The 57,671-nt window shown below is 35.1% G+C and carries 50 protein-coding genes, 1 pseudogene and 2 other annotated features (1 of these 53 running past the window's edge); of the genes and pseudogenes, 37 read left to right on the top strand and 14 right to left on the bottom strand.

Annotated elements, in window-relative coordinates; all coding sequences use genetic code 11:
• The first annotated feature begins 219 nt into the window (after window positions 1-219).
• Complete coding sequence (asnB, locus tag BCI01S_RS11555; RefSeq protein ID WP_047944532.1) at window positions 220-2,121, top strand: asparagine synthase (glutamine-hydrolyzing); 1,902 nt, start codon at window positions 220-222, stop codon at window positions 2,119-2,121.
• Here the strand turns inward: asnB and BCI01S_RS11550 are convergent.
• The gene (locus BCI01S_RS11550) at window positions 2,111-2,962 is read right to left on the bottom strand and encodes a C39 family peptidase (protein WP_047944531.1); all 852 of its coding nucleotides are present in this window, start codon (window positions 2,960-2,962) and stop codon (window positions 2,111-2,113) included. The two genes, asnB and BCI01S_RS11550, sit on opposite strands and share 11 nt — an antisense overlap.
• Before the next feature lie 415 nt (window positions 2,963-3,377).
• On the opposite strand from BCI01S_RS11550, the gene BCI01S_RS11545 reads away from it, so the two are divergent.
• Window positions 3,378-4,181 carry an alpha/beta hydrolase gene (locus BCI01S_RS11545; protein WP_047944530.1) on the top strand — a complete coding sequence of 268 codons (804 nt, stop codon included), beginning with the start codon at window positions 3,378-3,380 and terminating at the stop codon, window positions 4,179-4,181.
• Between the two features lie 14 nt (window positions 4,182-4,195).
• Complete coding sequence (gene tbcS, locus BCI01S_RS11540; protein WP_047944529.1) at window positions 4,196-5,290, top strand: tetraprenyl-beta-curcumene synthase; 1,095 nt, start codon at window positions 4,196-4,198, stop codon at window positions 5,288-5,290.
• Between the two features lie 153 nt (window positions 5,291-5,443).
• On the opposite strand, the gene mnmM is transcribed toward tbcS, so the two are convergent.
• Window positions 5,444-6,016, bottom strand: a complete 573-nt coding sequence (gene mnmM, locus BCI01S_RS11535) for a tRNA 5-(aminomethyl)-2-thiouridylate-methyltransferase MnmM (RefSeq protein ID WP_047944524.1) — start codon at window positions 6,014-6,016, stop codon at window positions 5,444-5,446.
• Window positions 6,013-6,978, bottom strand: a complete 966-nt coding sequence (mnmL, locus tag BCI01S_RS11530; protein WP_061798782.1) for a tRNA modification radical SAM protein MnmL/YtqA — start codon at window positions 6,976-6,978, stop codon at window positions 6,013-6,015. The genes mnmM and mnmL overlap by 4 nt, the downstream gene beginning before the upstream one ends.
• Window positions 6,979-7,174: 196 nt before the next feature.
• On the opposite strand from mnmL, the gene BCI01S_RS11525 reads away from it, so the two are divergent.
• Together BCI01S_RS11525 and BCI01S_RS11520 are read left to right on the top strand one after the other, a co-directional pair.
• Window positions 7,175-7,438 carry a YtzC family protein gene (locus BCI01S_RS11525; RefSeq protein ID WP_047944522.1) on the top strand — a complete coding sequence of 88 codons (264 nt, stop codon included), beginning with the start codon at window positions 7,175-7,177 and terminating at the stop codon, window positions 7,436-7,438.
• Between the two features lie 12 nt (window positions 7,439-7,450).
• Entirely contained in the window at window positions 7,451-7,615 is a 165-nt protein-coding gene (locus BCI01S_RS11520) for a hypothetical protein (RefSeq protein ID WP_047944521.1), read from the top strand.
• Window positions 7,616-7,666: 51 nt separating this feature from the next.
• Here the strand turns inward: BCI01S_RS11520 and BCI01S_RS11515 are convergent, their stop codons facing one another.
• A complete protein-coding gene (locus BCI01S_RS11515; RefSeq protein WP_061798777.1) occupies window positions 7,667-8,872 on the bottom strand; it encodes an MDR family MFS transporter in 1,206 nt (401 codons plus the stop codon).
• Window positions 8,873-9,133: 261 nt separating this feature from the next.
• On the opposite strand from BCI01S_RS11515, the gene BCI01S_RS11510 reads away from it, so the two are divergent.
• The 8 genes and pseudogenes from BCI01S_RS11510 to BCI01S_RS11480 all read left to right on the top strand — a co-directional run bounded on the left by BCI01S_RS11510 (window position 9,134) and on the right by BCI01S_RS11480 (window position 16,865).
• The gene (locus BCI01S_RS11510) at window positions 9,134-9,712 is read left to right on the top strand and encodes a histidine phosphatase family protein (RefSeq protein WP_047944519.1); all 579 of its coding nucleotides are present in this window, start codon (window positions 9,134-9,136) and stop codon (window positions 9,710-9,712) included.
• A 22-nt stretch (window positions 9,713-9,734) separates the two neighbouring features.
• Window positions 9,735-10,901 (top strand): amidase, encoded by a 1,167-nt coding sequence (locus BCI01S_RS11505; protein ID WP_061798772.1) that lies wholly within the window; start codon window positions 9,735-9,737, stop codon window positions 10,899-10,901.
• 554 nt (window positions 10,902-11,455) lie between these two features.
• Window positions 11,456-12,124, top strand: coding sequence for an N-acetylmannosamine-6-phosphate 2-epimerase (locus tag BCI01S_RS11500; RefSeq protein ID WP_047944517.1), 669 nt, complete (start codon window positions 11,456-11,458; stop codon window positions 12,122-12,124).
• Window positions 12,125-12,187: 63 nt separating this feature from the next.
• Window positions 12,188-12,739, top strand: coding sequence for a GNAT family N-acetyltransferase (locus BCI01S_RS11495; RefSeq protein WP_047944516.1), 552 nt, complete (start codon window positions 12,188-12,190; stop codon window positions 12,737-12,739).
• Between the two features lie 205 nt (window positions 12,740-12,944).
• Window positions 12,945-13,070: pseudogene (locus BCI01S_RS26445) on the top strand (gfo/Idh/MocA family oxidoreductase); the annotation flags it as partial.
• A 210-nt stretch (window positions 13,071-13,280) separates the two neighbouring features.
• Window positions 13,281-13,505 (top strand) — a binding site (T-box leader).
• Window positions 13,506-13,558: 53 nt separating this feature from the next.
• Window positions 13,559-15,979, top strand: coding sequence for a leucine--tRNA ligase (gene leuS, locus BCI01S_RS11490; RefSeq protein ID WP_061798768.1), 2,421 nt, complete (start codon window positions 13,559-13,561; stop codon window positions 15,977-15,979).
• A gap of 139 nt (window positions 15,980-16,118) precedes the next feature.
• A complete protein-coding gene (locus BCI01S_RS11485) occupies window positions 16,119-16,424 on the top strand; it encodes a rhodanese-like domain-containing protein (protein WP_047944514.1) in 306 nt (101 codons plus the stop codon).
• Between the two features lie 258 nt (window positions 16,425-16,682).
• A complete protein-coding gene (locus tag BCI01S_RS11480) occupies window positions 16,683-16,865 on the top strand; it encodes a sporulation protein Cse60 (RefSeq protein ID WP_047944513.1) in 183 nt (60 codons plus the stop codon).
• 55 nt (window positions 16,866-16,920) lie between these two features.
• Here the strand turns inward: BCI01S_RS11480 and BCI01S_RS11475 are convergent, their stop codons facing one another.
• Window positions 16,921-18,189: a BaiN/RdsA family NAD(P)/FAD-dependent oxidoreductase gene (locus tag BCI01S_RS11475; RefSeq protein ID WP_047944512.1), complete on the bottom strand. Its 1,269-nt coding sequence runs from the start codon at window positions 18,187-18,189 to the stop codon at window positions 16,921-16,923.
• Window positions 18,190-18,498: 309 nt separating this feature from the next.
• Between BCI01S_RS11475 and BCI01S_RS11470 the strand changes: the two genes are divergently transcribed.
• Window positions 18,499-20,124 (top strand): putative polysaccharide biosynthesis protein, encoded by a 1,626-nt coding sequence (locus tag BCI01S_RS11470; protein ID WP_047944511.1) that lies wholly within the window; start codon window positions 18,499-18,501, stop codon window positions 20,122-20,124.
• Between the two features lie 85 nt (window positions 20,125-20,209).
• Complete coding sequence (locus tag BCI01S_RS11465) at window positions 20,210-20,929, top strand: pseudouridine synthase (RefSeq protein WP_047944510.1); 720 nt, start codon at window positions 20,210-20,212, stop codon at window positions 20,927-20,929.
• Between the two features lie 148 nt (window positions 20,930-21,077).
• Here BCI01S_RS11465 and BCI01S_RS11460 read toward each other — a convergent pair whose 3' ends face one another.
• Together BCI01S_RS11460 and BCI01S_RS11455 are read right to left on the bottom strand one after the other, a co-directional pair.
• Complete coding sequence (locus tag BCI01S_RS11460) at window positions 21,078-21,299, bottom strand: DeoR family transcriptional regulator (RefSeq protein ID WP_016202849.1); 222 nt, start codon at window positions 21,297-21,299, stop codon at window positions 21,078-21,080.
• A 397-nt stretch (window positions 21,300-21,696) separates the two neighbouring features.
• Window positions 21,697-22,158 carry an NUDIX hydrolase gene (locus BCI01S_RS11455; RefSeq protein ID WP_047944509.1) on the bottom strand — a complete coding sequence of 154 codons (462 nt, stop codon included), beginning with the start codon at window positions 22,156-22,158 and terminating at the stop codon, window positions 21,697-21,699.
• A 179-nt stretch (window positions 22,159-22,337) separates the two neighbouring features.
• Between BCI01S_RS11455 and pepV the strand changes: the two genes are divergently transcribed.
• The 6 genes from pepV to BCI01S_RS11425 all read left to right on the top strand — a co-directional run bounded on the left by pepV (window position 22,338) and on the right by BCI01S_RS11425 (window position 29,986).
• Window positions 22,338-23,756 (top strand): dipeptidase PepV, encoded by a 1,419-nt coding sequence (gene pepV / locus BCI01S_RS11450; protein WP_047944508.1) that lies wholly within the window; start codon window positions 22,338-22,340, stop codon window positions 23,754-23,756.
• A 24-nt stretch (window positions 23,757-23,780) separates the two neighbouring features.
• Window positions 23,781-24,641 carry a D-amino-acid transaminase gene (dat, locus tag BCI01S_RS11445; protein ID WP_047944507.1) on the top strand — a complete coding sequence of 287 codons (861 nt, stop codon included), beginning with the start codon at window positions 23,781-23,783 and terminating at the stop codon, window positions 24,639-24,641.
• Between the two features lie 334 nt (window positions 24,642-24,975).
• Window positions 24,976-25,548, top strand: a complete 573-nt coding sequence (gene thpR / locus BCI01S_RS11440) for an RNA 2',3'-cyclic phosphodiesterase (RefSeq protein WP_061798763.1) — start codon at window positions 24,976-24,978, stop codon at window positions 25,546-25,548.
• 26 nt (window positions 25,549-25,574) lie between these two features.
• Entirely contained in the window at window positions 25,575-26,549 is a 975-nt protein-coding gene (locus BCI01S_RS11435) for a nuclease-related domain-containing protein (RefSeq protein ID WP_061798760.1), read from the top strand.
• Between the two features lie 58 nt (window positions 26,550-26,607).
• Entirely contained in the window at window positions 26,608-28,755 is a 2,148-nt protein-coding gene (gene pulA / locus BCI01S_RS11430; protein ID WP_061798798.1) for a type I pullulanase, read from the top strand.
• Between the two features lie 457 nt (window positions 28,756-29,212).
• Window positions 29,213-29,986, top strand: a complete 774-nt coding sequence (locus BCI01S_RS11425) for a phosphotransferase family protein (protein ID WP_047944504.1) — start codon at window positions 29,213-29,215, stop codon at window positions 29,984-29,986.
• Between the two features lie 16 nt (window positions 29,987-30,002).
• On the opposite strand, the gene BCI01S_RS11420 is transcribed toward BCI01S_RS11425, so the two are convergent.
• Window positions 30,003-30,281, bottom strand: a complete 279-nt coding sequence (locus BCI01S_RS11420; protein ID WP_047944503.1) for a YtzH-like family protein — start codon at window positions 30,279-30,281, stop codon at window positions 30,003-30,005.
• Between the two features lie 229 nt (window positions 30,282-30,510).
• On the opposite strand from BCI01S_RS11420, the gene trmB reads away from it, so the two are divergent.
• Window positions 30,511-31,149 (top strand): tRNA (guanosine(46)-N7)-methyltransferase TrmB, encoded by a 639-nt coding sequence (trmB, locus tag BCI01S_RS11415; protein ID WP_047944502.1) that lies wholly within the window; start codon window positions 30,511-30,513, stop codon window positions 31,147-31,149.
• Between the two features lie 134 nt (window positions 31,150-31,283).
• Here trmB and BCI01S_RS11410 read toward each other — a convergent pair whose 3' ends face one another.
• Complete coding sequence (locus tag BCI01S_RS11410; RefSeq protein WP_047944501.1) at window positions 31,284-31,598, bottom strand: PepSY domain-containing protein; 315 nt, start codon at window positions 31,596-31,598, stop codon at window positions 31,284-31,286.
• 258 nt (window positions 31,599-31,856) lie between these two features.
• On the opposite strand from BCI01S_RS11410, the gene BCI01S_RS11405 reads away from it, so the two are divergent.
• The 7 genes from BCI01S_RS11405 (at window position 31,857) to BCI01S_RS24740 (ending at window position 40,342) form a co-directional block, all read left to right on the top strand.
• A complete protein-coding gene (locus tag BCI01S_RS11405) occupies window positions 31,857-32,930 on the top strand; it encodes a M42 family metallopeptidase (protein ID WP_047944500.1) in 1,074 nt (357 codons plus the stop codon).
• Window positions 32,931-33,056: 126 nt separating this feature from the next.
• On the top strand, window positions 33,057-33,569 hold the full coding sequence (locus BCI01S_RS11400) for a DUF84 family protein (RefSeq protein WP_047944499.1): 513 nt from the start codon (window positions 33,057-33,059) through the stop codon (window positions 33,567-33,569).
• A 157-nt stretch (window positions 33,570-33,726) separates the two neighbouring features.
• Window positions 33,727-34,041: a thioredoxin family protein gene (locus BCI01S_RS11395; RefSeq protein WP_047944498.1), complete on the top strand. Its 315-nt coding sequence runs from the start codon at window positions 33,727-33,729 to the stop codon at window positions 34,039-34,041.
• Window positions 34,042-34,358: 317 nt separating this feature from the next.
• Window positions 34,359-35,162: a DUF1444 domain-containing protein gene (locus tag BCI01S_RS11390; protein WP_047944527.1), complete on the top strand. Its 804-nt coding sequence runs from the start codon at window positions 34,359-34,361 to the stop codon at window positions 35,160-35,162.
• 394 nt (window positions 35,163-35,556) lie between these two features.
• On the top strand, window positions 35,557-38,307 hold the full coding sequence (locus BCI01S_RS11385; protein ID WP_061798758.1) for a DNA translocase FtsK: 2,751 nt from the start codon (window positions 35,557-35,559) through the stop codon (window positions 38,305-38,307).
• A gap of 257 nt (window positions 38,308-38,564) precedes the next feature.
• Window positions 38,565-39,863 carry a UDP-N-acetylmuramate--L-alanine ligase gene (gene murC / locus BCI01S_RS11380; RefSeq protein WP_047944496.1) on the top strand — a complete coding sequence of 433 codons (1,299 nt, stop codon included), beginning with the start codon at window positions 38,565-38,567 and terminating at the stop codon, window positions 39,861-39,863.
• A 338-nt stretch (window positions 39,864-40,201) separates the two neighbouring features.
• On the top strand, window positions 40,202-40,342 hold the full coding sequence (locus BCI01S_RS24740; RefSeq protein WP_082810048.1) for a transposase: 141 nt from the start codon (window positions 40,202-40,204) through the stop codon (window positions 40,340-40,342).
• Between the two features lie 110 nt (window positions 40,343-40,452).
• On the opposite strand, the gene BCI01S_RS11375 is transcribed toward BCI01S_RS24740, so the two are convergent.
• A complete protein-coding gene (locus BCI01S_RS11375) occupies window positions 40,453-41,568 on the bottom strand; it encodes an aminopeptidase (protein WP_047944495.1) in 1,116 nt (371 codons plus the stop codon).
• Between the two features lie 238 nt (window positions 41,569-41,806).
• Between BCI01S_RS11375 and BCI01S_RS11370 the strand changes: the two genes are divergently transcribed.
• From BCI01S_RS11370 to ytxJ, 3 genes are all read left to right on the top strand, one after another.
• Window positions 41,807-42,250, top strand: coding sequence for a DUF948 domain-containing protein (locus BCI01S_RS11370; RefSeq protein ID WP_047944494.1), 444 nt, complete (start codon window positions 41,807-41,809; stop codon window positions 42,248-42,250).
• Between the two features lie 14 nt (window positions 42,251-42,264).
• Window positions 42,265-42,732 (top strand): YtxH domain-containing protein, encoded by a 468-nt coding sequence (locus BCI01S_RS11365; RefSeq protein WP_047944493.1) that lies wholly within the window; start codon window positions 42,265-42,267, stop codon window positions 42,730-42,732.
• Between the two features lie 167 nt (window positions 42,733-42,899).
• Entirely contained in the window at window positions 42,900-43,232 is a 333-nt protein-coding gene (gene ytxJ / locus BCI01S_RS11360; protein ID WP_047944492.1) for a bacillithiol system redox-active protein YtxJ, read from the top strand.
• Window positions 43,233-43,293: 61 nt separating this feature from the next.
• On the opposite strand, the gene pilM is transcribed toward ytxJ, so the two are convergent.
• A complete protein-coding gene (pilM, locus tag BCI01S_RS11355) occupies window positions 43,294-45,468 on the bottom strand; it encodes a cell division protein FtsA (protein WP_047944491.1) in 2,175 nt (724 codons plus the stop codon).
• 272 nt (window positions 45,469-45,740) lie between these two features.
• Between pilM and BCI01S_RS11350 the strand changes: the two genes are divergently transcribed.
• Both BCI01S_RS11350 and ccpA read left to right on the top strand, forming a co-directional pair.
• On the top strand, window positions 45,741-46,817 hold the full coding sequence (locus tag BCI01S_RS11350) for a bifunctional 3-deoxy-7-phosphoheptulonate synthase/chorismate mutase (RefSeq protein ID WP_047944526.1): 1,077 nt from the start codon (window positions 45,741-45,743) through the stop codon (window positions 46,815-46,817).
• A gap of 358 nt (window positions 46,818-47,175) precedes the next feature.
• Window positions 47,176-48,174 carry a catabolite control protein A gene (ccpA, locus tag BCI01S_RS11345; protein WP_047944490.1) on the top strand — a complete coding sequence of 333 codons (999 nt, stop codon included), beginning with the start codon at window positions 47,176-47,178 and terminating at the stop codon, window positions 48,172-48,174.
• A 411-nt stretch (window positions 48,175-48,585) separates the two neighbouring features.
• Here ccpA and BCI01S_RS11340 read toward each other — a convergent pair whose 3' ends face one another.
• On the bottom strand, window positions 48,586-51,564 hold the full coding sequence (locus BCI01S_RS11340; protein ID WP_061798755.1) for a transglycosylase domain-containing protein: 2,979 nt from the start codon (window positions 51,562-51,564) through the stop codon (window positions 48,586-48,588).
• Window positions 51,565-51,711: 147 nt separating this feature from the next.
• Window positions 51,712-51,936 (top strand) — a binding site (T-box leader).
• An 85-nt stretch (window positions 51,937-52,021) separates the two neighbouring features.
• Here BCI01S_RS11340 and tyrS point away from each other — a divergent pair.
• A complete protein-coding gene (gene tyrS / locus BCI01S_RS11335) occupies window positions 52,022-53,278 on the top strand; it encodes a tyrosine--tRNA ligase (RefSeq protein ID WP_061798754.1) in 1,257 nt (418 codons plus the stop codon).
• Window positions 53,279-53,600: 322 nt separating this feature from the next.
• Window positions 53,601-54,323: a hypothetical protein gene (locus BCI01S_RS11330; RefSeq protein WP_141232337.1), complete on the top strand. Its 723-nt coding sequence runs from the start codon at window positions 53,601-53,603 to the stop codon at window positions 54,321-54,323.
• A 67-nt stretch (window positions 54,324-54,390) separates the two neighbouring features.
• Here the strand turns inward: BCI01S_RS11330 and rpsD are convergent, their stop codons facing one another.
• Window positions 54,391-54,993 carry a 30S ribosomal protein S4 gene (rpsD, locus tag BCI01S_RS11325; RefSeq protein WP_047941829.1) on the bottom strand — a complete coding sequence of 201 codons (603 nt, stop codon included), beginning with the start codon at window positions 54,991-54,993 and terminating at the stop codon, window positions 54,391-54,393.
• 716 nt (window positions 54,994-55,709) lie between these two features.
• On the opposite strand from rpsD, the gene BCI01S_RS11320 reads away from it, so the two are divergent.
• Entirely contained in the window at window positions 55,710-57,584 is a 1,875-nt protein-coding gene (locus BCI01S_RS11320; protein WP_061798752.1) for a sensor domain-containing diguanylate cyclase, read from the top strand.
• A gap of 85 nt (window positions 57,585-57,669) precedes the next feature.
• Here BCI01S_RS11320 and msrC read toward each other — a convergent pair whose 3' ends face one another.
• On the bottom strand, window positions 57,670-57,671 hold a 2-nt sliver of the coding sequence (gene msrC, locus BCI01S_RS11315) for a free L-methionine (R)-S-oxide reductase MsrC (RefSeq protein WP_047941831.1). It continues 481 nt past the right edge of the window; a 2-nt sliver of its 483-nt coding sequence is all that appears in the window; its start codon lies off the right edge, out of view; its stop codon straddles the right edge of the window (only 2 of its three bases are visible, at window positions 57,670-57,671).

The following is a 57,671-nucleotide window of genomic DNA, read 5'->3' as shown; positions in this document are numbered from 1 at the left end:
AAAATAAGGATGGAAATGCTAATAACTGATTTATATATTTACACTATTTATGTTAAAATAGAAGACTAAGTGAAGATTTTATAAAACTTATTACCTATTAACATCTATTCTATTTAAGCGTATAGTAAAAAATTGATTATAGTTCTGCTATTAGAACAATGAGTTAGTTATAGATGTCTCAATGCATGTAGGAAAAGAAATGGAGAAGGTGAGAGCAATATGTGTGGTTTTGTTGGCTGTGTACATGAAAAAGCACAGAACTTTCAAGAAGAACAAAAAGAACTATTTGCAGGAATGAATCGTGTTATAACACATAGAGGTCCTGATGATGAAGGATATTATTATGATAACCACATTCAATTCGGTTTTCGCCGATTAAGTATCATCGATATTGAAAGTGGGCATCAGCCTTTAACATATGAAAATGAACGTTATTGGATAATCTTTAACGGAGAAGTATATAACTATTTAGAAATAAGAGAAGAGTTAGTGAAGGCGGGATTGACCTTCCAAACAAATTCAGATACAGAAGTAATTATTGCTTTATATAGCCATGAAAAGGAAAAAGCGGTAGAGAAATTACGTGGTATGTTCTCTTTTATCATTTGGGATAAACAAGAAGAAACATTATATGGAGCACGCGATCCGTTTGGAATTAAACCATTCTTTTATTTTGATGACGGAGAGAAAACATACTTTGCTTCTGAGAAGAAAAGTATATCATTGGCATTAGAAAGTGATGTTATTGATTATCGTTCTCTGCAGCATTATTTAACCTATCAATTTGTTCCTGAGCCTTATACGATGTCAGAGGGAATTAAAAAGCTAGAACCAGGCCATTATTTTACCAAAAAAATTGGTAAGCCAATGGAGATTAAACGTTATTGGAGAGCATCCTTTAAACCTGTTGTAAAGCAAGAGGACGAGTATACAAAAGAAATTAAAGATGTGTTGTTTGATAGTGTGAAAATGCATATGAGAAGTGATGTTCCTGTTGGATCATTCCTTTCAGGAGGCATTGATTCATCCATTATTGCCAGTATTGCCAAGGAATTCCATCCAAACATTAAAACATTTTCTGTAGGATTTGAACATAATGGATTCAGTGAAATCGATGTAGCAAAAGAAACAGCTGATAAATTAGGATTAGAAAATATTAGTTATATCATTACTCCACAGGAATATATGAACGAAATTCCGAGAATTATGTGGCATATGGATGATCCTTTAGCAGATCCAGCTTGTGTGCCATTATATTTTGTTGCCCGTGAAGCAAGAAAGCATGTAACAGTTGTTCTATCTGGAGAAGGTGCAGATGAATTATTTGGTGGATATAATATTTATCGGGAACCACAATCTCTTGAAGTATTTAATAAAATTCCGAATGTCGGAAAAAAATTGTTACGAGCTGTAGCAAATATTCTTCCAGAAGGCGTGAAAGGAAAAAGTTTTATTGAACGCGGAGTTACACCGATGGAAGAAAGATATATTGGAAACGCGAAAATGTTCTCTGAGTTGGAAAAAGAAAAACTACTTTCTGTCTACAACAATGGTTTGCATTATCGTGATATTACTAATCCATTATATGAAGAAAGCAGAGGGTATGATCCTGTGGATCGTATGCAGTTTATTGACATTCATACGTGGATGCGTGGGGATATTTTATTAAAAGCGGATAAAATGACGATGGCTCATTCACTAGAATTACGGGTACCATTTTTAGATAAAGAGGTCTTTAAGGTTGCTTCTAAAATTCCTACTTCCTTAAAAACGGCGGATGGTACAACAAAATATATTTTACGAAAAGCAGCAGAATCCTTTGTTCCAGAGCATGTACTAAATCGTAAAAAGCTAGGTTTCCCTGTTCCAATTCGTCATTGGTTAAAAGATGAAATGAATGACTGGGCGAAAAACATTATTAAAGAAAGTGATACAGATCACTTATTAAATAAATCGGTTGTTCTACAGTTGCTAGAAGACCATTGTCAAGGTAAAGCAGACAATAGCCGTAAAATATGGACCGTACTGATGTTCATGGTTTGGCACAGTATTTATATTGAAAAAAAATATTCCTTCGAAAAGGAATATTTAAAAGAAGGAAAGGTAGCAATTAAGAATTAATCGTAATTGCTTGACTTCCCATTTGCACCCAGGATTCTTTGAAATCCTTTATGGGTGCTTTTTTATTTTTTTCTCCTGTAAGTGGATCATTAAAGTAGACAAATGTTTCATCATAGCCAGTAATAAGAACCGAGTGCTCTGAATAAGTTATTTTTACAGTTCCGCTTGGTGTGTTCCATGTCCGGAATTGGCTCTCTGGTAACTTTTTGAATGTTGAATTTGTAATGACCCATACAGGTCGATTATTTGATAGATGATTTTTTATTTCCTCAAAATCAGATCCAGTGAAATCGACAATAGAGTCTGGTAAATATTTCTCCGCTAATGCAGCAATTGGTTTATGGTATACACCTAAACCTGGACCGCTTAATGAGTACATATCCCCAATAAATCCATCATTCGGATGTCCATAATAAATTTTACCATCGACTCTTGTATAGGGAGTAGTATCTTTTTTAATTTGCTTTGCTAGTGTCATTTTATCGACATCTACATCTGCATATTGAAGCAGCATAGCAAGACTTGTTACCTCACAGCCTCGTGGAAGCTCTGGTAACTGGTTTAAAATAGGCGCATCTAATAATACAGATTCTTTTATTAAATTTGTTTCCTCTTTTATGGATATGAGGGCTTTTCGAGTATTCTGTGTGGCAAACTCCTTCGCATAAACAATTGCTTGATAGCCGTCTCTATTTATAAGTAGAAAACTAATTGCAATCATGGCGAATATCGTAAATAAATAGAGACTTTTGACAAAGATGCTTAGTTTATTTCTTACTAATAAATATAATAAGAAAAATAAAGTAATCAATGAAATTACTATTATTGTATTTGATTCCATTTAAATATCACCTAATCAATTTCTTTATTAAATTATATCGGCTTGAAAAAAAGTTCTTTTAGAAAATATATAAATTGTCACAAAATTTCCTTTCTTTAAGTTAATGTGGGAACTTTCTAAAAAAATGGTAACCATTTTTGCGTTCCTTTTCCCTATTTTTCGACAAATGAAACCATTTTAGTATACCATTTTTTTTGAATAATGATGAGGTTTGTATTATAAAGGTACATTTCTAAGTAATTTGCTATAATTAAAGTAACTTTGGCTCATAATAAAAAAGCTGATCTTCGTTTATTCGCATTTATTATAATGATTATATTACAAAGCAAATTTTTATTTTTTCTCAATAATTTGCTGGTTTGTTAAAGTTGGATAAAGCTAATTTAGATTTTTTACATGGGATGGAGGAGCTTTTATGTGGAAATGGGAAGCTGAGGGAAACGCGAAAGCGGTCATTGTTATTGTTCATGGAGCAATGGAGCACCATGGTAGATATGGCTGGCTTATCGAAATGTTTCGGTTAGCTGGTTTTCATGTTGTAATGGGAGATCTTCCTGGACAGGGAATGACAACTAGATCTGATCGAGGACATATTGATTCATTTGATGAATATACAATAGAAATTAAAGACTGGATTCAAGCTGCCTATCAATTTGATCTGCCTATTTTTTTATTAGGGCATAGTATGGGTGGCCTTGCTTCTATCAGACTTCTCCAACAGGAGAAATTAAAGATAGCAGGCTTGATTTTATCTTCACCATGCTTAGGGCTGATTAATTACCCCTCCAAGCTGATGAGTTTAGTATCACTTCTCTTGAATAAAGTGGCCCCAAAGCTAAGGGTTAATTCCGGTTTAACGATTGATATGGCAACTCGTAATGCAGAAGTAAGAGAAATTGATTCAAATGATACCTTATATATAACAAAAGTTTCTATCAGATGGTACCGAGAATTGATTAATGCAACAAAGAAAGCCTTTGAAGACATAGCCAATACGCAAGACTTGCCCCTTTTGCTTATGCAAGGCGGCGGCGATTTAGTTGTAGATAAAAAAATGGTAAAAACCTGGTTCAATATGATACCATTATCTGAAAAGAGATATAAAGAATGGCCAGAGTTTTATCATGAAATTTTTAATGAGCCAGAAAGAGATGAAGTTTTTGAATACACGAAGGATTTTATTAATAGTCAATTGAAAGCAATTGGTTATATTGTATAAGCGAGGTTTTTTATATGTCAGTTCCAAAGATGCCATTAACATTAATGTCAAAAGTTTACTTAAAGGTTTTTCCAGTTGTCCATCAGGAATTAAGTTATTGGACGCAAAGGGCAGGGAGTATTCCTAATTTAGAATTAAGAAAACAAGCATTAGCAAGTATTGAGAATAAAACATTTCATTGTGAAGGTGGCTCCATCATGGCTCTAATTGCCATGAGTAAGTACAAAGAAGTGATTAAATTTATTGTAGCCTACCAAACGATAAGTGATTATTTAGATAATCTTTGTGATCGAAGCACTTCGCTTGACCCGAAAGATTTTTCTGCTTTACATGAATCAATGGAACACGCTTTAACAGTTGGAGCTAAACCAAGTAATTATTATCGTTATCGAGAGGATCAAGATGATGGAGGCTATTTATATGATTTAGCTAAGACATGCAGAGATACGCTGTCAAAGCTGCAGAATTACGGAAGCATTAAGGAACAGCTTTTAGAATTATGCCGCTACTACTGTGATTTACAGATACATAAACATGTGATAATGGAAGAACGGATTCCTCGACTGAAATTTTGGTTTGAAAAAAATAAAAATCATGTCCCTAAAATGGAGTGGTATGAATTTTCTGCTTGCTCTGGCTCGACTTTAGGAATTTTTTGCTTAGTCTCTTATGCATTTCGTGATGATTTTGATGATTCTTATCCGGCGCTAATTCGAGATGGATATTTTCCTTATATTCAAGGACTGCATATCTTACTGGACTATTTTATCGATCAAGAAGAGGATAAAATAGGTGGCGACTTAAACTTTTGTTTCTATTATAAAAATGAAGAGGAATTATTTAATCGTTTAAAGCATTTTGTAACAGAAGCCGATCGCCATACTAATAAACTCCCTCATCAAAAATTTCATAAACTGATTAACAGAGGTTTATTAGGCGTCTATTTATCTGATGAGAAGGTAAATAAGCAACGAAATATCCGCAAACTTGCTAAAAACATGATAAGGACATCTGGTCCAATCGGTTATTTTTTCTATCTGAACGGAAGAGCCTATAGAAAGTTTCAAAAAGTAATACCGATTGGAGCATTGAGAGCATTGAGCAAATAAAAATAGACAAACTCCCTGGAAGTGGAGTTTGTCTATTTTTACTCTATTGAGCTATGGGCACTTGTTATCCGCAGGAGAAAAACGTCCATAGCTCCATTCCATTTCATTTCGTTTTTAAAGGTATCCTTTGGTAGGAAGTTATAAATATTAATACTACTTTTTCTCAATCGCGATAATAAAAGGAGGATTATTAATGCCGTTTATAAACTGATAACGAAGCACATGAGCTTCCTGTTGATTTATATTTTCAACATAGGTAATAAGTTTGTCCCGTTCAATAGCTCCCTCTGGATGACCATGATAAATCACTAATACAATAATTCCTTCTTTAGACAGGATTTGAAGTAGCTGTTCGATTGCGGCAATAGTTGTTTCAGCCTTTGTGACAATCGACTTGTCCCCACCAGGTAAGTAGCCTAGATTAAAAACAGCTCCTGTGACTTTTCCGTGGTACTGAGAAGGAATCACATTCATTATATGCTCATGTCCGCACAAATGAAGAGAAGCAGCTTCTTGCAATGCTTGATTAATTAGCTTGTCCTTTGTCGCCAGTAAAGCAGCTTCCTGAATATCAAAGCTGAATACCTTTCCTTTTTTTCCAACAAGATTGGCTAAAAAAACGGTATCATGACCATTTCCCATTGTAGCATCGATTGCAATATCTCCGGCCGATATTGCTTTTTCCAATAATTGATGAGCAAATGGAATGACTCTGTCTAACTTCATTGTGTCACCTTCTTATTTGCCTGATAAAATTTACCTTGCCAGCTATTGCGGCTTTTTAATTCTGCATCAATTTTGTTTAACACTTCCCACTTATTTACACTCCACATTGGTCCAACCATTAATTCAATTGGTCCATCTCCAGTAATTCGGTGAATAATCATTTCTGGTGGTAATATTTCTAATTGATCGCAAACCAATGATATATATTGATCAAATGTTAAAAATTCCAGGAGGCCCTTTTCATATTGCTTGACCATCGGAGTTCCCTTTAATAAATGAAGCAAATGGATTTTAATTCCTTGTACATCTAGCTCGCTAACGCTTTTGGCTGTTTCCATCATCATTTCGTTCGTTTCCATTGGTAAACCATTAATAATATGGGAGCAAATACGAATATTATGCTTTCTCAGCTTATTAACGCCTTTCACATATGTTTGAAAATCATGAGCCCGATTAATAAGGTTTGCGGTTTTTTCATGAACGGTCTGAAGACCTAGTTCTACCCATAAATAAGTACGTTCATTTAGTTCAGCTAAATACTCGACAACATCATCTGGTAAACAATCTGGGCGTGTTGCGATAGAAAGACCAACGACATTTTCCTGCTTAAGCACCACTTCATATTTTTCTCGAAGTACATCAACAGGAGCATGAGTATTGGTGTACGCTTGAAAATAGGCCATATACTTTCCGTCTTTCCATTTCGTATGCATCTTGTTTTTTATATCATGGAATTGCTTTTCAAGGCTATCCACACGATTGCCAGCAAAATCGCCAGAACCAGCTGCACTGCAAAAGGTGCATCCACCATGAGCTACCGTGCCATCTCTATTCGGACAATCAAAGCCGCCATCTAGGGCGATTTTGAAAACTTTGTGACCGAATTCATTTCGAAGATGATAATTCCATGTATGATATCTCTTATTATCAGAGGCAAATGGGAATGGGTTATTCTGATTCATATCAGTGTAACCTCCTAAGTAATTTTAATTCTTTTTTTTGTCATTTCCACCTAAGCATTTTAACATGACTCAGTACTTTATCCAACAGAATTTCTTCATCAGTTAAGAAAAGGAAGTAATAGGAGAGGGACATTAGACAGATACTACTTGTGAAGCAATCTGCTTCTAATTGAAAAGATTGTTGGGAGGTTATTTTTTGGCTACTCGTGATTCCATGAGCGACTTACTACAAAGATGTAATGATGTAATCAATTTTGCAGAGCAGCAATATGAAGCAGCAAGACGTCAGGAACATTTTAATGATACGGAATATACGGATGCACAAATGCAATTAGAGAATATTTACAATGATTTGCACACGATGGATCGCAGTGCAAACCAGCAGCAAAGAGAAGAACTGCATCGCATGCGATTATTGATAGAGCAAATGCAAAATCAAATGACATTAAGATTGCATTAAGGGGGAATTAAAATGGATAAACGTTCGAAGAAAAATAATCCAGAACAAAAAACACGTAATGGGATAAATAATCAGGATGTAGAGCTGGGGAAAGATGTTGATCTAATAAAAGCAGCCAAAAAGAAATATGAGAATTCTGGAGGCCAGCCTGCTAAATCCAAATCAAGACAAGAATAATTTATTAATAAAAAATGTCCCAACGGCATGAAGACTGTTGGGACATTTATATCAATTTGTTTTAGGCGTTAACTTAGAAGCTTCTTTTGTTGGATAATCATAGAAAAAGGCTGTAAACAAGCTAATTACAAGCAGTACGACTAATATAGGCACAAGCAAAGTCATACCACTGCTGTCTACAAGCATGCCTCCGACAAGTGGACCAATCATTCTGCCACCAGTTGCTGTACTGTTTACGATTCCTTGGAAAAATCCTTCCTTCCCTTTAGGAGCCAGCTTATCAGCAATGGTCGGAACTGCTGGCCAAATAAGCATTTCTCCGATTGTTAAGATAATCATCGCCGCAAGAAAACCAGTAAAGAATTCCGCTTTTCCTACAATAAGGAAGGAAACAATAAAAATGCCGATTCCAATAAGCATTTGTTTCTTTATAGATGTACAAACTTTTTTGGTGAAAAAAGAAATCAGCGGTTGGCCGAATACAATAAGACCACCATTAACAGCCCATAATAAACTATATTGTGTTAAAGGAATACCTAACTCCTGTGTATGGGTAGAAATGGTAGCTTGCCATTGGACATAGCATATCCAGCACAATAAATAACCCAATCCTAAAATTCCGAGAGAATACATAGCAGGACTGCCTTTTAACAAATGTTTTCCCTTTCTTTTAGAAGCAGTACCACTTGTAGAGGGAAGAACATCTGCTTTTACTTGAATGTTTTTATAACTAAAGAAGGCAATAAGGAAAAATACCCCATACATTAGGGTGTTGGACAAGAAGATTAATTGGAACGAATAAGAAGCGATAAAGCCGCCAATTGCTGATCCTAGTGCCACGCCAACGTTTTGCGCAACATAAATACTATTAAAAGCTTTTCTTCCTCCCTCTGGCCAAACATTCCCTGCCATTGCGTACATGCTAGGATATATAATACCTGATCCAAAACCAGATAACGTAAAGAATGTACAATAAGCTTCCCAATTGTGGAACAGAGTCAATCCTAGTAAAGAAAAGGCGGTTAAAGAGATTCCTAATAAGATGGACGGATATCCCCCTAATTTATCGTAAAGAATGCCTCCGATTAAATTACCGATAACACTTGCTCCTGAATTAAGCATAAGAATAAAACCTGCAACCGTAAGTGTTTTTCCTAAATGCTCATGAATGTATATACTATTTAAAGGCCAAAGTAAGGAAGATCCTGTAACGTTAACAGCCATTCCAATAACTAAAAGCCATAGAGAACGAGGCATAATAATGCTCCTTTTCAACTTTATTCTTAAATACCAAAATAAGTGTAGTTGCTTTTTAACAAACCTGCAATAGAATAGTGCCCATTTTTATATAGGCGGAATTTTCTGATAGAAAAGTGCAAGGAAAAGAGTTTTTGAAGAGTAAATTAAGAAGAAAAGTCAATTACAATAATTTTAATATTTAATTTGTTTGAAAAATAAGTATTTTTCTAATAAAGTAGTAATAACCCCCAAATTAAGCATGGAGAGAGGATAAAATAAATGACGAAAATATGTTTAATAAGGCATGGAGAAACAGATTGGAATGCACTGGGAAGGATTCAAGGAAAAACAGATATCCCTTTAAATGAAAATGGCAAGAAGCAGGCAGAACAATGCCGTGACTATTTAAAGCATTCAGAGTGGGATGTCATTGTTACAAGTCCTCTAAAAAGAGCAAAGCAAACGGCGTTGATTATAAATGAAGCTTTGCAACTAGAAGTAGTAGAAATGGATGAATTCATGGAGCGTAGTTTTGGCGATGCGGAAGGAAAAACAAGAGAGGAACGAGCGATTCTTTATCCAGATCACCAATATCCAAACCAGGAGTCGAGAGAAGCTCTCGTAAAAAGACTAACGGACGGCCTCGAAAAAGTTATTTGCCGGTTTCCAGACGAAAAAGTATTGTTAGTTGCTCACGGTGCAGTTATCCATACATTATTAACCATAGTGTCAGAAGATTCGCTCAAAATAGAAAAATATTTATCAAATGCTTGTATTAGCAATATTCAGTATAAAGAGAAGCGTTGGGAAGTGAAAGATTACAACTTGGTTGATCATTTAGTGGAGATACCTGAATAATGATTGGAAGGGGCAGTGATCAATGAGCGATTTTGGTGCATATATCGATAAAAATATTTCATTGAAACCAATAAAACGAGGAAATTTGGATGGGTTGACTTTCGCTGTAAAGGATGTTTTTACAATTAAGGACTATCTTTCCTCTGCAGGAAATCCAGATTGGCTTTCTAGTCATCCCCCTGCTAAAGAAACAGCACCTGTGATAACTAGCTTGCTGAATAATGGTGCCCGGCTGCAGGGTACAACGATCACAGATGAATTGATGTATAGTTTAAATGGAGAGAATTTTCATTACGGAACTCCAGTCAATCCTAAGTCTCCTAATAGAATTCCAGGTGGTTCCTCCAGTGGTTCAGCTGTTACGGTTGCTGCTAAGCAGACGGATTTTTCCTTAGGGACAGATACAGGAGGATCGATAAGAATTCCATCTTCTTATTGTGGGATATATGGAATCCGCCCCTCCCATGGAGTAGTGAATATAGAAGGAGTCATCCCTCTTGCCAAAAGCTTTGATACCGTTGGATGGATGGCAAATGACGCAGAAATTCTAAATGAAGTTGGAAAAGTACTTTTACCTGTCCAAAGAGACGGCTCTTTTACGAGATTTATCATGGGAAGTGATGCATGGGCATTGGCCGACCAAGAAGTACATAAAGCTTTTGCTCCTTTATTGGAGAAATTAGAACAGTCGGTACCTAATTACGTAACAACGGTTATAGCAGAAGAAGGACTACATGAGTGGTCTGAAGTCTTTAGAATGCTGCAGGGCAGAGAAATTTGGCAAGAGCATGGAGAATGGATTCAAAAAGCAAAGCCTACGTTTGGTCCGGGAATAGCAGAAAGATTTAAGTGGGCTAGTACTATAAAAGACGAAGATTTAGCACCATATCATCAGTTGAGACGTAAAATTCAGCAAAGAATGGAAGAACTGCTTAAAGATGATGCAGTTTTGATCATTCCTACAGCTCCAGGAATCGCACCTCTTTTAAATCTACCTGTTTATGAATTAGAAGAAAGAAGAAAGCAAACCTTTCAGTTATGCTGTATAGCAGGATTAACAGGTTTCCCCCAAGTGAACATACCATTAACTACAAGCAATGGAGTACCAGTAGGTCTTTCTTTTATAGCTGGTAGAAACCAAGATAGAAATTTACTTCAATTAGTAGCTGAGTGGGTAAAGAAATGGTAATGATATAACCTTAAAGGAAATATAGGCATATTATAAAAGAAGTAGTGAACCTAGTTTTTACAAGAGCGTACTAAGTACCGTATGTAAATGAATAAATACAAAAAGGAAGACCTTTTTTCTTGTAGAATTAAGTTGTTCCACACACAAATTCAAAGTAAGAGGGTCTTTCCTATGAACCAGTTAACAACAGCTTTTGTCGATGGTCTAGTAAAAAAAACAAGAGATTACCGAACAATTTCGTTTATACGGTGAATAAGCAGTCCATGCGCTGCTTGCAGCCGAATTAACAGAAGAAAACACAAAAATTATATCTATTACGCACTTTACACGTTCTCCCATTACAAAGAAAGTAGATGATGTTTTATTAACAGGAACGAGAGAAAGTGTACTTCGAGGCGGTTCCTTGTCGACAAAGTTTACCCAATTATTGTCATTGATATGTTATGCTTGAGGGTGAGAATCGGTTAAAAGAAAAAGCATTGAAATATAGAGAAGCGACTGCAAAAGCAGTGGTTGACAAAGCATACTAGTATATTCACGAGAGGAGTAATTTGATGATTGAGAAACTAAAGGGAGGATTAATCGTTTCTTGCCAGGCATTGGATTCTGAGCCATTACATGGTTCAGAATTTATGGCAGCAATGGCGCTTGCTGCAAAAATAGGGGGAGCTGTAGGAATCAGAGCAAACGGTTACTCGGATATCAAAAGAATTAAAGAGAAAGTAGATTTACCTATTATAGGGATTCTAAAAAAACATTATCCAGGCTATGATGCATTTATTACCACAACTAAGGCAGATGCACAGCTTGTGGCTGATGCGGGCGCCGACATTATTGCGATAGATGCAACCGACCGTTCAAGGGCAGAAGATTTACAGGAATTAATTGATTTTATAAAGGATAACCTTAACAAAAAAGTGATGGCGGATGTTTCCACGCTAGAGGAAGGTATACGTGCAGAGACTATGGGTTGCGATTTCGTTGGTACTACCCTAGCTGGATATACAGTGAAAACGCAACATTTGAAAAATGGTCCAGCCTTTGAATTATTAGAGAATCTTGTTAAAGCAGTAAACGTTCCTATCATAGCTGAGGGGAGAATTGAAACGCCAGAAGATGCCAGAAAGGCATTAGAGCTTGGTGCTTTTTTTGTTGTAGTAGGTGGAGCGATTACACGTCCTCAGGAAATAACTAAACGATTTGTAAAGGGTATGAACAGCTAAAATACATAAGGTGTCTTGTCGAGATTTAAGATAGACAATCAATTATAAAAGGAGCTGATTCAAATGAAAAGAATTCCACTTAGTATGGTGATAAAAGATTTGTCGCATATTCCGCAATACCCGCTTCCAGCTGAATTTCGAATTAGGTTATTTGAAAAAGGTGACGAACATCATTGGGCGTTTGTGGAGGCGAGTGTAGATGAATTTGAAAGCAAAGAAGCTGCTCTAGCGCATTTTTATAAAGAATTTGGACCATATATTGATGAAATGACAAATAGATGCTTGTTCATCGAGAATAAAAAGGGAGAAGTGATTGGAACAACAACGGCATGGTATGGTGACTTAAAAGGAGATGGAGAAATAACAGGAAGAATTCATTGGGTAGGAATTGTCCCTGCATATCAAGGACAGAAACTCTCCAAACCTTTACTAAGCGAGGCGATGAATATCTTGGCTAAATATCACTCAAAAGCCTACCTTACATCGCAAACAACAAGTTACCAAGCAGTTAATATGTACTTAAACTATGGGTTTAAACCGTTTATCAAAGCTCCAAGCTGTCATGAAGCTTGGTCCTTATTAGAGGATACTTTAGACCGAAAAATATTAAAGTGAGCCAATTTTAAAATTTAAGTAACTACTTGAATCTGAATAATCCTTTTTTGGAGAATTTAACGGTTGCTTTCCACTGAAAGTGCTCAAGTAGTCTTTAATTGTAAACTAAACTATTGAAACAGGTACGGAGTTAGCTGCAATAAGAATAATATATGTGATTAAATTGTGTAGGCATTGGAAATAATGAAAACAAGCTGAGAGTTAGATGGGTACCTATCATGCTGAAGTTTATGCGTTGCTTCCTCAAGCAGAATTAGTTGCTTTGTGTGAATACAATGACAAAAGAAGAGCTGAGGCTAAAGAAATAAAGTATATAAAGAGGATCTATAAGTAAGTCTATAAAAAATTGTTCATGTAGTTTTAGTCATTGATGTGATGTCAAGAAGATGGGTTTAAAATGAAAATGGCAAAATTCTAATGAATGTTTGACTATTATTAAGTTACAAAACGAATAATTTAATTTCTCTTATTAATATTTACTTAATCTGAAAACTACTTGCAACATACATTAAAATACAATACAATAAAAAACATATATAAGTAATCAACACGGATAAGGAATAGTAAAGATGCCCTTTTGAAAGAAGAGAACTGACGGATGGTGCAAGTCAGTCAAAAACATCTTGAACTCACCTTTGAGTTGCAAGTGTGAACTTTTAGTAATGCTTGCCGTACACCTGCGTTAAAGGATAATGAAGCGAGTGATTTATTCACTAATTGTGGGTGGTACCGCGGGAGATTATACATAATGCCTCTCGTCCCTATTTGGGATGAGCGGCTTTTTATTTTGGTCAAAACAACTTTATGGGAGGATTTAAGATGAGTTTTAATCATCAGAAAATAGAACAGAAATGGCAAAAGTTTTGGGAAGAAAACAAGACTTTTAAAACAAGTGAAGAAAAAAGCAAGAAAAAGTTTTATGCTTTAGACATGTTTCCATACCCATCTGGAGCAGGGCTGCATGTTGGGCATCCAGAAGGCTATACAGCAACAGATATTCTCTCTCGTATGAAAAGGATGCAGGATTTTAATGTTCTTCATCCAATGGGGTGGGATGCATTTGGTTTACCTGCAGAACAATATGCGCTGGATACGGGTAACCATCCAGCTGAATTTACACAAAAAAACATCGACACATTCCGACGTCAAATTAAATCATTAGGCTTTTCCTATGATTGGGATCGCGAAATTAACACAACAGATCCAGAATATTATAAGTGGACACAATGGATTTTTCTCAAATTGTATGAAATGGGCTTAGCTTATGTTGATGAAGTAGCAGTAAATTGGTGTCCAGCATTAGGAACGGTTTTAGCTAATGAAGAAGTTATTGATGGTAAGAGTGAACGTGGTGGACATCCAGTTGAAAGACGTCCGATGCGTCAATGGGTATTAAAAATAACAGCATATGCTGATCGTTTGTTAGAAGATTTAGATGAAGTAGATTGGCCAGAAAGTATTAAAGAAATGCAAAGAAATTGGATTGGCCGTTCAGAAGGAGCAGAAGTTACCTTCCAAATTGACAATCATGATGAGACATTCACTGTCTTTACAACAAGACCGGATACATTATTTGGTGCAACTTATGCTGTGCTTGCTCCTGAACATGCTTTAGTAGAGAAAATTACAACTTCAGAGCAAAAGGCAGCTGTAGAAGCTTACTTAGAAAAGGTTAAAAGTAAGAGTGATTTAGAAAGAACGGACTTAGCGAAAGAGAAGACGGGTGTATTTACTGGTGCTTACGCAATCAATCCAGCAAATGGCGAAAAAATGCCAATCTGGATCGCTGATTATGTCCTTGTCAGCTACGGTACAGGAAGTATTATGGCTGTACCTGCACATGATGAAAGAGACTATGAATTTGCTAAAACATTTGGTTTACCAATTAAAGAAGTGGTAGCTGGAGGAAATGTAGAAACAGAGGCCTATACTGGTGATGGGGAACATGTAAATTCTGATTTTCTAAATGGTTTAAATAAAGAAGAAGCTATTGTCAAAATGATTACTTGGTTAGAAGGGAAAGAAATAGGAACGAAGAAAATCACTTACAGACTTCGTGATTGGCTATTTAGCCGCCAGCGCTATTGGGGCGAGCCAATTCCTATTATCCATTGGGAAGATGGCACAATGACAGGTGTTCCAGAAGAGGAATTACCTTTGACACTTCCAGAAACATCTGAAATTAAGCCATCTGGAACAGGTGAATCTCCGTTAGCAAATATTTCAGAATGGGTAAACGTTGTAGATCCTGTTACTGGAAAAAAAGGCAGACGTGAAACAAATACCATGCCGCAATGGGCTGGAAGCAGCTGGTATTACTTGCGTTATATTGATCCAAAAAATAACGAGCAGATTGCTGATCCTGAAAAAATTAAAGAATGGCTTCCAGTCGATATGTATATCGGTGGAGTAGAACACGCTGTCTTGCATCTTCTATATGCACGCTTCTGGCATAAAGTACTTTATGATTTAGGTGTTGTTCCTACGAAAGAACCATTCCAAAAATTATACAACCAAGGAATGATCCTCGGTGAAAATAATGAAAAAATGAGTAAATCAAAAGGAAATGTCGTAAATCCAGATGAAATTGTAGCTAGTCATGGTGCAGATACACTTCGTCTGTATGAAATGTTTATGGGACCATTAGATGCTGCAATTGCATGGTCAACAAATGGACTTGATGGTTCAAGAAGATTCCTAGATCGAATTTGGCGATTGTTAGTGGATGATAATGGAGAGCTTACTTCTAAAGTTCAAGATATAGAGGAAATGAAGGCGCTAGATAAAATTTATCATCAAACAGTGAAAAAGGTAACAGAGGATTTTGAAGCACTTCGCTTCAATACGGCCATTTCGCAAATGATGGTGTTTATCAATGAATGTTATAAAGCAGATCGTATTCCGAAGAAATATGTGGAAGGATTCGTGAAATTGCTTTCTCCAATTTGCCCACATATTACAGAAGAGCTATGGCAGATCATTACTGGTTCTAACCAATCCATTGCCTATGAAGCATGGCCAGCATATGATGAGGCAAAATTGGTTGATGATGAAGTCGAAATTGTCATTCAAATTAACGGTAAAGTGAAAGCGAAACTAATGGTTCCGGCGGATGCTAATAAAGATGCTCTAGAGCAGATTGCTATGGAGGATAGCCAAGTTAAAGAGCAAATTGATGGCAAGCAAGTACGTAAAGTTATTGCTGTTCCTGGTAAATTAGTTAATATCGTTGCAAATTAAAAGGGAAGAGGCTGTCTTTTTTGACAGCCTCCTCTTTCTGTCAATTAGGCAGACTAATTGCATAACATAGTCATATAATCTATATTACAATGAGAGAAACTATATACACAGTATAAAAGGTGATAATGGAGGAAATAAAATGGATACGATAAAAACAATTACTACTGAGGAATTAGAGGAAAAGCTGACTAATGAAGAAAAGCTAGAATTAGTTGATGTTCGGGAAGACGAAGAAGTAGCAGAAGGAATTATTCCTGGAGCAAAACACATTCCGATGAATAGCATCCCTGAAAATTTAGATTACTTTTCAAAAGATAAAGAATATATCATGATTTGCCGCTCAGGCAGACGAAGCGAAAATGTATGTTACTATTTGCAAGACCAAGGCTACAAAGTGGTAAATATGGAAGGCGGCATGCTAAATTGGCATGGCAAAACAATTTAAAGGCTGATAAGCTTAATATAAGCGAAAGAGCTCAAAGATAAGGTATTATTTACCTTCATTCTTTGAGCTTTTTTATATGGACTTCGTTTATACATAAAACTTAAATGAAAGCTAAAAGTGTCTACACTATGAAAGTATAAGAATAGTTTTTTAAGAAATTAAAAGAAAGTTAAAAGTTTTCGTGAAATTGATTGAATAGTAAGAATTTTGTCTATCCTTTAATTATAATCTACAAAATAATAGGGAGAGGAAGAAAAGATGATTAAAGTAAAATTATTTGATCAAGAGCACGAGAAGGATCTAGAATTACAGATGAATAAATTTTTACAGAAAATAGATGAGAAGAAATTAATCGATATCAAATACAATGTCGCGGCCATGCAAGAGGATGAGGAGGATCAAATCTATTGTTTCTCCTCCATGATTATTTACAGAACTTAAAAAAGAGAAAAATAAAAAGCAGAGTGACTTTATGGAAAGCACCTCTGCTTATTTTTTACTCGCTTTTAGCAACTGAAGCAGCATTGACACCTGCCAGCCTTCCCGTTACAAAAGCTGATGTAATATTATAACCTCCAGTATATCCGTGAATATCTAATATTTCACCACAGAAGAATAATCCTTCCGTCATTTTCGATTCCATTGTCTTAGGTGCAATTTCCTTAATAGATACACCACCGCCAGTGACAAAAGCTTTTTCTATCGGTAACGTTCCGTTTACATCAAAGGTGAAAGCTTTACATAGACCAACAAATACTCTTATTTTATCTTGAGAAATAGTCGCACATGGAGCAGCTGGATCGATATTTGCTAGCTCCAGCAAATATAATAAATAGCGCTCTATCAATAGACCTTTTAACGTATTTTTAATTGCTTTCTTTGGTTCAGTTTTTAGTAATTTCATTGTATCTTGTAAAAGCTTTTCTTCTTTTTTATCTGGAAATGAATCAATGGAAACTTTCACTTCCTCTAAATTCCATTTTTTCTTTGCCTTCACGACAAATTGGCTGCAGCGTAATACAGCTGGGCCGCTAATGCCAAAGTGGGTGAAAATCATATCCATTTGATGGGTAATAATAGGCTTGCCTTTTGGGTTAAGCACACTTAATGCTACATCTCTTAGCGAAACCCCTTGTAAGGTTTTATTTTGAATAAATGCTTCTTTCGAAGTGATAGGTACTTCTGTTGGAAATAAATCCGTTATTGTATGCCCTGCTTTTTTAGCCCATGCATAACCATCCCCTGTAGAACCAGTATGTGGAACAGATTTACCACCAACTGCAATGATTAGTGACTTACAGGTTTTAGTTTCACCATTTTGTAGAATCACCGTTTTTGTTTTATTTTCATGATAGTTAACTGTCTTAACTGGGGAATTTGTCTGAATGGTTACCCCTAATCTATCTAGTTCGCTTAATAAGGCATCTACGACTGATTGTGCTTTGTTAGAGACAGGAAACATTCTTCCATGATCTTCTTCCTTTAAAGCAATTCCCAGGTTTTCGAAAAAAGCGATAATATCTTCATTGTTAAATTCAGAAAATCCACTGTAGAGAAAACGACCATTTCCGGGAATATGTTTTATAATTTCCTCTATTGGAAGCCGGTTGGTCACGTTACAACGGCCTCCTCCTGAAATTGCTAATTTTCTGCCAAGCTTATTTCCCTTATCGATTAGTAATACTTTCGCCTTTTGTTCCGCCGCTCCAATTGCAGCCATTAATCCTGATGGTCCTCCGCCAATCACGATTACATCATATTGCATATTACATCCTACTTTCTTGAAGAAGTATCGTTTTTTTTGCTATTATTTTAGTTTGTATCTATCTTTTAAAGGAATATGTCAGTGACTCATTTATTTAAAAAAGAGGTTATTTCCTTTTATTGTGAGCCATATCAGCATCATGCTTTTTATTAAAAGTAGCGTTTCTTTTTAAGAAAGGGTACACTACTAATAGTGTGTTAGAAAATGTTCATATTTACTTTTAGTCGAATATATTTTATTGCCTATTTTCATGGTAAAATACTTATTTGTGTAACGTTTTAAGAGAGCTTCGTTTAAGGAAGGGATTTTATGTCATCAAAATTGCTTAAAGGCACATTTATTTTAACACTTGGGACTATCATATCCAAAGCGTTAGGTTTATTTTATGTTATACCATTCAATATGATTGTCGGAAAACAAGGGACAGTGCTATATCAATATTCTTATGTAGCTTATACTATTGTAATAAGTATTGCAACAGCTGGTATTCCATTGGCTGTAAGTAAATTTATTTCGAAATATAATGCAATGGGAGAATATAAAGTTGGAAGAAGATTATTTAAGTCAGGATTAATGATCATGCTGGCAAGTGGGGTTCTGTCTTTTTTAGCTTTATATGCAGCAGCTCCCTTTCTAGCCGGGCTTATTATATCAGACGATGACTTGACCTCAACCGTAGGGCAGGTTACAACAGTTATCCGCGCAGTTAGCTTTGCGTTGATTGTCGTTCCATTTATGAGTTTAATCAGAGGCTTTTTTCAGGGACATGATGCAATGGCACCTTCAGCTGTCTCGACAGTAATCGAGCAGATTGTTCGGATTGTTTTCTTACTTGGCGGGTCAGCTATTGTTCTGTTTTTATTAAAAGGAAAGTTGATTACAGCAGTAAGTATTTCCGTTTTTGCTGCGTTTGTTGGAGCAATAGGGGGACTTGCTGTGCTGTTATTGTATTGGAGAAAAAGTAAAGACGAGTATGATAATCTTTTATTATATGATAAAGGCATGCAGACAGATATTCGTCTGCGCTCTATGTATAAAGAAATTCTTTTGTCTGCTGCTCCGTTTGTTTTCGTGGGAGTTGCGAATCCTTTATTTCAGGCAATCGATACCGTCACTTTTAACCGTGCGATGAGTAGTATTGGGCTAAGTTCAATTTCTGAAACAGCCTTAAATATTTTTAATTACCAAACCCATAAAATCATTATTATTCCTGTATCGCTTGCAACTGGTTTTTCAATGGCATTAATTCCAATGATTACAAGAGCCTTTATAAAAGAGGATCATACCGGTCTTGCCACAAACTTAAATCAAACTTTCCAAGTCTTATTATTTATTACTTTGCCAGCATGTATTGGCCTTTCTGTTCTAGCAGAGCCGGTGTATCGGTTGTTTTATGGGACAGAAGATCTTCTAATGGGTGCAGAAGTGCTAAGATTGTATGCTCCTGTTGCCATTCTTTTTTCCCTTTATCCAGTTACCGCGTCCATCTTACAAGGGTTAAATGAGCAACGATTTACTATATTAAGTTTATTAGTAGGGATTTTAATTAAATTAAGCTTAAATATCCCGTTCATAGAAAGATGGGAAACAAATGGCGCTATCCTTGCAACTTCATTAGGGTATACAGTATCTATCTTAATTAATTTGGGAGTAATAAAAGCATATGCAAATTATTCCTATAAAATAGTTATTCGAAGAAGCATTCTCATCATTGGATTTTCGATAATGATGTATATCATAACAGATATTGTCTATTCATTACTCCGTTTATTTTTATCAACAGAGTCTGTTGTAGCTTCTTTATTAATGGTTGTAATTGTAGCTGTTTTTGGAGTCCTCATGTACGTTTATTTAGCTTACCGCTCCAAATTGGTTTATCGCATTTTTGGAGAGCAAGCTTTTAAAATAAAACAAAAACTAAGACTTCCTTTTTAATTTAGTAGAAACAATAGGAAGCAAGCTTATAAATAATAGAAAAGAGCCTTTAAAAACAGAAATAATAGATAGAGGTTGAGTTTATATGCGAATAGATAAAATGCTCGCTAATTTAGGGTATGGAAGTAGAAAAGAAGTGAAAATGCTCCTGAAAAATAAGGCAGTAAAAGTAAATGATGTAATTATTAAAGATGCAAAGCATCAAGTAGATCCTGAAAAGGACGAAGTATCGTTAAATAATGAAATAGTCGAATATAAAGAGTTTATTTACTTAATGATGAATAAGCCGCCTGGCATTATTTCTGCAACTGAAGATACAAGAGAAGAAACAGTGGTAGACATTCTGCAAATAGAGGATTCCGTTTATAATCCTTTTCCTGTAGGTAGGTTGGATAAGGATACAGAGGGATTACTTCTGCTCACAAATGATGGGAAATTAGCGCATCGTTTATTATCTCCCAAAAAACATGTTCCGAAAACGTACTTTGCTGTTATCAGAGGGGAAGTAGGCGAAGAGGATGTCGAGGCGTTTAAAAAGGGTGTTGTTTTAGATGATGGATACCTTACGAAGCCTGGTCACCTAGTAATATTAAAAGCTGGCGAAACTTCTGATATTGAACTAACGATTTCGGAAGGGAAATTTCATCAAGTGAAAAGAATGTTTGAAAGTGTTGGGAAAAAAGTTGTTTATTTAAAACGGATTTCCATGGGACCACTAGAACTGGATGAAACACTAGAGCTTGGAGAATATCGGGAGTTGACAGAAGAAGAAATAGAGCTGTTAAGAAACTATGAAGTAAAATAATTACATGGGGTTTTAATAGCTCCTATTAGCGGAATGAAAGTAAAAACCTTACTTGGATTTTAGGAAAATATCAATCCTTTCCTGAAAATCTAGTAAGGTTTTTGCTTTTTATTATACAAATTTTAATCTTAAGTTCGTTCCATTCGTTTTAGGATGTCATTTTTACTTTTTTTCTAGTTGTTGTCCATTTTCCACGACTTGGACTTTGTACCAAGTCATTATAAGCTAACACATTCAAATCTCTTTGAATCGTTCGCGGAGTAATACCAAATTCCTCCACTAGCTCTTGTGTTGTAACAGTTCCACGCTTACTAATAAACATGTAGACGGATTTGATACGGTTTAACATCCGGTTAGTTGAAGGTTTCAATAAACCACTCCCTATCCTTTTTTCAAACCTTTGGCAAATTCCAGCGACCGACAGCTTATTTGAAGAGTAAAATCTTCAAGCGTATGTAATTTTCTTTTCCACAGACAACCCCTTTTCAACTGGTTAAATAAATAGTGAAATAGTTAATAGAATGAAATTCTATATAAATATTGTACCCCTATTTACTAATATATTCTACATTATTTGCGTTAATTTACAAAATATTTGCTTATTTATGTCTTAATTTACCACCCCCTGCAGGGTTTCTTTACATTCATCATATGGAATTTATGTTTATGATATGAATAAAAATGCAAAAAGTAAGTAAATAATTTTATTTCCCGATTTTTATGGTTGATAAACCAAATGGAATAAAAAATAAAACGGATAAGCTTTTTTAAATTTCCTTTATATTCATTTTAAAATCCTCAATCATTCTTCGATGGCTCCCGACCATTTTTTCTGGTAGTTCATCAAAATTGAAATATCGGAGACTGAATGCCTCTTCTTGATCATTTTTGAGCTTTCCTTCATATTCTGAAGTGCAGTAGGCAGTTGTTACAGTGTAAAATGGATCTCCATTTGCTGCCACCGCAAAATAATCTTTTCCAGAATAAACGGATAGTAATTGAAGATTCATTACTTGAAGACCCGTTTCTTCGAAAACTTCTCGTTTTGCTGTTTCTTCTGTACTTTCTCCTAATTCCATTAATCCACCGGGTAAACCCCACACATGTTTAGGATGTTTTCTCTCTTGCAAAAGTACTTTCTGGTCTTTAGTGAACAGGATAACTACGGCTCCAACGAGAATAACAGGCATTTTTCCGACAAGCTTTCTTAAATCTTCTACATATCCCAATTAAATACATTCCTTCCATATGCTAGATTAAATATAGTATAGCTTTGTTTTTAATAAAAGGTATACTATACTTAATAATAATTTAGTGAAATAGGGATTTAAAGCTTTTATTTTTCATATAAAGCGTTTTATGATATGTTTTTCCTATAATATATTTATAAGCTTGCAAGGAGGCAGCTATGAGTTCAATTGATTGGTTAAATGAAGTACATAATCGTAAAGATAGTTTTATTAAGGATTTGCAAGGGCTGTTACAAATAAAGAGTGTGTTAGATGAAGAAAATGCAACAGAGGATGCACCTTTTGGAAAAGGCGTGAAAGAGGCATTAACCTATATGCTATCATTAGGTGAAAAAGATGGTTTTGTTAGTAAGAATGTAAAAAATGTTGCTGGACATTTACTTTATGGTGAGGGGGCAGAAAGCGTTGGGGTTCTTTGCCATGTAGATGTTGTTCCTGAGGGAGATGGATGGACAAGTGACCCTTACAAGGCAGAGATTCGCGATGGTAAAATATTCGCAAGAGGCGCTTTAGATGATAAAGGCCCTACAATGGCTGCTTACTATGCAATGAAAATTGTGAAGGAGCTGCACCTTCCCTTAACGAAAGAGATTCGAATGATTATTGGAACCGATGAAGAAAGTGATTGGAGATGTGTAGATACTTATTTCCAAGAAGAAAGTATGCCTACAATCGGATTTGCCCCTGATGCAGATTTTCCGATTATTTATGCGGAAAAAGGAATTTCTGATTTTGACATCGTACAAAAATACACGGAAGCATCTAGCGATTCTGGTGAAGTTAAAATTCTCCGTTTTTCATCAGGTAGAAGATATAATATGGTCCCAGACTTTGCGCAAGCTGTGTTAGAAGTCAAAGAAGGAGCGCAAACGGAGGTTATTCAACGATATCAAAATTATTTGAAACTTGAAAATATCCCTGGCCGCTATTTAGTTGATAATGGCGATTTAGTTTTAGAGTTAGAAGGAGTTTCAGCACATGGTCTAGAGCCTAATAATGGGATAAATGCTGGATTAAAGCTGGCTAATTTTCTCGTAGAGTTAGAATTGGATGAAAAAGCGGACCATTATTTTCAATTTGTAAAAAACTTCTTTGTGAATGATTCTAGAGGAAAAAAACTTGGTATCGATTATGAGGATGAGATAACAGGAGAGCTGACCCTAAATGCTGGGATTTTGGATTATCAGGCAGATCATGGTGGAAAAATAGGACAGACAGTACGTTATCCTGTCACAAATGATATGGATCAAACAAAAGAAAAATTAATAAAATTACTAGCAGAATATAATTTCAGTCTTGAAAACTTTTCGGATTCTAAACCGCATTATGTAGAAAAAGACTCTGAATTAATTCAGACACTAAGTAAGGTCTATGAAGAGCAAACTGGTGAAAAGGCGAAGCTATTATCAATTGGTGGAGGCACTTATGCCAGATCGCTAGAAAAAGGGGTTGCATTCGGACCACTCTTTCCAGGAAGAGAAGATATTGCACACAAAAAAGATGAATATATGTATATAGAAGATTTGTTGAAGGCAACTGCTATTTATGCACAAGCAATATATGAATTAGCTAAATAAAGTTTTATTAAAGGAGAAGAGAAAATGAGAATGGTGTTAATGAATGGGGAATTTATACCAAGAGAACAAGCGAAAGTAGATATTGAAGATAGAGGTTATCAGTTTGGCGATGGAATATATGAAGTAATCCGTGTGTACAATGGTAAAATGTTCATGGCAAAGGAACATCTTGAACGATTATCTGCAAGCAGTGAGAAAATAGGCATAGCTATTTCTTATTCTATCTCAGAATTAACCACTCTTTTAGAAGAGTTAATTGCCAAAAACTCATTAAGCACCGGTATCATTTATATGCAATTCACAAGAGGCGTGAGCCCGCGAAATCATAGTTACCCAACAGAAGCTGTTACTCCAACGTTTGTAGCTTATACTAAGATGTTAAATAGACCACTTGATAATCTAGAGAATGGGGTGAGTACCATTACAGTAGAAGATATTAGATGGTCAAGATGTGATATAAAAAGTTTAAATTTGCTTGGTAATGTAATGGCGAAACAAAAAGCTACAGAAGCAGATTGTTATGAAAGCATCCAGTATAGAGAATTATCTGTAACAGAAGGAAGCTCTTCAAATATATGGATTGTAAATGGAGAAAAGATTCAAACACATGAAGCGAATCAATTTATATTAAATGGAATTACCAGACAAAAAATTATTCAATTATGTGGCGAAAATGGGATTGAGGTTGAAGAAAAGGCATTTTCTATCGAAGATTTAATCGATGCAGACGAAGTTTTTTTATCCAGCACAACTTCCGAAGTTACACCAATCGTTTCTGTGAATAATGTCCCCGTTAAGGAAGGAAAAGTTGGAGAAATGACAAAAAAACTCCAAAATTTATTTGTTGAAGCAATCATTAGTGAGTGTGGACAAATAAGCAATTAGCATTTGCTAAATAAAAATAAAAATGAGTTGTTTCAGTCTGGCTAATAGCCATGTCTCTGAGACAACTCATTTTTTTTAAGAAAGTAATTCAATGGAAAATAAGGTATAGTAAGATATATATTTCTAAAACATCGTACAGATACGGTTAAAATTAATCCGATAGGTTATATAATAGAATAAAGTTACTAGGAGCAAAGACAAAACAAAGACAGGCTGTTCTCCATAAAGTATATTTCTTATAAAGGATGCCAGGTCATGCATTAAGGGGCCGGAATTTAATGAATTTTATGAGGAAACAACACTCTGGAGAAAAAGGCTAAAAGGAAGATTAGATATGAAAACGACTATTCCGCATTATTTTATTGGTATTAAGCCAGATGTACAAGTTATAAATGAAATAGAAAAGATGCGAAAAGAGTTACAAATAAAATTTCCTTTTAAAAGATGGGTACATCCTTTAGATTATCATATTACACTTGCCTTTTTAGGAAGTGCCTCCGATGAACAAAGGGAAAAGTTACAAACTCTTTTAAATCAATTCCCTTTAAGTACCGATTTTCAAATACATATAGATCATTTGGGTGTTTTCGGCCAGCGACAAAGTCCGAGGATATTCTGGGCAGGGATGAAAGAAGAGCAGAAACTGGTTGAGTTAAGAAATCAGGTCTTTGCTGCAAGCAGCAAGGCTGGTTTTCAGTTAGAAACGCGGCCATTTCATCCACATATGACTTTAGCAAGAAAATGGAAGGAAGACTCCATCTTTTCAGAGCAGGAGTTAAACGAGTTTGCATTGCCTAAAAATTTAATTTCTAATATTGATAGTATTCATCTGTTTCAAACACATATGGATAAAATACCTAAATATGAGATAATAAAAAGTTACAGCTTTCATAATCACAAGCAATAGAAACATGTAATATAGGGGGGAAAAGCTTGGCGCAGTTAATCAAATTACAAGATTACGTTTCGCGATATGAGCAGAACATCGTCTTGTATCCATCACGTTTCGTTCGTTTAAAAAAGCAACAGTGGACAGGGCTAAAGAGAGCTTTTGATACAAAAGACAGAAGTCTCTTTTACATAGAGAACCCAATAGAAGACAACTGGTTAATGGAAAAACCGACTTTGCTGGAAAGAGTAAAGAAAACTATCTTAAATCGCAATAAGTTGGAAGAAACAGAAGTGGCAAAAATAAATGATAGCCAAAAAAAGGAAGAAGATGAAGAAGAACTAGACTTCGATTACGATGCCAAAAAATATAAACATCCACAATCAATCGATGAGTTAAAACAGCAATTTCTAAATCAATTATTTGAATTTCAGCTAAAATGGGCCAGTTCTACGCTCACAGAAATGTCAGAAGTAAAAAAAACACTTTATTATGATGATTTATTAAAATATTTCTTGCAAAGATTCCCAGATACATTTTTGGTTCTCTATCAACCGCTGTTCCAATTGAAGAATGCTCCGGTTGAATTGGACACCATTATAGTTACACCAACAGAAGTTTGGTGTATACATGTTCTAGAAGCGGAGAACTCAGCAGTATTTGTTGGTTCGAATGATAAATTTTGGCTTAAAAAAAAGGGGGATAAGGAGAAAAAGATTCTTAGTCCTGTCATATCTATAAACAGAACAGAGAAAATTGTAAAGGGTATTCTAGAAAAGTATGACATCACTTTACCTGTACAAAAAGTAATTCTTACTCGAAATGGCTATGTTGATTTTCCAGCACCACCATATGATTTGAAAATTATCGAAAAAAGAAACTATGAAGATTGGTTTTATAAAATGAGAAATAACCATTCGCCAATTAAAGCAATTCAATTAAAAGCAGCAGAAAGTCTTTTACATTATGGTTTGACGAATTCAAAAAGAAGGTATGAATGGGATACAGAGGAATCATAAGCAATAATGGGGAAGTTGAGAATAGATGGATTTTCATGAGAAAAGGGAGTTGAGGGATTTGTTATCGATAAGAAGGAGTTTCTTTGCCTATTTAGATGAAATGTCATTAATAACTGTTCTACTTCCCTATTCGTATTTTCATGGGGAATCAACATCATTTATATTAAGAGGGGATAAACAAGCTACTAATCTTGTGATTGAATCCAAAGAAAAAATGCAGCATTTCGTCAAGTACAAATGCCGTGCGCATGATAAGATACAAATCGGACAAAAATATGAAGTTGAAGATGGAAATAAAGGTGTGACAGATTTACAGATAGGTGCGGTTATCAGAACACCTTTATTTGATAAGCAATTTTATTATGATGGACCACTAGGTGTTCATTATGCTTCCGATCAGAGCACTTTCTATCTGTGGGCTCCCACTGCCCAACAAGTGAAATTAGTGCTGCAATCCCCAGATTCATCTAGTAAGGAAAGACGAATCGTAGAGATGGAAAGACAAGAAAAAGGCGTTTGGAAAACAACCTATTTAGCAGATTTGGAAGGTTATTATTACAGCTATCTAGTCCTTATTAACTTGGAATGGAAAGAAGCGATTGATCCATATGCTGTCGCTGTTTCTGTAAATGGGGAAACAGGAGTAATCGTTGACTTAAATAAAACCAAAAGGCAGAAACCAGTCTTGCCGCCGTTAGAACAGAGTGTAGATAGTATCATCTACGAAGCGCATATTCGCGATTTAACGATACATCCTGACAGTGGAATTCAGCAAAAGGGCAAATATGTTGGAGTGGCAGAATTAAATACGCGTACGCCCCGAAACAATCTGTCAGGACTAACCTATATTAAAAACTTAGGTGTTACCCATATAGAGTTTCTCCCAGTACATGACTTTGAAGAAATTGATGAGTTAGAGGTACTAAAAAAATATAATTGGGGCTATAACCCTTCCCATTATAATGTTCCAGAGGGCAGTTACTCAACAAACCCAATGGATCCTTATGTAAGAATTAATGAATTGAAAGAAATGATTCATGCTGTACAGGAACAAGGCATTCGTGTCATTTTGGATGTTGTGTATAATCATGTCTATAAAAAGGAAGATTCCTCTTTTGAAAAAATCGTTCCAGGTTATTACTTCCGCTATGATAAGCATGGTATGCCAGCAAATGGAACTGGAGTAGGGAATGACATTGCTTCTGAACGATCGATGGTAAGGAGATTCATTGTGGATTCCGTTCGTTTTTGGATAGAAGAGTATCAAATAGATGGATTACGGTTCGATTTGATGGGGATACTTGATTGCCAAACTATGAATGAAGTCCGGTCAATTTGTGATAATATTGATAAGAGCATCATAATTATTGGAGAAGGCTGGGATCTTGCAACTCCTATCAACCATGATGAGAAAGCCATTATTGCTAATCAACAGTCGCTGCCTGGTATTGGCCAGTTTAATGATCAATTTAGAGATAAAATAAAGGGGAGCACCTTTGATCAATATGATCGAGGGTACGCGCTTGGAAATAAGCAATATAAAGGAGAAATTGCTGAATTATTAGCTGGAAGCGTTGGAATCTATAAAGAGGGTGGCATGTTTCTTGAACCAGGGCAATCTGTAAACTATGTGGAATCACATGATAATCATACATTATGGGATAAAATTGATATTTGTTTTCCAGAGGCATCAGATGAAGAGAAAAGGAGAAAACATCGACTGGCAACTTCTCTCGTTCTTATAAGTCAGGGAATCCCTTTCTTGCATTCAGGACAGGAATTTTTCCGCACAAAATTTGGTGTGGAAAATAGTTATCAATCGCCTGATGAGATTAATCAGTTAGATTGGAATAGAAAAGACCAATTCTTAATGAATGTTGACTATATAAAAGGATTAATTTCCCTAAGAAAAAATAATCGTGCTTTTCGCTTACGATCTGTGCAGGAAATCCAAAAACATGTAACCATAAATCAGCAAGCAAATAACATTATCCAGTATTGTTTAGATGATTTGCAGCAACTTGGAGAATGGGAAACTATCATCGTATTGATAAATGGTAATGATTCTGCCGAGGAAGGCTTTTGTCCGGAAGATGAATGGAAGATACTTGTGGAAGACGGAATCGTATATGAAGACGACTATCCAACAATACATGGAGATAGCCTAATAGTTAACCCAAGCAGTGTAACGATACTTGCCAAATAGTATGCTATTTGGCAAGTGAGATTATCTATTGCTTGAATAGTGGGAATTTAACAAGAGATGTTCTTAATAGGAGAATCCGATATTTTTTTAATAGAAATATTTATTTTAACTGGAGATTCACTTGACTAAAAAATGAAATAAGAGATAATATTTAAATGAGAAACTTTCAATTAAAAATAAGTATTTAAGTAAAATTTAATATAAAATGATTGGAAATATTGGATACATAGTATAATTGTATGGATACTATGTCCTTTTTCTTTTTTATCTCATTAAATTTTAGGCACATATGTGCTAGTTAAAGATTGATAGCTGTACGATGAGTATAATTTACTATAATTGATGAATAGCTAATAACCATTTTTGTTTGTTCTTCCTACAAATTTAGGACAAAAAAGACTCAAACAGGAATTTCTCATCTTTTTTTTGGAGCATAATATATAGTAGGTGAACAATTTTGGAACATTTATTAGGGCAAGATTGGGAAATAACTCCTGCAGGTGGAGAAACAGGCGAAGCCTTTTTTGCACAAAATAATGGACAGAAGCTTTTTTTAAAACGAAATTCGTCTCCATTTTTAGCTGTGCTGTCAGCAGAAGGAATTGTCCCAAAACTTGTTTGGACAAAAAGATTTGAAAACGGAGATGTTTTTACTGCCCAGCAATGGCTGATTGGTAGAGAATTTGGTCATTCGGATATGACGGATGAAAGAGTAACCATGTTACTCAAAAAAATTCATACCTCTAAGCCTTTATTAGAGATGCTCAAAAGACTAGGTAAAACATCTTTTCATCCTGAAATGATTTTGTCAGTCATAAAAGCAGAAATAGACGATGAATTAAAAGATAACGAAGATATCACTCGTTATATCCAATTTTTAGAGGAGAATCTTCCATTTATCAAAACAACAGAGCATGTCGTTTGTCATTGTGATGTAAATCATAACAACTGGCTGCTTTCTGAAGACAACCAGTTGTATTTAATTGACTGGGATGGTGCAATGATTGCAGATCCAGCAATTGATTTAGGCATGTTACTTTATTGGTATATTCCAAAAGAAGATTGGAAAAATTGGTTACATACTTACGGGTATGAACTAACCGATCATTTATCCTTAAGAATGAAATGGTATGTTATTGCTCAAACGATTAATTCCATACGTTGGTATAAGAAAAAAGGCCGATATAGCGAAATGCAAAAATGGATGCAATTTTTACATGACATTGATTAATCGGCCATTTACCTTTTTAAGATAAATTGTTAATTCCATCTACCCATTGCGATAATTGGTCTTGGTGTGAATGAATATGATTGTCTAAATTGGAGGCATTGACACCTTGCTTGCTGTAAAGATGTACTTCCTCTAAAATCGGAAGGATATTTTGATCAATTTGATCATTGGTTCTTAAAGAAGTAATCAATCTCTCGATCTGCTCGCATTCCGCTACAGATCCACAGCAGTCTGTTTGTTGATTACTAAGAATATCGGCTAATAATGCTAATTGATGCTCGTGGTTTATAGGCATACTTAGAACACCCTTTCTATAGGTTCTAGTATGAAAAGAGTAAAATCATTCTTTTCAAATACCAGTTAAGGAATTCACTTATAGGTTGTGAATTCTTTTTTTCTTTATTCAAATGTTCCTAATGTAAATTTATCCTTCAAAAATAATCAATTGCCAAGAAAAGAGTATTGCATCGATGTATAATGCATGATATTGTTTGAAACGATAGTTATTAATAAGGAGTGTCCACATGCGATTAAGACATAAACCATGGGCGAAAGATAAATTAAGCGCATATCCGCAATATGTTATCCAAACCCCGGAAGATTGGAAAGGTAAATGGGATCAGGCATTTAGTCAAAAAGGGCCGATCCATATTGAGATTGGAACTGGAAAAGGTAGATTTATCACAGAAATGGCAAAAGCAAATCCTTCCATTAATTATATCGGCGTAGAACTTCAGGAAAGTGTCATAGTTTCTGCGTTAGATCGATTAATTGAAGCAGAAGTACCAAACTTGAAGTTAATGAATATAAATGCAGAAAAGCTTAAGGATTATTTTGAAAAAGGAGAAATTGCCCGAGTTTATTTGAATTTTTCAGATCCTTGGCCAAAAACAAGACACGAAAAACGGAGACTAACGTATAAAACGTTCTTGGATTCTTATCAATCAGTCCTAATTGATAAAGGAGAAGTGCATTTTAAAACAGATAACCAAGGGCTGTTTGAATACTCTCTTAAGAGTTTTTCTGAATATGGAATGCTTTTAAAATATGTAAGCCTTGATTTGCATAACAGCGATTATGAGGGCAATATCATGACTGAATATGAAGAGAAATTTTCCAATAGAGGCAATAGAATTTATCGTTGTGAAGTGCAATTTAAATAAGGGGAAAAGAGGTTGGAGAGTAAGCTTTCCAGCCGAGATATACCCAACCAATGATGCGGAATTCCAAAAACATTTCGTATCGTTGGTTGGGTTTTATATTTGTTAAAAGCCACTTATTATCGCTAAAATAAAAGTTAAGATAATTGATTAACATCAAGAATTCTGCCTGTCTCACTATCTGAAATGAATTCATATACTTCTTGGGTATCACCATTCAAGCGCGTGATACCACCTCTATAAACAGTAAGGGAAGATTCGCGCGTATGAAGTATTTCTTTCTCCATATTTATCCAAGATCCATTAATCGGTCCCTTTTCTTTAAAAGCTGTTTTAGCTAAAGATAAGACCTGGTCACCCGAAAGACTACTATTTTTAGCAATGACTTCTTTTACGATATAGCTTGCGGCTAGTCCTGCCACAACACCGCCTATGATATGTTTCCAATTCATAATAGAACTCCTTATTTTTTGTGTCGTATTTTCTTGTATTAGGCTAAGTACTTCAAACTACAAAAAAGTAGATATTGTTATTATAACTAATTTATATCATAGAAGAAATGATTAGCCGACTTCTTCCTGAAAACTGGTTCTAAGTTTTAAATTGGATAATTTCTAATTGGGTAGAGGAAAGTAGTGGTATGCAGTTAGATATTTCGGTACAATAAATATATTATTAAAATACATAGTTATTAAAGGGGTTTAACTAGAATGGAACAACAAACATTAGATATGTTCCGAACATTAACGGAACTTCCGGGAGTAGCTGGAAATGAACATCAAGTTCGAAAATTTATGAAAGAACAATTAAGTCTTTATACAAATGAAATCGTGCAAGATAACCTTGGCAGTATCTTTGGGGTAAAAAGAGGAACGGAAAATGGACCAACAGTTATGGTTGCCGGACATATGGATGAGGTTGGTTTTATGGTTACAGCAATCACGGATAACGGAATGATTCGTTTTCAGCCTATCGGTGGCTGGTGGAGTCAAGTCCTTTTAGCACAAAGAGTACAGATTATAACTAATAAAGGACCTGTTATTGGGGTAATCGGTTCGATTCCTCCACATCTATTGGACGAAGCCTTAAGAAGTAAACCAATGGATATAAAAAATATGCTGATCGATATCGGAGCGGATGATAAGGAAGATGCATTGAAAATTGGGATTAAGCCTGGTCAAATGATTGTGCCAATTTGTCCATTTACGCCAATGGCTAATGAAAAGAAAATTATGGCAAAAGCATGGGATAATCGTTATGGTTGTGGTTTAGCGATTGAATTGTTAAAGAATCTTCAAGAAGAGGAGATTCCAAATATCTTATATTCTGGGGCTACTGTGCAAGAGGAAGTAGGTCTTAGAGGAGCTAGAACTGCAGCTAATATGATTAAGCCAGATGTATTTTATGCTTTAGACGCAAGTCCTGCAAATGATGCATCAGGTGATAAAAACCAATTTGGTCAGCTTGGAAAAGGAGCATTGTTACGCATTTATGATGCAACGATGGTTATGCATAAAGGGATGAGAGAATTTATTTTAGATACAGCGGAATCTAATAATATTGCCTATCAGTACTTTATTTCACCAGGCGGAACGGATGCGGGACAGGTTCATATTTCAAATAATGGTGTACCTAGTGCTGTTATTGGCATATGCTCACGTTATATTCATACAAGTGCTTCTATTATCCACATCGATGATTATGCGGCTGCAAAAGAACTGTTAACTAAATTAGTAAAAACGACGGATCATACAACCATTGAAACACTACGTGCAAATCAATAAAAAACAAAACTATTTTATAGATAATTCATCTTAAAAAATTTAATTAAAGGTATCTCCAATACGATTGGTATATGTGAGATACCTTTTTTATAAACTGTTTGGTCATTATATTAGGAGTGAAGCAAAGTGAAAGTTTGTATTGGCACCAATAATAAAGCAAAAGTAAAAGCAGTAAAAAACTGTTTAGAAAAAGATATGACTATAGAGTTTGCTACATTTAATGTGAGCTCTGGGGTAAGCGAACAGCCATTTTCAGATGAGGAAACGATCAAAGGAGCCATTAACCGAGCGAAGGCTGCATTGCAGGAAGGAGCCGGCGAGATAGGGATTGGCTTAGAAGGAGGCGTCCACCGAACAAATGGTATTCTCTTTTTAACTAATTGGGGAGCGCTTGTTGGGAGGGATGGAACCACCTATATAGCTAGTGGAGCAAGAATTCCACTACCAAAGGAAATTGAAACAAAACTAGTTGCAGGAAGAGAACTAGGTCCGGTTATGGATGAATATGCCCAAAAGGAAAATGTTCGCTCAACAGAAGGTGCTATAGGAATATTCACAAACGGCAGAATTAATAGGACTGCTATGTTTGAACATGTTGTTGAATTGCTTCTAGGTCAACTGGAATATCAAGGAAAATAAGAGCTAGAGGAACTTTGGAAATTAGCTGAATTTAAATAGAAAAAGCTTTCCTATTAAGTGATAAAAATGTAGCAATAGGAAAGCATATTAGTAGTGAGGAACCTATAATTCTGATACTATTTATGAAAGGGTACATATTATGAAGGGGGCATTTACATTGAAACATTTACAATCAGCAGACGAATTTGCAGAGCTTAAAAATAGTCCAGAGAAACATATATTTCTTTTTTCAGCAGAATGGTGTGGAGACTGTCGATTTATCGAACCATTTATGTCAGAAGTAGAAGCGAAATTTGATCAATATACATTTATACATGTTGATCGCGATAAATTTATTGATACTTGTATAGAACTAGATGTATTTGGTATTCCAAGCTTTATCGCTTTTGAGGGCGGGAAAGAACTTGGCAGATTTGTAAGCAAGGATCGAAAAACACAGGAAGAAATTGAAAAGTTCATTGAATCTTTATAGGGAAAACAATAGGCGATAGAATGATTTATCCTATTCTCAACACAAGTAAGGATAGTCAAGGCTTATTTAGTCAGTAGAGAATTTTTTTCTTTATTTTGCTGTAATATGTAAAAATAAACGTTTATCTTATAGAAGGTTGTCTCCTATATAAAATGTAGCTTGGAAAGGGACGTAGTTCCCTGCTATATTTTAAGTGGAGATAACCTTTTTCCATTGATTACAAGAAAAACTGCCTATTAAAAAGATGATTATCGATTCATTTAGAGTATAATAAATAGGAAGAAATTGAAGAGGACGGAAGTGAAACAAGAATGAAAATGACAAGTAAAAAAATGAAGGATATGCTCATGCAGCGAATAAGTAACGAGGATCGAACTTTTACATTTGATAGTAAAAAAGATCAAGTACGTATAGAAAGTAAAGCAACGGGAAAGGGAGTTACCGTTTCCTTGCCTGAAATAATTGCAAAATGGGAAACAAAAAAAGAAAAAGCAGTCGATGAGATTGTTTATTATATTGAACATGGCTTAGGAGCAATTGAAAAAGATGAAGAAATAGAAGGAAAAGAGAAAAAAATATTTCCTGTGATTCGTTCTACTTCTTTTCCTCAACAATCAAATGAGGAAATTCCCTTTATAACAGAAGAGCATACGGCAGAAACCAGAGTATATTATGCTTTGGATATGGGGAATACCTATCGTCTTATTGATGAGAGATTGATGGAAAAAGAAAATTGGTCTTCCGCTTCGATTAAGGAAATGGCTCTTTTTAATGTAAGATCTTTATCCACAAATGTAAAAGCAGATAGTGTTGCTGGTAATGTTTTTTATTTTATAAACAGCAATGATGGCTATGATGCAAGTCGAATATTAAATGATGCCTTTTTAAAGGATATGTATGATCAGTGTGAAGGCACAATGACGGTAGCTGTTCCTCATCAAGATGTACTTATTATAGGTGATATTCGGAATGAAACAGGATACGATATCCTCGCTCAAATGACGATGAGTTTCTTTGCGAGCGGAAGAGTTCCAATTACAGCACTATCTTTCCTGTATGAGGGTGGCGAATTAGAGCCTATATTTATTTTAGGTAAAAATAAAAAAAGAGGAAAAGAATAGGGACAATGTAATCAAATCGATTTATAATTTACTTTTGAATGACATCTAATTGAAATATTTTTATACTAAAATAACAATTATGTAGATTGAAAAGCTAGAATGTTTCTATAAGTTCCCTGTTTTAACCTGAAAAAAAGAGAGACTTAATGAAAGAGGCAATTAGGATATACAAACTTTCAAAAAGTGTCTCTTTTTTAATTGCTATATATAAATGTATCTAGTTATAGAACCAGAGTTGTTGGAGCGTTGGCAATTTAAAAAAACAAAGAGGGAATTTATCTTTGTTTAACCTTCTGCTAAAGAGGGAAAGGGAGAGTTGTTAAAAAATAGTGCTCGAAATTCTGAACATAACTGTTAAAATAGTAATGAGATTGGAAAGAAAGAGTGATTACGTGTGAATTGGTTCAAAAAAGTATTTAAACAGTTTGCTAGTGAAGAAGAGGAGCTGAACCAAGTTGAAGAATCGGTTGAAGCAGAACAGCAACCGAAAATGGAGTCTACGGCATGGAAGAAAGAGATAGATTCAAAGATTATTTATCAATATCCGAAAGGGAACTTTCGCTTTCCACTAATTCCTGATGAAGAGATAGATGATAAGAAAGAGATGGATAGAAGGAAAAGAAGGGAACCTAGGCAAGCCTTCCAAGAGAATAGACGTGAAAACGATCAACCATTTAAACGACCATATGCAGAACAGACGAAAAGCGATCAGAAGGAAGAAAAAGTATCGAATACATATAGTACTAATCGTCCTTTCAAACCTACAGAAGTTGTTTCTCCGATATATGGATATAACCGTCCAGAAAGGAAAGCGATAAGGACTACGGAATCACGACCAATAATAGAAAAAAAAGTTGAAATTTCGAAAGAAGCGAGGATTAACCAGAAAGAACAGAACAAAACAAGAGGCAATGAAGAACTACTAACATTTGTTGGAATGAATGATGAGGTGGTTGAATCACAAGAAGTTCGACAGAATGTGGAGATAGCTGAATCACAAAAAGCAGAGAGGAATGTAGAAGCAGCAGAACCGCAAGAAGAGGAAAGAAATGTAGAATCATCTGAACTACAAGAAGCGGAAAAGAATGTGGAAGTAGCAGAACTTCAAGAAGCGGAACGTAACATAGAGTCAGCAGAAACGCAAGAAGCTGGACAACAACATGGCGAAATTCATGTGGAGACAGTTGAACTGCATAAAGCTGAGACAGCTGTTGCGCAAGAAACGGTAACAGTGGACAGGATAATGGAGCAAGATACATCTTTTTCTATAAAAGCTGAGGAATATTTCGCTGAAGAAATAACTTCTAGAGCTGATAGTGCATTAGAGATAGAGAATGTTGCTTCTCTAAGCGTTTTTGCCAGGGAAGCAGAAAAGGAAGTAAATGAGCAGGTAGAAAGTTTAATAGAAGACCAAGAACTTGATAATAATCAATCATTGTTAAAGTTTGAAGAAGCGGAAGTAGTAGAAGAAGTTTATCAGGAAAATGATGAAGAATTAGTAGTAGAAAAAAAGGAAGAAGCCTCCCAGGCGAAAATAGAGGAGAAGAAGACAATTTCTCGTAAAGGTCCTTTACCTTTTAATGTGTTGATGCTGAATAAAGACAGAAAACGATTGGCAAATCAACAAGTCGAGAAAAAAATATGTGAGGAGCCAAAGCCACAGTCGCAGGCAGAAGTAGTAGTTCCCTCTATGATAGAAAAAGAAGATGAGGAACAAAATGACTTACCTTATTACGTTTTTCCCGAAGAAAATTTATTGAATCCACCCATTTTGCAAATAGAAAAGGATGGTTGGATTGAAGAGCAGACTATGCTCTTAAACGATACATTTACCAATTTCAATGTTCATGCAAAGGTGGTAAATGTTACACAAGGACCTTCTGTAACACGTTATGAGGTACAACCAGAACCAGGAGTTAAGGTTAGCAAAATTACCAATCTTTCTGATGACTTAAAATTAAGTTTGGCTGCAAAAGATATCAGAATTGAGGCGCCAATTCCTGGAAAGCATACAGTAGGAATTGAAGTCCCAAACCAAAAAAGTCGACCTGTACTTATAAGAGAGATTTTGGAAAGTGAAGAATTTAAAAGTTCAGCCTCTCCCTTAACGGTAGCAATGGGATTGGATATTTCAGGAAAACCAATCGTTACAGATTTACGCAAAATGCCACATGGATTAATAGCTGGAGCGACTGGATCTGGAAAAAGTGTGTGTATTAATACAATGCTTGTGAGCTTACTATACAAAGCAAAACCAGAGGAATTGAAGCTCTTATTAGTAGATCCTAAAATGGTTGAATTAGCTCCATATAATTATGTTCCCCATTTAGCAAGTCCTGTTATTACAGATGTAAAGACGGCAACTGCTGCACTAAAATGGGCTGTCGAAGAGATGGAAAGAAGATATGAGCTATTAGCACATGCTGGTGTTAGAGATATTACAAAATATAATCAATTAGCAGAAGAGCATAAAAGGTATAGTGAGAAATTGCCATATTTAGTGATCGTAATTGATGAGTTAGCAGATTTAATGATGATGGCACCTGCGGATGTAGAAGAAGCGATTAGTAGAATAGCTCAAAAGGCAAGGGCGTGCGGGATTCACCTATTAATTGCTACACAAAGACCATCAGTTGATGTTATTACAGGATTAATTAAGGCAAATGTTCCAACACGAATTGCGTTTTCTGTTTCCTCTCAAATTGATTCACGTACCGTCATCGATATTAGTGGTGCCGAGAAGCTTTTGGGTAAAGGGGATATGCTATTTTTAGAAAATGGAACATCAAAGCCCGTTCGATTGCAAGGTACATTTGTATCAGATGAAGAAATTGATCAGGTAGTGGCACATGTTAGGAAAGAAAGAAAACCAGAATATTTATTTGAACAAGAAGACCTGTTAAAAAAAGTTCAAATGTCTGAAGAAGAAGATGAATTATTTTACGAAGCTTGTGAATTTATTATTGAACAGGGTGGAGCGTCTACATCTAGTCTGCAAAGGAAATTCAAAATAGGATATAATCGAGCAGCGAGATTAATTGATATGATGGAAAAGCAGGGATTTATATCAGAAGCTAGAGGAACAAAGCCTAGAGACGTATTAATAACAGAAAGTGAATTGCTGTTATTACAGGAAAACGAATAATCGGAGAAAGGATTACTTCGTAAAATGCTTCCATAGATTGGAATTATATTGTTCCGTAGTTTTTCATCATGAAAGATGGTATAATGTATAAATGTGAAATAAAAAAAGGAAAAAAAAGTTAATGTATTGTAGAAACATGAATAATTAATGGAATGAGAAAAATAAAGTGAACAAAGTTGCATACATAAATGCAATGAGCAAATTGAATGAGGATATCATATACTGTTAAAAGATATGCGTAGTTGGAGGTTCTTTATATGACTATTTACCACTTCGTAGGTATAAAAGGGTCGGGTATGAGTGCGTTAGCACAAATTTTACATGATATGGGTTTTGAGGTACAAGGCTCTGATGTGGATAAAAGATTTTTCACTCAGATTGCTTTAGAACAAGCTGGAATAAAAATTCTTCCTTTTCAACGTGAAAATGTTCAACCAGGAATGAATGTTATTGTAGGAAATGCATTTCCGGATACACATGAGGAAGTAGAAGAAGCAGTAAAGCTGGGTCTTCCAGTGATTCGATACCATCGTTTCCTTGGAGATTTTATGAAGCAATTTACAAGTATAGCTGTAACTGGAGCACATGGAAAGACATCTACAACTGGTTTGCTTTCCCATGTAATGAAGGGGGCAAAGCCTACAGCATATTTAATTGGTGATGGTACGGGGAAAGGGGTAACTGGAGCAGAATATTTTGCTTTTGAAGCATGTGAATATCGCAGACATTTCTTATCCTATTTCCCTGATTATGCATTGATGACCAATATTGATTTTGATCATCCAGATTATTTTGCCAATGTGGAAGATGTTTTTTCTGCCTTTCAAGAGATGGCATGGCAAGTTAAAAAAGGAATTTTTGCTTGCGGGGATGACGAACATTTACAAAAGATTCAAGCAAAAGTGCCAGTTGTATTTTATGGTTTTGGAGATGAGAATGATTTCCAAGCGAGGAATGTGGAAAAAACAACTGAAGGTACAACTTTTGAAGTTTATGTACGTAATACGTATTACAACACCTTCTCCATTCCGACATTTGGGGACCATAATATCTTAAATGCTTTAGCTGTTATTACGCTTAGTCATTATGAGGAACTAGATGCAGAAATCGTTAAAGAACGCTTAATGACATTTGAAGGAGTAAAACGAAGATTTACAGAAAAGACAATTGGTACACAGGTTATTATCGATGATTATGCTCACCATCCGACCGAAATAAAAGCAACGGTGGAGGCTGCTCGTCAAAAGTATCCTGATAGAGAAATTGTTGCTGTATTCCAGCCACATACATTCTCTCGTACTCAAGCATTTCTTCAAGAATTTGCAGATAGCTTAAATTTAGCTGATTCTACTTATCTATGTGATATATTTGGTTCTGCACGTGAGAATCACGGAAAGCTAAGTATTACAGATTTAGCTGATAAGGTACCTGGAAGCAAAATTATTTCAGAAGAGACAGTTTCTTCTCTGAAAAAACATGATAATAGTGTAATCTTGTTTATGGGTGCAGGAGATATTCAAAAATATCAAAGTGCTTATGAAAAAACATTAGGGTAATAAAAAGGGATCAGAATTTACATTCAGATTCCTTCAGACTGTAGACAAACTCTTTTAAATTTGAGGTTTTGTCTATGGTCTTTTTTTGTGACTCCTTCTAATAGGGATGTTGACTTCCGCTACAGGGGTTCGCTATCCATGAGTGCCGAGCCGCTTTGTTGCATACGCTCGGACTTTCTCGTATCTCCCATAGGAGTCTCGCCCCTTCGGCTCCGATCAACCTGGTTTCATCATGTTAGTCTAGAATTTTAACTGCTCTTGGTTTTAAAATGTAGATAGATATTTTTTAGAGGTGAAATTATGCTTTCCAAACAGTTATTCAAAGAGACCAATTAGAAATGATTGCTTTAGATCAACTTGTTCCTGATGCAAAAGAAAAGCATGGCATACGATGGACACCTTTAAAGGGACATAAAAAATTATCTATGCAGGCCTTGTTTACTTGTGGATCCGTGAACTTAAAGAAAATGGCCAACTGACTTGGATGAGTCTGGTAACAGCTTGAGAAGAGCATAAAGAATAGATCAAAACAAATCATAAATTGAAAAAGGAGATCAGAATGAAAATATTCTGATCTCCTTTTTCTAGTTTACTTTAAATTTTCTGGATTTAATACTTCTAATTCTGGAATAACAAATTTACCATCTTTTCTTATGAGTACATCATCAAAGTAGATTTCCCCACCACCATAATCAGGGCGTTGAATATTTACCATATCCCAGTGGATATTGGAATCATTGCCGTTATAAGCATCATCATAGGCTTGACCCGGTGTAAAGTGGAAACTTCCATCGATTTTTTCATCGAATAAGATATCTTGCATTGGATGTAGAATATACGGATTTACTCCAATAGCGAATTCGCCAATATAACGAGCACCTTCATCTGTATCTAAAATTTTATTTAATCTTTCGGAGTCATTAGATGTTGCTTCGACAATTTTTCCGTTTTCAAACTTCAGGCTGACATTTTCAAAAGTGAATCCTTGATAAGGCGAAGGTGTATTATAGGTTAGTACACCATTAATAGAATCACGTACAGGTGCAGTATAAACCTCGCCGTCAGGAATATTCATTTGACCAGAGCATTTGATTGCCGGAATATCTTTAATAGAGAAAGTTAGGTCAGTGCCAGGACCAGTTAAGCGAACTTTGTCCGTGCGATTCATTAATTCTACTAGATTATCCATTGCTTTATCCATTTTTCCATAATCTAGGTTACACACGTTGAAATAAAAATCTTCAAATGCATCGGTGCTCATTCTCGCAAGCTGGGCCATAGATGGGCTTGGATAACGAAGAACTACCCATTTTGTGTTTGGTACACGAATTTCTCTATGTACCTTTTTGCCAATGGTTGCACCTTCAATTTTCATTTGTTCTGCAGGAACGTCTGCAAGCTCATTAATGTTATCACCAGCTCGAAGCCCAATGTACGCGTCCATATTACTCATGACATTTGCTTCGAATTGGGCCATCATTTCATATTGTTCTGTTTGAGCGCCTAAAAGCAAGGAGCGATTAATATCATTATCTTTCAGTGAAACAAAAGGATAACCACCAGCTGCATATGCTTCACGCACAAGCGCTTTTACAAGTTCCTTTTGAAGTCCAAAGTTTTCAATAAGAACTTTTTCGCCTTTTTGTAAGCGAATGGAATAATTAATTAAATTTTTTGCTAGTTGATCAATTCGTGGATCCTTCATATGTACCTCCAAAATTTAAAAAAATGTGATAACTCTCTTATTGTACCCGAAAATATTTTTTCCTTAAATAAAAAAACTCAAAATAGAAAAATAGGGAGAAGAAATTACTTGCTTCGAATGTAGGTTTACTCTTGCTAAAGAATCATTTGTTTCTGAAAGTTTTTCCAATTATAATAAAACTAAGGTTTTAGCAAACGCGAATCTGGGAAAAGACCAATAAAGTGGAGGTGCGATAAATATGGTAAATCTTTTATACTTAAGTGTAGCTTTAATAGCTATTGCGTTTACGATTCTTGTCATTTATGTTGCGAGAACATTGAAGTCATTACATACTACACTGGATAGTGTTTCTAAAACACTTGTCGGGTTAGAAAGGCAACTGGATGGTGTCACAAGAGAAACAACTATTTTATTGCAAAAAACGAATGATTTAGCTGCAGATATTCAACAGAAATCTGAAAGTTTAAATTCTGTGGTTGATGCAGTAAAAGATGTTGGTACGAGTGTACAAGGGTTTAATCAATCGGTTCAAGCGATTACAAATAATGTGGAAAACACCCTTGTAAAAAATCAAGATAAAATAGCTCAAATTGTTCAATATAGCAAGGTGTTTATGAATATTAGAGATCAATGGAGAGCTAAGAAGGCTGAACAAAGCCGAACACGAGTAAGAAGTAATTAAAGGAGGATGTTACGATGAAGCGAGAACAAGAAATAATCCATGCAAATGAAAGCTCAAGTTCAAAGGATTTTCTATTAGGTGCTATAGTAGGTGGGGTTGTCGGTGCGGCAACTGCTTTATTTCTTGCACCAAAGCCTGGAAGAGAACTGCTTCATGATTTAAACGGACAAGCTGGCATGCTCAAGGAAAAAGGAATTGAGTTAACTGATACGGTAAAAGAAAAAGGATCAGAGTTTATTTCTATTGCTAAAGACAAAACAGGCAAAATTAGTAATACTGTTACTAAAACGTCTGCTGAAATTATGGATAAAGTAAAAAATACAAAAGGGCAAGAGAATATGTCAGCCCGTTTTGATGAGCTGAAAGAAGAAGCATCTGATTTAAGTTCAAGCTTAAAAAACGCTGAGTTTGATGAAATTCAGCAAAAGTTAGAAGAAACCAAACGTGCATTTGATGAAACAGAAAGTAAGTATAACCATTAATCATTATTTTGTATAAAAGTGAGATAAAGTATCCAGTCTATATACACATTGCTTTCTGCGTTCAATGAGAGCCAAGTCTTTTAGAACAATGCAAGAAGGAAACGGTATATAGACTGTTTTTTTATATGTTTATGATAAATAAATAGATAAAGGATGATTTTTTAAGAATGGAAAAAATAGAAACTATCGAAAAGTTCGAAGAGTTAGTTCAGAATAAAGATGCTTTTTGGCTGGTTAAACATAGTGTAACATGTCCAATTAGTGCAAGTGCTTTCGATGAATATAAGCAATATGAAGGGAAAAATAATGCTGTTGATACTTATTATTTAACTGTGCAAGATGCAAGAGATGTATCTAATTATATTGCTGAAAAATATGAAGTAAGACATGAATCACCACAAGCATTGCTTTTTGTTCATAATAATATTGTTTGGCATGCATCTCACGGGCAGATTACCGCAGCTTCTTTACAACAAGTTAGTGAAGAAAATAAGTTATAAACATTCGATAAAAAAGGAATTCAGAAGGAGTATATTCTGAATTCCTTTTTTATGTAAAATATTAATTATTTATAGAAGAGCTTTTCGTTTTAGCTGGCCAAACAATCGATAATTTATCCCCTTTTTCTATAGGGGTTAAGAATGTAGCTTGTTCACCATTACGCAATAGTTGAAAAGTTCCTCCGCCGCTTTGTGGCATATTGATATCAACAAATGCAAATAAGTCCTGAAATAAAAAGCCTTCAAATGGTTTCTGTTCTATACGAATATCATCCCCGCTGAATAAAAGATCTTCCATTTGGAGGATTTGTCCTCTTCTTTGTATTTGTGCTAGCTGCTTTGTAAGTGTAATCTTTTTGTCATTAAAATAAACTGGAAGCACTTGATACATTAAAATTTGTTTTCTTTCGGCTAATTCTTGAACAGTTGGTGTTTTTCTTTTTTCCAGGATAACTTCATCTTTGTGACTAAGCAATTGGTTTAATCGGCAAGGAAGTCCATTTTTTACAATCTTCCCAGAGAAAGCAGGAAGGATCGTCTCTTTACCGTTAATCAACAGATGGAAAGGTCTTAACTCCTCCATTAAATTCGTTAAATGAAGCGACTCAAGAGCTTCTTGAATAGTAGTGTCTGCTCGGTATTCAATAATATCTTTGTCAGCAATCGGATGTTCAGCAGAAACAGGGTTCCCATTGCAAAGAATTTTGGTATGAAGCGTGTAGCTTTTATTATTGATCTTTATTTCTTTGTCAGGTTCCGCATCTAGTAAGTCCTTTATTTGAACTTTGGCTTGTTCTCCATCTTTCCCACGATAAACCGTTAATGTTTCGCCATCTTCTACTGTATCTTCTAAAGAGCATGGGACATCTTTTCTAAAAATAGTGGGTCCCTCACCATGACTTCCGGGTATGGTAATTTTTTGATTATTGAGTGTAACAATCATTGCATTACCTGGCTTTCCGTATAATTGGTTCATTCGAATGCCAGAGGCTAAAATACAATCCCCGACGGTCAATTTATTTACTTCAAATAGTCTTACTGGCTGCTCATTTATATAAACCGTTTTATATTGGACTGGTGATTTTTCAGCAGCGATAGCAATTCCAACAGGTGTAACAAGCTCCGGCCCTAAATGGAAATTTTCCTCAAAGGTAAGATGAGTAATTGCATCAATGCCTCTGATGGCAACCCGGTTAGAAGGCAGATTAAGCATTTCTGCCATTTTTTGTTGTAAAGCTGGCGTTTGGCTTCCGCCACCAACAAGCATTACTGCTTTAGGCGATTTATGATTGTTTAGTAAAAGAATCTCCCGGCAAATCGTATCTGCTAATTTATCTAAAGCAGGTTCAATTTCCTTAATTACTTCTTCCTTATGCAATTCCGTTGTAAAGCCAAGAATATCAGAAATAGAAATCTGATCTTTTTGAGATAATTCTCTTTTGGCTTGTTCGGCTAATGGAAAGTCTAATAAATATGCATCGCTGATTGCTTCTGTTATTTCATCTCCAGCGACAGGTACCATCCCGTAGGCAATAACGGTCCCCGTATCGGTTATGGCTATATCTGATGTTCCTGCTCCAATGTCTACTAAAGCTACATTTAATCTTCTCATAGATGGAGGAATTAGGACATTAATGGCAGCAATTGGCTCTAACGTCAATGCCTGCATTTCTAAATTTGCTCGATGCAAGGCAGCGATTAATGATTCAACAACTACTTTAGGCAAAAAAGTTGCGATAATTTCTACCTTCGCTATTGATCCTTGCTGATCAATTAAGCTACCCATAGCTTGATCATCTAAAGAGTATTGAAGTACGGAATAGCCCACACAATAATAAAATTGGCTTTTATCTCGCTCGTTTTTTTCTGCGACAGAGCTTTGTGCCTGCTGTACAGCTGTTAACTCCATATGTAAAATATCTTCTTTTGTAATGAGCGGCTTTCTTTCTATATTCATTTCATAAGAAGCCCGTTCTGTTTTTAAGGCTCTTCCAGCAGCCGCGACACTCACTTTTTCTAAAGGTCCATGTTTGATTTCTAACTGATCTTTTATTTCTTTGATAATTTTGGAAACAGCTAACACATCATGTATTTGACCATCTAACATAGCTCTTTCTGTATGTTCGATGGATAATAAATCAGCTACATGATAACTTTCCTCTTTTTTTTCCAAGATAATTCCGACAACTGATCGAGTACCAATATCTAATGCAAATAGTTTTTCATGTTTTTGCATAGAAAACACCTTCTTTTTATTTAAAGATTGTTTATAAAAAAATAAAATAGATTATAGGAAACAATTATCTAACTTCTTAACAAAAATTAATGCTTTAACACTTAAAAGCGTTTAAGCATTAAATAAAATTAGTGACAATGGGATAAATATGATTTATAATTAACCCAATTAAGAGAAATGTAACATATTTTTGCATTTGTATAAAGAATCTAAGCAAATAGTGTAAAGGAAATTACATGGATTTGTGCTTTTAATGAAGGGATGAGATGATTGTGAGTAATAAGGAATTAGAAGAATTACGTAATCGAGTGGATGAATTAAATTTAGAAATTTTAGAAAAAATTAATGAGCGGGCAAGCCTTGTGCAAAAAATAGCCCAAACAAAAGTTACCCACGGTGCACATCGATATGATCCTGTTCGCGAGAGAAAAATGCTCGATCATATTTTAAATAAAAATGATGGACCATTTGATAATGGGACAATTTCACATTTGTTTAAGCAAATTTTCAAAATGGGCTTACAATTACAACAAGAAGATGACAGTAAAGCGTTATTAGTATCTCGTAAGAAAAAAGCAGAGGATACTATTGTTGATATAAAAGGAACAAAAATTGGTGACGGTACACCTAAATTTGTGTTTGGGCCATGCTCAGTAGAATCATATGAACAAGTTGCTCAAGTGGCAGCGTCCGTACAAGCTAAAGGGTTAAAGCTTCTTCGTGGTGGCGCGTTTAAGCCAAGAACATCTCCATATGATTTCCAAGGACTTGGTGTAGAAGGCTTGAAAATCTTAAAAAGAGTGGCAGATGAATACGATTTAGCAGTAATTAGTGAAATTGTTAGTACGGAACACATTGAAACGGCGTTAGATTATATTGATGTTATTCAAATTGGTGCTCGTAATATGCAGAACTTTGAGCTGTTAAAAGCTGCAGGAAGTGTAAAAAAACCGATTCTATTAAAACGTGGTTTAGCGGCAACCATTGAAGAATTTATCAATGCTGCAGAATATATAATGTCACAAGGAAACGATCAGATTATCCTCTGTGAACGTGGTATTCGTACGTATGAACGGGCAACAAGAAACACATTAGATATTTCTGCTGTTCCAATTTTAAAACAAGAAACACATCTTCCTGTCTTTGTTGATGTAACACATTCAACTGGAAGAAAGGATTTATTATTACCTTGTGCGAAAGCAGCTTTAGCAATTGGGGCAGATGGAGTAATGGCAGAAGTTCATCCAGATCCTGCTGTCGCATTATCTGATTCAGCACAGCAAATGGATATTGAGCAATTCGATGAATTTTACCGTGCGTTACAAGCTACACCATATGTAAATGCATAAAAATATGATAAATGCCTCGTAAGTGTTTAGAAACACTTACGAGTTTTTTTATAGAAATACTTTTTTTAATAAGAATTTGATAGTATGACAAATTCATTTATATTTTTCATCATTTTATGGTAAACTGAATGGAAGAATGTTTAATAAAAAAATTTTTTTGCTAAAAAAGCGAAAAAAAGTCGTTTTTTTTGAAAAAAAATGAAAGCTTGTCATTGCGGGTTTTCCTGCTATATCGTATCATTAGTACATAATTAGACAAGATTAGCTAAATTGGGAATCTTTTATGATTAAGAAAGTAGCTTCTTGCCATAAAATAATAGAAAGAAATAGTTCGACTAAAAGGAGTGCAAAAATCACAATGAATATCACAATATATGATGTCGCAAGAGAAGCTAGTGTTTCTATGGCAACCGTTTCCCGTGTTGTTAATGGAAATCCAAACGTTAAGCCAACAACAAGAAAAAAGGTATTAGAAGTTATTGATCGATTAGGATATCGTCCAAATGCTGTAGCAAGAGGGCTAGCAAGTAAGAAAACCACTACAGTTGGAGTAATTATCCCTGATATCTCAAGCACATTCTTTGCGGAATTAGCAAGAGGAATTGAGGATATTGCTACAATGTATAAATATAATATTATTTTAAGTAACTCTGATCAAAATAAAGATAAAGAGCTGCACTTATTAAATACCATGTTAGGCAAACAAGTGGATGGTATTGTATTTATGGGTGGCAATATAACTGAGGAACATGTTACTGAATTTGAAAAGTCTCCTGTACCAATTGTGCTTGCGGCTAGTATCGAAGAAAGCAAAAAGATTTCTTCTGTTAACATTGATTATGCGCAAGCTACGTATGATGTAGTAACTAGCTTTGTTGAAAAGGGCCATAAGTCTATTGGAATTGTCCTTGGATCCTTAGAAGAACCAATCAACAAAAATGAGAAATTAGGCGGTTATAAAAAGGCATTAGAAGCAGCTGGAATCGAATTTAATGAGTCTTTAGTTGTTGAAGGAGATTATAGCTATGAATCTGGTATGGAAGCTTTCGATAAATTAATCGAAGGTGATAATAAACCAACGGCAATCTTTGTTGGCTCAGATGAAATGGCGCTAGGTGTCATTCATGGAGCAGAAGACAAAGGCTATAAAGTTCCTGAGGATTTTGAAATTGTTACCTCTGATAATACAAAATTAACATTAATGGTTCGCCCGCAACTAACAACTGTTGTACAACCATTGTATGATATCGGTGCTGTGGCTATGAGATTGCTTACTAAATATATGAATAAAGAAACAGTAGAAGATCATATTGTTACACTTCCACACCGTATAGAATCTCGAAAATCTACAAAATAAGTTCAGATACGGAAAAGACCAAAACTGGATTGTACATCCAGTTTTGGTCTTTTTTGTTGAAGAAAAAAAAGGAAACGAGGAAAGTGGCTGGAATAAAATATTTAATGGATAAAGAATTTAGTGGCGAAACCAAGTCATTCTATTACAGACACTCGATGCGCCGGGGAACAAGCTTTAGCGTGTGGAGGCTAAAGCTTGTTCTGGCTTCCCGCAGGAACTAACGAAGCAAGGAGGCTTAGCGCTCATCTTATGGATAGCGAAATGTATTTTAGTCTGCGGGGTATTACCACAAACCTTCTTTCTTAAAATAAATAAAAACCTCAAACAATTATACAAATACTTTTTAGTGTGTACGTATAATTGTTTGAGGTTATATTTGATTGAAATACTTATGTTCTAACCTTATTGGAGTTAATTATTTTCTGTCTTTTTATCAGGCTTTTCTGTTTGTTCTTTATTGTTTTGCTGGTTATTTTCTGTTGGCTTGTCGTCTTTGGGTTTGTCATTATTTGGCTTGTTCGCTGTTTGCTCTTTAGTGCTCGTCTTTTTTTCTTGATTTTCCTGTTTAGATTGATCCTTTTGTTTTTCTTGATTTTCCTGTTTCGTTTGATCTTTTTGTTTTTCTTGATTTTCCTGCTCAGTTTGATCCTTTTGTTTTTCTTGCGAATTGCCAATTACCACTTCATTTGATGCCTTTGATTCTTTACCAGCAATATCAACTGCTTTAACGATATATTTTCCATTACCACCTTTAAAGCTTAACGTATTTGCTGTTTTTAAACTCTTTACTTTTTTGCCATTTTTATAGACCCGGTAACCAATTACATCTTTTTCGCTATGCTTGCTCCATGTAATAGTGTCACCTTTAAGATTGATTTTTAGTGGACTAGGAGTCTTCCCATTCTCTTCAATTTTATTGCTTGGAATGATAAGATTTTTAAGCTTTTGATTGTTCTCGCTCAGAATACTTGGATCGCTGATACGAATACCAAATAGCTTTTCGATATAGTCTGGATTTAGCATTAATCCTGGTTCAGCGAATTCACTTGGAGTAGAATCTAAAGCCATGTATTTCTTATCACCGATTTTTACATATTTACCTGCAACTAAACTGTCGTCCCTCTTAGATGGAACCGTTCCTGACTTGAATAAATCAGTTGTCACTAATCCGGCTTTTGAGCACCCTTCAGAAGGCAGTAGTCCAGAAATAGAACATACAGATTGTCTTACGATTCCACCAGGCATCTTGAAGCTTTTGGACGGGGCTACAAGATCAGGTGCAACGTCATATGCAGCATTTAGTAAATCTGCCCACAAGTAGTTATTACGTTTACTGTATGATAAACCAGATGTTTCTAAAGATTTTGGTGTATCATAACCTGTCCAAACTCCAAAAGTTACATTTGGATTTGTCGCAACTAACCAAGAATCTGTAAAGTTTTGGGCTGTTCCGGTCTTACCTGCCCAGTCAGAATTAAATTTTAGGCGGCTGTTTACGGCAGCGGCTGTTCCGCGATTCATCACATCTCTCATCATGTCTAATGTTAAGTATGCGGTTTGTGGGCTAAATACATCGACAGGTTTTACATCATGCTGATAAATAACATTGCCATCTTTATCTTCAATCTTGTCAATCATATAAGCATCGATAAATTTCCCACTATTAGCAAAGGTAGAAAAGGCATTGGTATTTTCTTCAACAGTAATACCATCCTCCAGTCCGCCGATAGCAGTAGCCCTGTTTGAAGCGTCAGCAGGAGTTAATGACGAAACGCCCATTTTTTCTAAGAATTTAATTGGTTTCTGTGGCAATATATCAATATATGCTTTTACTGCTGGAACATTGTATGATTGCTGTAGTGCATATCTTGCTGTTACTAAACCATGAAATCGCGAGTCATAGTTGTTTGGCCAAATACTCCCTGGTTTACTAGGATTTAATCTTAATGGAACGTCTGGTAAAACACTTCCAGGAGATAATGTTCCCAGTTCAATTGCTGGACCATAAACTAAAAGTGGTTTCATTGTGGAACCATTTGGTCTGACACTGCGTGTGGCATGATTTGTTGCTTCTCGATTATAATCACGCCCTCCAACAAAGCTTATGATAGCCCCCGTTTTGTTTTCAATTAGAATGGCTCCAGTTTCTACAGGTTCCATAATAGTAACTTTTTCTTTTGTTTCTGGATCAATCACTTGTTGTTTTTTATCTGGTCCAAAAAGAGAGAAGTTTTTGACTGTCTTTTGTTGAATATCATAGATTTTCTTATTAATAGTACTATGAATTTTGTATCCATTTTGGTGGATTTGACGGTCAGCAAGTGTAGTATATTGTTCTGCTAATACATCGTCTTCTTGTAAGTCTTCTTTTGTATATCCATCTTCTTTTGCTAACAATTCGGCAATAATTTCTATGCTTCTTTGTTGGATTTCAATCATTACCGCCGGATAATCTTCAATTGGATTTTTTTGCGGTCCGATAAAATCCTTTGTTATGTCGTACTTCATGGCAGTATCATATTCTTGTTTAGAGATTTTCTTTTGGTCATACATTCGGTTTAAAACTGTTTTCATGCGATTTAAACCTGGTTCTAAATTCTTTTTTAATTTTCCTTCTTGCGTAAAAGGAGTGTAACCAAATGGACTTTGTGGAAGCCCTGCGATAAATGCAGCTTGAGGCAAAGTTAAATCCTTTGCATCTACACCAAATATACCATTTGCTGCAGACTGTACACCTGCAATGTTTCTGCCAGATGAATTTCTTCCTAAGGTTGAAACATTTAAGTAAGCTTCCAATATTTCATCCTTCTCAAAGAATTTCTCTAGCCTCAGTGCTAGGAGAATTTCTTTTGCTTTTCGTTCAAAAGAGACTTCGTTAGTTAAAATTTGATTCTTTATTAACTGTTGTGTTAACGTACTTCCACCAGATTGCGTTGAAGAGTTAGCTACTTCTTGAAATAATGCACGGAAGATTGCTTTTGGAACTACTCCGTTATGAGTGTAGAAATTTTCATCTTCAGTAGCAATAACAGCATCTTTTAAATAGGGAGAAACATCTTTAATTTTTACTTCTTCCCTCTCAAGGTCTGTAGGCACTTTTCCTAAATACTCATTGTTAGCAAAGAATAGCTCTGAAGTTTCTTCGTAATTATAAATATCTTTCTGCATAGTTGTGTAAGGACGGATTGGCTCATCCTTAACAAGTGATGCAAAGTATCCTGCACCAATTCCGAGCCCAAATGCACCCCCTACCACAGTAATGATGATAAAGAGCAAAGTCACATTCCATGTTACTTCATAAGTTAAACGGGCTCCTTTCAGTGTTCGTTTATTGGTGAAGAAGTTTTTAAAATGGTTTAAAGCATTTTTCCACTTCGGCCTTTCGTTCATGGTATCATTCCCCCTAAAATCACATACATTATAGCATAAAGGAGAGGGGAATATAGACAGAGTTCGATATTTTTCCTGTTTCTTCGAATAATTGTTTGACATTAACAGCTTTTATGTGATAAAAATAAACTAACTATATATTGATTCGTTATTGCTTTGAAGGGAAGAAGTAGTTCTTTTATCACTATAAACAGAGAGCCATTGGTCGGTGCAAAATGGCATAAATAAAAGAATGAATTACCTCCTGGAGCTTTCACTGGGAAAGTTATTTTAAATTAGTAGCAGTGAACGGCGTGGACCGTTATTCTAATGAAGTGGAGAATCTATTTTCTCAAGTTATGGGTGGTACCGCGCTGATTTGGCGTCCCTGCATATTAGATGCAGGGACTTTTTGTGTTATTTAATCAATAACGAAAAATAGGACAAGGATATTTTACTTTAAAATGGAGGAATATACATGAATTTACTAGAAGATCTTCAATGGAGAGGTATTATTTACCAACAGACAGATGAAGCAGGCTTGAAAGAACAATTAGAAAAAGAAATGACTAGTTTATACTGTGGAGTAGACCCTACTGCTGATAGCATGCATATTGGACATCTATTACCGTTTTTAACGTTAAGACGTTTTCAAAACGCAGGACATCGTCCTATTGTATTAGTAGGTGGCGCAACAGGTTTAATTGGGGATCCGAGTGGAAAAAGCGAAGAAAGAAAGCTGCAAACATTAGATGTTATTGGCTATAATGTGAAATGCTTGCAAGGACAATTGGAAAGAATCTTTGATTTTGAGGGAACAAATGCTGCAATTATGGTCAATAACTATGATTGGGCAGGGAAAATGGATATTGTTACATTCTTACGTGATTATGGAAAACACATTGGAATAAATTATATGTTAGCAAAAGATACCATTGCTAATCGTTTAGAAACAGGAATTTCCTTTACTGAATTCACGTATACAATTTTACAAGCATTAGACTTTTTACATTTATATGAACATCATGATTGTAAATTGCAAATTGGCGGAAGCGACCAATGGGGAAATATTACCACAGGATTAGAATTAATTAGAAAGAACATGTCAGAAGGGGCTAAGGCGTTTGGTTTAACCATTCCGCTTGTGACAAAGGCAGATGGTACTAAGTTTGGTAAAACGGAAAGTGGTGCTATTTGGTTAGATCCTGAAAAAACCACTCCTTATGAATTTTATCAATTTTGGATTAACACAGCAGATGCTGATGTGATTAAGTATCTAAAATTCTTTACTTTCCTTTCTAAAGAGGAAATTGAGGAATTAGAAAAATCTGTGCAAGAAGAGGCTCATCTCCGCAAAGCACAAAAAACATTAGCGGAAGAGATGACGAAATTAATTCATGGAGAAGCTGCACTAGAACAGGCACAAAAAATAACGGCAGCGCTTTTTAGTGGAGACATAAAAAATTTAACGGCAGAAGAAATCAAACAAGGCTTTAAAGATGTGCCAACATATGAACATACAGAAGGAGAAGCTCTGCTTGTTGATATACTAGTGGCTGCTGGTATTGTATCCTCAAAAAGACAAGCGCGCGAAGATATAACAAATGGTGCTGTCTATATTAATGGAGAGCGCAAACAGGAACTAGATTATGCACTTACTGAAGAAGATCGAATTGAAGGACAGTTTACCGTGATTCGACGAGGCAAGAAAAAATATTATTTAATTAAGTTTTAATGGCAACCATCCTAAAAGGTAACTTTTAGGATGGTTTTTTGGAAAAGAAATAATGGTGTTTAATGAAATGAGGAATTATTTTTCATTATCCTGCATTTTTAATGGCAACATTTTGTTACAATATATTGTCTAAAATGTGAAAAAGATATATTTTTTTCCATTTCTAATCTGTTTATCCAATAAATTGTTTTATACTTAAAATAAACAATTGTTGAAGGAGGGAGAAACGGGAAGATGTAATAGACTTACTTTTCCTGTGTAATCGATGAAACTAAACAGTGAAGTCTTAAATGTACCGTCTCCTTTTTTAGAGTATGTTGTAATGCGAATGTTTATGATGAAGTATTATGAAAAGGATCATTATTCCATCGCTTTTCAATACCCTTTAAGTCGTTTTGAGAGCAGCTATGTGATTCCGGAATTTCAAATGCTTTTTGATAAAGTGAAGTGGAAAAATAATGTTGTTACTTTAATTAATTTACGCCAGGATATATATGAACAAATCCTCATGCAAGTGAATCAATGTGATAGTCGGTCATCCTATATGGCGATAATAGATTATTTAAATCAACAAACAAAAGTAGAAGATCGAATGGACTGCTTTCCGACAATTCTAACAGGAGATCTTGTTTCCCCCGAATGGAGTGTGGATTTCCAAAAAGACGGTATAATAGAACTATTTAAGAATCAAGAGATATTAGGTGATAAAATAAGTCTTACTAGCAGGGAAGAAAAGAAGAAGGAAAAATGGGGATTTCAGCAAATAATAAACCAGGTTGTCCATGAATATTGGCTTGTATATCAACAAAAAAGAGAAAAGACTGTTATTCAAATTAGCCTGCCGAATATTAAATATTCAAGGGATATAGAAATGAGAATAAAAGATTTATTCTTTCCTTTTTTTCACCAAGTGCAAGTAGCGACATTTTTTTATGAAGAGGGATTATATATAAACAATATTTTAGTGAAAAGACCAAAATTGAAAGAGAAGACTAATTGGGGAGAACTACTTTTTCCTTTGGGAGGAAAAAACAATTGTGACTAGAAAAAGAAATATATCATAAAAAAGCCCTGTTTCCAAAAGGAAAAAGGGACTTTTTTTAGCAATTCTATTAACGAGAGTAGAACTCAACGATAAGAGCTTCGTTAATTTCAGCTGGTAATTCAGAACGTTCTGGTAAACGAGTGAATGTACCTTCTAATTTATCTGCATCAAAAGTTAAGAAATCAGGTACGAAGTTATTTACTTCTACTGCTTCTTTAACAACTTCAAGGTTGCGAGATTTTTCACGTAAAGTGATAGTTTGACCAGCCTTAACGCGGTATGATGGGATATCAAGACGTTTGCCATCTACTAAGATATGACCATGGTTAACTAATTGACGTGCTTGACGACGAGTACGAGCTAAACCTAAACGGTAAACAACGTTATCTAGGCGAGTTTCTAATAAGATCATGAAGTTTTCACCATGCTTACCAGCCATTTTACCTGCGATATCAAAAAGATTACGGAACTGACGTTCGTTCACACCATACATGTGACGAAGTTTTTGTTTTTCTTGTAATTGTAAACCGTATTCTGATAATTTTTTACGTTGGTTTGGACCGTGTTGTCCTGGAGCGTAAGGGCGTTTATCTAACTCCTTACCTGTTCCACTTAAAGAAATACCAAGACGACGAGAAAGTTTCCAGCTTGGACCTGTATAACGAGCCATAATTGACTCCTCCTTCATGTTTTTATTTGGTAAAATAAAAACAGATGTAACATTTCTTTTTGATTATTTTGTCTTCCTGTACCTTCGCCCTAGCAGCCAAGGGTTACCCAATACACCATCAAATTAATATTTGAGGAACAAAATAAGACAAAAAGTGTTTACATATGCTGCGCTATTTTACACAAAGAATATTATATGTTTTTTATAGGTGAAAAGTCAAGTAGTATTTGCTGATAGGTTACTATCAGGAAAAATTTTAGAATATCACTTATATTTTTTTCTACCTATTTATTGCCAATATGATATAATTAGTATAATTTAACTAGATTTATACATTTAGGTGATATTTCCCAGAAATCACTTGTTCATATACATATTTTCATGAAAAGCCTATTGTGTTGTAATGCTTTGAAGGCTTTTATGAGTAATATTCCTCCTGTTTGAATAGGTATATATTATAAGTAATTAGAACTGTTTTTGTTTTTAGCATTATTAGTTTACGTCCTCAAAGAAATTATTTCCCTGTTTTTAATTATGTGGTTTGTTTCTCAGAAATTTGTTTACGATTGCATTCCAAAACTATATTTATTATTGAATAACTAAAATGGATGGAATTTATTTACGACGAGATGGAATATATTGGTTTATTTTGTCTAGCTAAAAATAGGAATAAATAATCAAAGAAAGAATAGTTAGGTGAATTAGGTGATAAATACATGGACTTCCTTGGCCACCAAAAAATAATAATGTTAAAAAGTCGTTTTTTTGATTTATATAGTATGAAAGTGATAAATGAAAACATCGGCATCATCATGCAAGCAGCACTTGAAGCAATCCAAGAAGTACTTGGTGCCGTTGAAGTAACTTTATATTCTATCGAAGAATGGAATGCGAATTGGACGATTGTGTCTTCAACTGTAATAAAGAATTGCAAGGAGCAGGCTGTTTATCTGAAGGAAGAGATATCTTTTCTATGTGAATATAAATTCTCTCGAACTTCTATAAAAGATGATTCGGTACATGATTATATGTTGTTAGCACTTAAGAACAAGGAAAAAGAACAAGTTGATTATATTTTAGCAATTAAAATGAAGAAGGAACTATTGGATGACCCCCATGGAGAGAGTCTTTTGTTTGATATGGCAGGTAAAGAAGTTGGAATCTTTTTTACAAACATGCAGAATATTGTGGATACAATGAAAGAAAAAAAGAAATACAAGCAGTTATTTAAAGTGACGGAGAAGTTTCATTCATCCATGATGATGGAAGACGTATTAAGAGAAGTTATCTTCACTTTAAAGGAAGTTTACCCATTCTATCATTATTTTCTTCTGCTTTCCCATGATAACAATAGTCCAACAGATTTACCAGTTAAGGACTTAGAATACAATGGCGAAAATATGGCTGCAATGGAGGCTTATGTTACAGCTGAATTACAATTCGAAAACTTGAAAGGGGAAAAAAGTTCGGTTATCTATGCACCTTTGAAAGGAAAACAAGGTGTATATGGCGTTTTGCAAATTATTGTTCCGAATGCAATCTCCTTTCCGAAAAACGAAGTGGAATTTATTTCTTTATTAGCTAATACAGCAGGAGGGGCTTTGGAAAATGCTCAGTTATATCAACAATCTAAAAAATTAGTTACTGATTTGCAACTAATTAATGAGGCTTCTCATCAATTAAATTCCAATTTACGTTTAAATGAAATGATGAACTATATTTGTGAAAGAATATCTGCTAGTTTTGATGCAAAAGAAGTAGGATTTATCTTATTTTCACTTGAAAACAATTCTACAAAAGTGCTGTCCGGGAGCTCCTCTTTCTTTTTTAATCAAGAATCACAGCAATATATTAAATATGTTAAAGAAAAAATTCAGATCGAGAAAGATTCTCTGTTTCTAGGAGATTTTAGTATGCAGCTTGAGGGAGCACGATATAAATCCATTATGGCTGTGCCAATGATGCAGACAGGTGTATTAAAGGGGGTTGCGATTGTCATGCATCCTTCTGCCTATCATTTTTCTTTTGATACATTTAAACTATTACAATCATTGATTCATCATTCTACCCTTGCCTTAACCAATTCTTTGTTAAGAGAAGAATTAGAAAAAATGGTTGTTACAGATCATTTAACAAAATTATATTCAAGAAATTATTTGGATGAAAAAATCCAAATGTCTTTACTGGAAGATAAAGAAGGAACGTTTATTTTAATCGATATTGATGATTTTAAATTGATAAATGACACATATGGTCATCAAATTGGCGATGATATTATTATTCAGGTAGCGAATATTATAAAAGATAATATTCGAAGTTCTGATATTGGCTCTAGATGGGGGGGAGAGGAATTAGCTATTTACCTCCCTAGAGTTCCTCTCTCTTTAGGTGTAACTATTGCAGAAAGATTAGTAAAAAAGGTAAGGAGAAATTCTAAACCAGCAGTAACCATTTCATGCGGGGTTGCTTATTGGAATAAACAAAGTAATGATACGTATCATACTCTTTTTAAGCGTGCTGATAAAGCCTTGTATACGGCAAAAGAAACAGGAAAAGATAAGGTTATCATTCAAAATACTCTTCTTATTTAGAGAATAAAAGGGTGTTTTACCTTTCTCCAGAGGAAAGATAAAACACCTTTTTTGCAAGCTGACAATAACAAAATTATTCCTATTATT

This window comes from Niallia circulans NBRC 13626, from assembly GCF_001591585.1.
GTDB lineage: Bacteria > Bacillota > Bacilli > Bacillales > Cytobacillaceae > Niallia > Niallia circulans.
The sequence above is the reverse complement of the archived record's forward strand: the minus strand, read 5'-3'. Positions and strand labels throughout refer to the sequence as shown.

Bases quoted from the DNA above. Each gene is read 5' to 3' on its own strand.
- asnB (WP_047944532.1), top strand. From the start codon at position 220: ATGTGTGGTTTTGTTGGCTGTGTACATGAAAAAGCACAGAACTTTCAA.
- BCI01S_RS11550 (WP_047944531.1), bottom strand. From the start codon at position 2,962: ATGGAATCAAATACAATAATAGTAATTTCATTGATTACTTTATTTTTC.
- BCI01S_RS11545 (WP_047944530.1), top strand. From the start codon at position 3,378: ATGTGGAAATGGGAAGCTGAGGGAAACGCGAAAGCGGTCATTGTTATT.
- tbcS (WP_047944529.1), top strand. From the start codon at position 4,196: ATGTCAGTTCCAAAGATGCCATTAACATTAATGTCAAAAGTTTACTTA.
- mnmM (WP_047944524.1), bottom strand. From the start codon at position 6,016: ATGAAGTTAGACAGAGTCATTCCATTTGCTCATCAATTATTGGAAAAA.
- mnmL (WP_061798782.1), bottom strand. From the start codon at position 6,978: ATGAATCAGAATAACCCATTCCCATTTGCCTCTGATAATAAGAGATAT.
- BCI01S_RS11520 (WP_047944521.1), top strand. From the start codon at position 7,451: ATGGATAAACGTTCGAAGAAAAATAATCCAGAACAAAAAACACGTAAT.
- BCI01S_RS11515 (WP_061798777.1), bottom strand. From the start codon at position 8,872: ATGCCTCGTTCTCTATGGCTTTTAGTTATTGGAATGGCTGTTAACGTT.
- BCI01S_RS11510 (WP_047944519.1), top strand. From the start codon at position 9,134: ATGACGAAAATATGTTTAATAAGGCATGGAGAAACAGATTGGAATGCA.
- BCI01S_RS11505 (WP_061798772.1), top strand. From the start codon at position 9,735: ATGAGCGATTTTGGTGCATATATCGATAAAAATATTTCATTGAAACCA.
- BCI01S_RS11500 (WP_047944517.1), top strand. From the start codon at position 11,456: ATGATTGAGAAACTAAAGGGAGGATTAATCGTTTCTTGCCAGGCATTG.
- BCI01S_RS11495 (WP_047944516.1), top strand. From the start codon at position 12,188: ATGAAAAGAATTCCACTTAGTATGGTGATAAAAGATTTGTCGCATATT.
- leuS (WP_061798768.1), top strand. From the start codon at position 13,559: ATGAGTTTTAATCATCAGAAAATAGAACAGAAATGGCAAAAGTTTTGG.
- BCI01S_RS11485 (WP_047944514.1), top strand. From the start codon at position 16,119: ATGGATACGATAAAAACAATTACTACTGAGGAATTAGAGGAAAAGCTG.
- BCI01S_RS11480 (WP_047944513.1), top strand. From the start codon at position 16,683: ATGATTAAAGTAAAATTATTTGATCAAGAGCACGAGAAGGATCTAGAA.
- BCI01S_RS11475 (WP_047944512.1), bottom strand. From the start codon at position 18,189: ATGCAATATGATGTAATCGTGATTGGCGGAGGACCATCAGGATTAATG.
- BCI01S_RS11470 (WP_047944511.1), top strand. From the start codon at position 18,499: ATGTCATCAAAATTGCTTAAAGGCACATTTATTTTAACACTTGGGACT.
- BCI01S_RS11465 (WP_047944510.1), top strand. From the start codon at position 20,210: ATGCGAATAGATAAAATGCTCGCTAATTTAGGGTATGGAAGTAGAAAA.
- pepV (WP_047944508.1), top strand. From the start codon at position 22,338: ATGAGTTCAATTGATTGGTTAAATGAAGTACATAATCGTAAAGATAGT.
- dat (WP_047944507.1), top strand. From the start codon at position 23,781: ATGAGAATGGTGTTAATGAATGGGGAATTTATACCAAGAGAACAAGCG.
- thpR (WP_061798763.1), top strand. From the start codon at position 24,976: ATGAAAACGACTATTCCGCATTATTTTATTGGTATTAAGCCAGATGTA.
- BCI01S_RS11420 (WP_047944503.1), bottom strand. From the start codon at position 30,281: ATGCCTATAAACCACGAGCATCAATTAGCATTATTAGCCGATATTCTT.
- trmB (WP_047944502.1), top strand. From the start codon at position 30,511: ATGCGATTAAGACATAAACCATGGGCGAAAGATAAATTAAGCGCATAT.
- BCI01S_RS11410 (WP_047944501.1), bottom strand. From the start codon at position 31,598: ATGAATTGGAAACATATCATAGGCGGTGTTGTGGCAGGACTAGCCGCA.
- BCI01S_RS11405 (WP_047944500.1), top strand. From the start codon at position 31,857: ATGGAACAACAAACATTAGATATGTTCCGAACATTAACGGAACTTCCG.
- BCI01S_RS11390 (WP_047944527.1), top strand. From the start codon at position 34,359: ATGACAAGTAAAAAAATGAAGGATATGCTCATGCAGCGAATAAGTAAC.
- murC (WP_047944496.1), top strand. From the start codon at position 38,565: ATGACTATTTACCACTTCGTAGGTATAAAAGGGTCGGGTATGAGTGCG.
- BCI01S_RS24740 (WP_082810048.1), top strand. From the start codon at position 40,202: ATGATTGCTTTAGATCAACTTGTTCCTGATGCAAAAGAAAAGCATGGC.
- BCI01S_RS11375 (WP_047944495.1), bottom strand. From the start codon at position 41,568: ATGAAGGATCCACGAATTGATCAACTAGCAAAAAATTTAATTAATTAT.
- BCI01S_RS11370 (WP_047944494.1), top strand. From the start codon at position 41,807: ATGGTAAATCTTTTATACTTAAGTGTAGCTTTAATAGCTATTGCGTTT.
- BCI01S_RS11365 (WP_047944493.1), top strand. From the start codon at position 42,265: ATGAAGCGAGAACAAGAAATAATCCATGCAAATGAAAGCTCAAGTTCA.
- ytxJ (WP_047944492.1), top strand. From the start codon at position 42,900: ATGGAAAAAATAGAAACTATCGAAAAGTTCGAAGAGTTAGTTCAGAAT.
- pilM (WP_047944491.1), bottom strand. From the start codon at position 45,468: ATGCAAAAACATGAAAAACTATTTGCATTAGATATTGGTACTCGATCA.
- ccpA (WP_047944490.1), top strand. From the start codon at position 47,176: ATGAATATCACAATATATGATGTCGCAAGAGAAGCTAGTGTTTCTATG.
- BCI01S_RS11340 (WP_061798755.1), bottom strand. From the start codon at position 51,564: ATGAACGAAAGGCCGAAGTGGAAAAATGCTTTAAACCATTTTAAAAAC.
- tyrS (WP_061798754.1), top strand. From the start codon at position 52,022: ATGAATTTACTAGAAGATCTTCAATGGAGAGGTATTATTTACCAACAG.
- BCI01S_RS11330 (WP_141232337.1), top strand. From the start codon at position 53,601: ATGCGAATGTTTATGATGAAGTATTATGAAAAGGATCATTATTCCATC.
- rpsD (WP_047941829.1), bottom strand. From the start codon at position 54,993: ATGGCTCGTTATACAGGTCCAAGCTGGAAACTTTCTCGTCGTCTTGGT.
- BCI01S_RS11320 (WP_061798752.1), top strand. From the start codon at position 55,710: ATGGACTTCCTTGGCCACCAAAAAATAATAATGTTAAAAAGTCGTTTT.